The 57,671-nt window shown below is 58.8% G+C and carries 46 protein-coding genes, 1 tRNA gene and 1 pseudogene (1 of these 48 running past the window's edge); 24 read left to right on the plus strand and 24 right to left on the minus strand.

Features of this window, described 5'->3' with window-relative positions; genetic code table 11:
- Both B7Y89_RS12305 and B7Y89_RS12310 read left to right on the plus strand, forming a co-directional pair.
- Positions 1–85, plus strand: a pseudogene (locus tag B7Y89_RS12305) (IS5/IS1182 family transposase); the annotation flags it as partial.
- A 142-nt stretch (positions 86–227) separates the two neighbouring features.
- A complete protein-coding gene (locus B7Y89_RS12310) occupies positions 228–581 on the plus strand; it encodes a hypothetical protein (RefSeq protein WP_292938801.1) in 354 nt (117 codons plus the stop codon).
- On the opposite strand, the gene B7Y89_RS12315 is transcribed toward B7Y89_RS12310, so the two are convergent.
- The 4 genes from B7Y89_RS12315 to B7Y89_RS12330 all read right to left on the minus strand — a co-directional run bounded on the left by B7Y89_RS12315 (position 571) and on the right by B7Y89_RS12330 (position 3,246).
- Entirely contained in the window at positions 571–816 is a 246-nt protein-coding gene (locus tag B7Y89_RS12315; RefSeq protein WP_292938802.1) for a hypothetical protein, read from the minus strand. The two genes, B7Y89_RS12310 and B7Y89_RS12315, sit on opposite strands and share 11 nt — an antisense overlap.
- Positions 817–1,479: 663 nt before the next feature.
- Positions 1,480–1,554: transfer RNA gene (locus B7Y89_RS12320), tRNA-Gln, on the minus strand.
- Between the two features lie 89 nt (positions 1,555–1,643).
- On the minus strand, positions 1,644–2,510 hold the full coding sequence (gene yghU, locus B7Y89_RS12325) for a glutathione-dependent disulfide-bond oxidoreductase (protein ID WP_292938803.1): 867 nt from the start codon (positions 2,508–2,510) through the stop codon (positions 1,644–1,646).
- A 61-nt stretch (positions 2,511–2,571) separates the two neighbouring features.
- The gene (locus B7Y89_RS12330) at positions 2,572–3,246 is read right to left on the minus strand and encodes an HAD-IA family hydrolase (protein WP_292938804.1); all 675 of its coding nucleotides are present in this window, start codon (positions 3,244–3,246) and stop codon (positions 2,572–2,574) included.
- A 61-nt stretch (positions 3,247–3,307) separates the two neighbouring features.
- Here B7Y89_RS12330 and glmU point away from each other — a divergent pair, with 61 nt between their 5' ends.
- Together glmU and B7Y89_RS12340 are read left to right on the plus strand one after the other, a co-directional pair.
- Entirely contained in the window at positions 3,308–4,675 is a 1,368-nt protein-coding gene (gene glmU, locus B7Y89_RS12335) for a bifunctional UDP-N-acetylglucosamine diphosphorylase/glucosamine-1-phosphate N-acetyltransferase GlmU (protein WP_292938805.1), read from the plus strand.
- Positions 4,676–4,917: 242 nt separating this feature from the next.
- Complete coding sequence (locus B7Y89_RS12340; RefSeq protein ID WP_292938806.1) at positions 4,918–5,661, plus strand: tetratricopeptide repeat protein; 744 nt, start codon at positions 4,918–4,920, stop codon at positions 5,659–5,661.
- Between the two features lie 99 nt (positions 5,662–5,760).
- On the opposite strand, the gene B7Y89_RS12345 is transcribed toward B7Y89_RS12340, so the two are convergent.
- Positions 5,761–5,958, minus strand: coding sequence for a hypothetical protein (locus B7Y89_RS12345; RefSeq protein ID WP_292938807.1), 198 nt, complete (start codon positions 5,956–5,958; stop codon positions 5,761–5,763).
- A gap of 306 nt (positions 5,959–6,264) precedes the next feature.
- On the opposite strand from B7Y89_RS12345, the gene B7Y89_RS12350 reads away from it, so the two are divergent.
- The 5 genes from B7Y89_RS12350 to B7Y89_RS12370 all read left to right on the plus strand — a co-directional run bounded on the left by B7Y89_RS12350 (position 6,265) and on the right by B7Y89_RS12370 (position 15,724).
- Entirely contained in the window at positions 6,265–6,771 is a 507-nt protein-coding gene (locus tag B7Y89_RS12350; RefSeq protein ID WP_292938808.1) for a DUF159 family protein, read from the plus strand.
- Positions 6,772–7,083: 312 nt separating this feature from the next.
- A complete protein-coding gene (locus B7Y89_RS12355; RefSeq protein ID WP_292938846.1) occupies positions 7,084–8,397 on the plus strand; it encodes an FN3 domain-containing metallophosphoesterase family protein in 1,314 nt (437 codons plus the stop codon).
- 107 nt (positions 8,398–8,504) lie between these two features.
- Positions 8,505–11,462 (plus strand): TonB-dependent receptor, encoded by a 2,958-nt coding sequence (locus B7Y89_RS12360; protein WP_292938809.1) that lies wholly within the window; start codon positions 8,505–8,507, stop codon positions 11,460–11,462.
- 43 nt (positions 11,463–11,505) lie between these two features.
- Positions 11,506–13,002, plus strand: a complete 1,497-nt coding sequence (locus B7Y89_RS12365; protein WP_292938810.1) for a phosphoesterase — start codon at positions 11,506–11,508, stop codon at positions 13,000–13,002.
- 184 nt (positions 13,003–13,186) lie between these two features.
- Positions 13,187–15,724 carry a cation-translocating P-type ATPase gene (locus tag B7Y89_RS12370; protein ID WP_292938811.1) on the plus strand — a complete coding sequence of 846 codons (2,538 nt, stop codon included), beginning with the start codon at positions 13,187–13,189 and terminating at the stop codon, positions 15,722–15,724.
- A gap of 139 nt (positions 15,725–15,863) precedes the next feature.
- On the opposite strand, the gene B7Y89_RS12375 is transcribed toward B7Y89_RS12370, so the two are convergent.
- From B7Y89_RS12375 to B7Y89_RS12385, 3 genes are all read right to left on the minus strand, one after another.
- Positions 15,864–17,870, minus strand: coding sequence for a glycoside hydrolase domain-containing protein (locus B7Y89_RS12375; RefSeq protein ID WP_292938812.1), 2,007 nt, complete (start codon positions 17,868–17,870; stop codon positions 15,864–15,866).
- Positions 17,867–19,117: a YdcF family protein gene (locus tag B7Y89_RS12380; protein ID WP_292938813.1), complete on the minus strand. Its 1,251-nt coding sequence runs from the start codon at positions 19,115–19,117 to the stop codon at positions 17,867–17,869. The genes B7Y89_RS12375 and B7Y89_RS12380 overlap by 4 nt, the downstream gene beginning before the upstream one ends.
- Positions 19,118–19,187: 70 nt before the next feature.
- The gene (locus B7Y89_RS12385) at positions 19,188–21,737 is read right to left on the minus strand and encodes a TonB-dependent receptor (protein ID WP_292938814.1); all 2,550 of its coding nucleotides are present in this window, start codon (positions 21,735–21,737) and stop codon (positions 19,188–19,190) included.
- A 377-nt stretch (positions 21,738–22,114) separates the two neighbouring features.
- On the opposite strand from B7Y89_RS12385, the gene B7Y89_RS12390 reads away from it, so the two are divergent.
- Positions 22,115–24,427 carry a TonB-dependent receptor gene (locus tag B7Y89_RS12390; protein ID WP_292938815.1) on the plus strand — a complete coding sequence of 771 codons (2,313 nt, stop codon included), beginning with the start codon at positions 22,115–22,117 and terminating at the stop codon, positions 24,425–24,427.
- Between the two features lie 40 nt (positions 24,428–24,467).
- Complete coding sequence (locus B7Y89_RS12395; RefSeq protein ID WP_292938816.1) at positions 24,468–26,147, plus strand: alkaline phosphatase D family protein; 1,680 nt, start codon at positions 24,468–24,470, stop codon at positions 26,145–26,147.
- A gap of 30 nt (positions 26,148–26,177) precedes the next feature.
- Here the strand turns inward: B7Y89_RS12395 and B7Y89_RS12400 are convergent, their stop codons facing one another.
- The gene (locus tag B7Y89_RS12400) at positions 26,178–26,855 is read right to left on the minus strand and encodes a TetR/AcrR family transcriptional regulator (RefSeq protein WP_292938817.1); all 678 of its coding nucleotides are present in this window, start codon (positions 26,853–26,855) and stop codon (positions 26,178–26,180) included.
- 150 nt (positions 26,856–27,005) lie between these two features.
- On the opposite strand from B7Y89_RS12400, the gene B7Y89_RS12405 reads away from it, so the two are divergent.
- The 9 genes from B7Y89_RS12405 to B7Y89_RS12445 are packed head-to-tail and all read left to right on the plus strand — an operon-like array spanning position 27,006 to position 36,054.
- Positions 27,006–28,181: an amine dehydrogenase large subunit gene (locus B7Y89_RS12405; protein ID WP_292938818.1), complete on the plus strand. Its 1,176-nt coding sequence runs from the start codon at positions 27,006–27,008 to the stop codon at positions 28,179–28,181.
- A 1-nt stretch (position 28,182) separates the two neighbouring features.
- Positions 28,183–28,674, plus strand: a complete 492-nt coding sequence (locus B7Y89_RS12410; protein WP_292938819.1) for a MauE/DoxX family redox-associated membrane protein — start codon at positions 28,183–28,185, stop codon at positions 28,672–28,674.
- Positions 28,668–29,258 (plus strand): methylamine dehydrogenase, encoded by a 591-nt coding sequence (locus tag B7Y89_RS12415; RefSeq protein ID WP_292938820.1) that lies wholly within the window; start codon positions 28,668–28,670, stop codon positions 29,256–29,258. The genes B7Y89_RS12410 and B7Y89_RS12415 overlap by 7 nt, the downstream gene beginning before the upstream one ends.
- A 3-nt stretch (positions 29,259–29,261) precedes the next feature.
- Positions 29,262–29,822 carry a methylamine dehydrogenase light chain gene (locus B7Y89_RS12420; RefSeq protein WP_292938821.1) on the plus strand — a complete coding sequence of 187 codons (561 nt, stop codon included), beginning with the start codon at positions 29,262–29,264 and terminating at the stop codon, positions 29,820–29,822.
- Entirely contained in the window at positions 29,819–30,277 is a 459-nt protein-coding gene (locus B7Y89_RS12425) for a c-type cytochrome (RefSeq protein ID WP_292938822.1), read from the plus strand. Before B7Y89_RS12420 ends, B7Y89_RS12425 begins: the two co-directional genes overlap by 4 nt.
- Positions 30,274–30,747: a cytochrome C gene (locus tag B7Y89_RS12430; RefSeq protein ID WP_292938823.1), complete on the plus strand. Its 474-nt coding sequence runs from the start codon at positions 30,274–30,276 to the stop codon at positions 30,745–30,747. The genes B7Y89_RS12425 and B7Y89_RS12430 overlap by 4 nt, the downstream gene beginning before the upstream one ends.
- A gap of 17 nt (positions 30,748–30,764) precedes the next feature.
- A complete protein-coding gene (locus B7Y89_RS12435) occupies positions 30,765–32,972 on the plus strand; it encodes a TonB-dependent receptor (protein WP_292938824.1) in 2,208 nt (735 codons plus the stop codon).
- A gap of 44 nt (positions 32,973–33,016) precedes the next feature.
- Positions 33,017–34,420, plus strand: a complete 1,404-nt coding sequence (locus B7Y89_RS12440) for an aldehyde dehydrogenase family protein (RefSeq protein WP_292938825.1) — start codon at positions 33,017–33,019, stop codon at positions 34,418–34,420.
- Entirely contained in the window at positions 34,417–36,054 is a 1,638-nt protein-coding gene (locus B7Y89_RS12445) for an AMP-binding protein (RefSeq protein ID WP_292938826.1), read from the plus strand. Before B7Y89_RS12440 ends, B7Y89_RS12445 begins: the two co-directional genes overlap by 4 nt.
- Before the next feature lie 13 nt (positions 36,055–36,067).
- On the opposite strand, the gene B7Y89_RS12450 is transcribed toward B7Y89_RS12445, so the two are convergent.
- Positions 36,068–37,411, minus strand: coding sequence for a hypothetical protein (locus B7Y89_RS12450; protein ID WP_292938827.1), 1,344 nt, complete (start codon positions 37,409–37,411; stop codon positions 36,068–36,070).
- Positions 37,412–37,728: 317 nt separating this feature from the next.
- Here B7Y89_RS12450 and B7Y89_RS12455 point away from each other — a divergent pair, with 317 nt between their 5' ends.
- Together B7Y89_RS12455 and B7Y89_RS12460 are read left to right on the plus strand one after the other, a co-directional pair.
- Positions 37,729–38,076, plus strand: coding sequence for a hypothetical protein (locus B7Y89_RS12455; protein WP_292938828.1), 348 nt, complete (start codon positions 37,729–37,731; stop codon positions 38,074–38,076).
- A gap of 102 nt (positions 38,077–38,178) precedes the next feature.
- Complete coding sequence (locus B7Y89_RS12460; RefSeq protein ID WP_292938829.1) at positions 38,179–38,847, plus strand: DUF4197 domain-containing protein; 669 nt, start codon at positions 38,179–38,181, stop codon at positions 38,845–38,847.
- Here the strand turns inward: B7Y89_RS12460 and cobA are convergent.
- The 10 genes from cobA to B7Y89_RS12510 form a co-directional block, all read right to left on the minus strand.
- Positions 38,777–39,613, minus strand: a complete 837-nt coding sequence (cobA, locus tag B7Y89_RS12465; RefSeq protein WP_292938830.1) for a uroporphyrinogen-III C-methyltransferase — start codon at positions 39,611–39,613, stop codon at positions 38,777–38,779. The two genes, B7Y89_RS12460 and cobA, sit on opposite strands and share 71 nt — an antisense overlap.
- The gene (locus B7Y89_RS12470; protein ID WP_292938831.1) at positions 39,610–42,147 is read right to left on the minus strand and encodes a molybdopterin-dependent oxidoreductase; all 2,538 of its coding nucleotides are present in this window, start codon (positions 42,145–42,147) and stop codon (positions 39,610–39,612) included. The genes cobA and B7Y89_RS12470 overlap by 4 nt, the downstream gene beginning before the upstream one ends.
- A complete protein-coding gene (nirD, locus tag B7Y89_RS12475; protein WP_292938832.1) occupies positions 42,144–42,485 on the minus strand; it encodes a nitrite reductase small subunit NirD in 342 nt (113 codons plus the stop codon). The genes B7Y89_RS12470 and nirD overlap by 4 nt, the downstream gene beginning before the upstream one ends.
- Entirely contained in the window at positions 42,482–44,959 is a 2,478-nt protein-coding gene (nirB, locus tag B7Y89_RS12480) for a nitrite reductase large subunit NirB (RefSeq protein WP_292938847.1), read from the minus strand. The genes nirD and nirB overlap by 4 nt, the downstream gene beginning before the upstream one ends.
- A 238-nt stretch (positions 44,960–45,197) precedes the next feature.
- Complete coding sequence (locus B7Y89_RS12485) at positions 45,198–46,454, minus strand: alginate export family protein (protein WP_292938833.1); 1,257 nt, start codon at positions 46,452–46,454, stop codon at positions 45,198–45,200.
- A gap of 65 nt (positions 46,455–46,519) precedes the next feature.
- Positions 46,520–48,199: an ABC transporter ATP-binding protein gene (locus B7Y89_RS12490; RefSeq protein WP_292938834.1), complete on the minus strand. Its 1,680-nt coding sequence runs from the start codon at positions 48,197–48,199 to the stop codon at positions 46,520–46,522.
- Between the two features lie 14 nt (positions 48,200–48,213).
- Positions 48,214–49,221: an ABC transporter permease gene (locus B7Y89_RS12495; protein WP_292938835.1), complete on the minus strand. Its 1,008-nt coding sequence runs from the start codon at positions 49,219–49,221 to the stop codon at positions 48,214–48,216.
- Positions 49,222–49,237: 16 nt separating this feature from the next.
- Positions 49,238–50,644: a CmpA/NrtA family ABC transporter substrate-binding protein gene (locus B7Y89_RS12500; protein ID WP_292938836.1), complete on the minus strand. Its 1,407-nt coding sequence runs from the start codon at positions 50,642–50,644 to the stop codon at positions 49,238–49,240.
- A gap of 214 nt (positions 50,645–50,858) precedes the next feature.
- Positions 50,859–52,073: a CmpA/NrtA family ABC transporter substrate-binding protein gene (locus B7Y89_RS12505; protein ID WP_292938837.1), complete on the minus strand. Its 1,215-nt coding sequence runs from the start codon at positions 52,071–52,073 to the stop codon at positions 50,859–50,861.
- Complete coding sequence (locus B7Y89_RS12510; protein ID WP_292938838.1) at positions 52,073–52,651, minus strand: ANTAR domain-containing protein; 579 nt, start codon at positions 52,649–52,651, stop codon at positions 52,073–52,075. The genes B7Y89_RS12505 and B7Y89_RS12510 overlap by 1 nt, the downstream gene beginning before the upstream one ends.
- 170 nt (positions 52,652–52,821) lie before the next feature.
- Between B7Y89_RS12510 and B7Y89_RS12515 the strand changes: the two genes are divergently transcribed.
- Both B7Y89_RS12515 and ppk2 read left to right on the plus strand, forming a co-directional pair.
- Positions 52,822–53,079, plus strand: coding sequence for a hypothetical protein (locus B7Y89_RS12515; RefSeq protein ID WP_292938839.1), 258 nt, complete (start codon positions 52,822–52,824; stop codon positions 53,077–53,079).
- 36 nt (positions 53,080–53,115) lie between these two features.
- A complete protein-coding gene (gene ppk2, locus B7Y89_RS12520; protein ID WP_292938840.1) occupies positions 53,116–53,892 on the plus strand; it encodes a polyphosphate kinase 2 in 777 nt (258 codons plus the stop codon).
- 93 nt (positions 53,893–53,985) lie between these two features.
- Here ppk2 and B7Y89_RS12525 read toward each other — a convergent pair whose 3' ends face one another.
- From B7Y89_RS12525 to B7Y89_RS12540, 4 genes are all read right to left on the minus strand, one after another.
- Entirely contained in the window at positions 53,986–54,858 is an 873-nt protein-coding gene (locus B7Y89_RS12525; RefSeq protein WP_292938841.1) for a TorF family putative porin, read from the minus strand.
- A gap of 206 nt (positions 54,859–55,064) precedes the next feature.
- Positions 55,065–56,609, minus strand: coding sequence for a SulP family inorganic anion transporter (locus B7Y89_RS12530; protein WP_292938842.1), 1,545 nt, complete (start codon positions 56,607–56,609; stop codon positions 55,065–55,067).
- Positions 56,606–57,313, minus strand: a complete 708-nt coding sequence (locus B7Y89_RS12535) for a carbonic anhydrase (RefSeq protein WP_292938843.1) — start codon at positions 57,311–57,313, stop codon at positions 56,606–56,608. The genes B7Y89_RS12530 and B7Y89_RS12535 overlap by 4 nt, the downstream gene beginning before the upstream one ends.
- Before the next feature lie 122 nt (positions 57,314–57,435).
- Positions 57,436–57,671: the final stretch of an ATP-binding protein gene (locus tag B7Y89_RS12540; RefSeq protein ID WP_292938844.1), read on the minus strand. It continues 1,075 nt past the right edge of the window; the window shows 236 of its 1,311 coding nt (coding positions 1,076–1,311); its start codon lies beyond the right edge, outside the window; it ends in the stop codon at positions 57,436–57,438.

Raw genomic sequence — 57,671 nt, forward strand, 5'->3', positions numbered from 1 at the left:
CCACACACGCTACGACCGCTGCGCCCACACATTCATGTCCGCTATCTGCATCGCCGCAATCGTCATCTTCTGGCTGCCGCAATGAGTCCTGAGCCTAGGGTGCCTGCGGTTGTTGTCGACATGACGACTATCGGCGCCATTTGCTCGCCTATATCAAGCCGCCAACTTGGCAAAAATGTTGGACATGCGTAACCGTAGTTCGCTGCCCGCTACCGGAAAGGCTCGCCATGGCATTTTATCGACCGTCTGTTGCATTGGGAACCGCCCTGTTGTGTGCGTGCATGCCTGCCGTGAAGGAACCTGCTGCTTCAAACTCAACGGTCGTCCATGCGACCGCCGAGCAAGCGCAGGTTGCGCGCCAACTTTCTTTCGTCGAAGCGCAATGTAGCGGTTGTCATGCATTAAGACCGGGAGTTACGCCGCCCAATCCGCAGGCACCCAGCTTTGTGGCGGTCGCCAACGACATGGGCTTCAACCAGGAAACACTGCTCGAGTTTTTTCGAGACGGTCACGATACACCCGCTGCGATGTCGCTCAAACTCGATGAGGACCGAAACGGTTCAAGTGTAATCAAACGTTAACGCCGGTATAAAATGTGGCAAGCCACCGGTTTAACATGAAGCTGAAAAATGCCCCACTATCGAGCCAGAATGTAGTAGCCTTGCCATTGGCCTCCACCGGCACGGTGGCGCGCAGGCCCTCCATTGTCACCGGCAGCCGCGCCACTATGCCGATCTCGCACTTGGCCTGCGCCGGTTGAACCGAGCCGCACAAGCTGACAGCCGACATCGCCAAACCCACCAACCACTGCCGCACCGCTGCTCTCCGCGCGTCCCCCTCAGTCAGCCTAACCCTGCTGTGCCCGCTGCGAAACACAAATCACCAATTGCCGCAAGATTGTAGCCGTTTCCTCAGCTAGCGCGCCGGGTTCATCATGCGCCAAAACTGGCGATCCCCATTCGACTTAGTCGCTATCCATGTGCATGTTTGTCAGGCGACCGGTGAGTGTCGGCTTCTGGCTAAGCCAGCCGTTCAATATTCGCGTAAGAATGGCAGAAACGTCCCATTTATTGCTTTTCAACATGCATGGCCGAGGCATGGATGTACGGCAACTTCCATCGAGCGCAATTCAGGCTGGGAACGACTGAGTTGTCGGCTGGAGTTGCCTCGTAAAAGTGCGATTAAAACCCAATTGGCTGGATCGTGGGGTCTGTCTTTGCTCAACGATACCGGTTCAGCAGGCAAAGCGTCGATCCAACGGGATGAGCAACCACCGGTGCTCCATCGCAAACAGATCGAACGCAACTGTGGGCAAGCCTGTGAAAAACTGCGCCGGTGAAAGTTCGCTATTGCGTTTCAAACCGGCTCGAATCATGGTGTCAAAGTCATACCGCGACAGGGTGCCACGACGGGGTGCCACGGCGTTTTGACTCGCAGCGGAAACCTTTGATTTTCAACTACTTAGAATGTTTGAAATCCTGGCTGGGGCGGCAGGATTCGAACCTGCGAATGGCGGCATCAAAAGCCGCTGCCTTACCACTTGGCGACGCCCCATCAGGAAGAGCGCTTATAGCGCGGGCGAAGCGGATGAAAAGGGGGGTAAAGTGATACTTTCGGGCATTTTCCACACCCCCCGCATTTCATCAGTAGCCCTTTACGATGCCTTGCAGCGTTTCAGGCGGTAAGGCATTGAAATCGCTGGCGTCGTGGCGTTCGGAAATGCCCTTGCTGGAATTCACCAAACGCCCGCGCAACACGCCGGGGCGCGCATCAATCTCGCCGACCCAGCGTCCGACATGTTCATATTCGTGCATCGAAAGGAACGTTGCCGCCTCGCCATAGGCTTCACCGCGATAGATATTGCCGAACCATGTGTAAGTGGCGATATCGGCGATGGTGTAATCATCGCCCGCCAGAAAGCGCGTCCTGGCAAGCTGGCGGTTGGCCACGTCGAACAGGCGTTTGGTTTCCATGGAATAGCGATCAATTGCATATTCGATCTTGACCGGCGCATATTGATAGAAGTGGCCAAAGCCCCCGCCGATGAACGGCGCGCTGCCCACTTGCCAGAACAGCCACGAAAGGCATTCTGCCCGCGACGCGCCCGATGCGGGCAACAACACACCGAACTTTTCGGCAAGATGCATGAGGATCGCCCCTGATTCAAACACGCGGAACGGTTCGGGGCCAGACCTGTCCACCATCGCCGGGATTTTGGAGTTGGGGTTTATCTCCACATAGCCGCTGGTGAACTGGTCACCCTCCATGATCCTGATCAGCCAGGCATCATATTCCGCCTCGGCAAAGCCCATCTGGAGCAGTTCTTCCAGCATGATCGTGGCCTTCTGGCCATTGGGCGTGCCCAGCGAATAGACCTGGAACGGATGCTTGCCCACCGGCAGTTCGCGTTCGCTGGTGGGGCCGGAAATAGGGCGGTTTACATTGGCAAATGTGCCGCCATTGGCCTTGGCCCATGTCCACACTTTGGGGGGAACATAATCATCTGCCATCGCAGCATCCTTTATGAAATTCGTAAGTTACACTTACAATATGCCAGATTGGCCCAGAGGTTCAAGCACCCAACCGTTCAAGTACCGGTACCAGATGATCGAAATGATCGATCACCGCATCGGCTCCCAGATCATCGGGCGGCACATCGCAAAACCCGAAACGCACCGCCACCACCGGCAGCCCGGCCGCGCGCGCCGCGCCTGTATCAAACGTGGTGTCGCCCACAAACGCCGCCCTGCCGCCGCCGCACCGCTCCACCATCGCATGCAGCATATCGGGGCGCGGCTTTGACGTGCCCGGACCCAGCGTATCGCCGCCGATCACGCAGGCAAAGCGGTGCAATAGGTCCAGTTCCTCGAACAATCGCAGTGCAAGGCCTTCCTTCTTGTTGGTTGCAATCGCGATTTTCACGCCCCGTGCGTCGAGCGCATCCAGCATGTCCGCGCCGCCGGGAAACAGCGACGTATGGTGCGCAATGTTGCGCGCGTAAAATGCCACCAGTTCGGCCTGCAAACCATCGAACGCAGCCTCATCAACCCCGCCCGATTCGGTCAGCGCTGATCGCAACATCTGCGCCGCACCCCCGCCGATATGGCGCGTCACATCGTCCAGCGGAACCGGCGGACGCCCCGCCAATGCCAGCGCATGGTTCAGCGCAACACCCAGATCGCGGCTCGTATCGAACAGCGTGCCATCCAGATCGAATCCGACAATGTCGTAAGGAAATTTTGTCATCGGACGCTCAAGTGGCTTCCTGTTCTGGAAAGCGCAAGATTTGTCTGGCAAGGGTGCGCCTATGACCGAACAAACGCCCCCAACTGCCGCCCCTGTCGCCACCATCATCCTCGCCGCCGGTAAAGGCACCCGCATGAAGAGCGACCTGCACAAGGTCCTCCACCCTATCGCGGGCCGCCCCATGCTGATGCACCTGATGGCCAGCGCCGCGCAGCTTTCTCCGGCACGACAGGTCGTTGTCGCAGGCCACGGGCGTGACCAGTTGGAAAAGGCGCTGGGCACTACTGCCACCATCGCGGTGCAAGACCCGCAGCTTGGCACCGCCCACGCCGTGCAACAGGCCGAAGTTGCACTCGCAGGCTTCGATGGCGATGTGCTGGTCCTCTATGGTGATGTCCCCTTCGTCAGCGTTGCCACGATGCGCGCGATGCTCGAACGGCTGCACGCAGGCGACAATCCCGCAGCGGTCGTGCTCGGCTTTGCGCCTGCCGATCCGCTGCACTATGGCCGCATTATCGCCGATGATCATGGCCGCATCGTCAAGATGGTGGAACACAAGGACGCGACAGAGGCCGAGCGCGCCTGCCGCACCTGCAATTCCGGGCTGATGGCGTTGCGCAGCGCCGATCTGTTTGGCCTGCTCGCCCGCGTCGGCAATGATAATGCGGCGGGCGAATATTACCTGCCCGATGTGGTCAACATTGCCATTGCCGATGGCCGGACCTGCGCCGTTGTCGTCACTCACGATGAAGACGAAGTGGCCGGCATCAACAGCCGCGCCGAACTCGCCAAAGCCGAAGGCCGCTGGCAACAGCGCCGCCGCGCACAGGCGATGGCCGACGGAGCCACCCTGATCGCCCCCAAAACCGTGTGGTTTGCATGGGACACGCAGATTGGCCGCGATGTGCTGATCGAACCCAACGTGTTCTTCGGCCCCGGCGTAACCGTGGCCGATCATGTCACGATCCACGCCTTCAGCCACCTGGAAGGCGCAACCCTTGCGCAGGGCGTCCAGATCGGCCCCTATGCCCGCCTGCGCCCCGGCGCGAACCTTGGCGAAAAGGTCAAGATCGGCAACTTCGTCGAAGTGAAGAACACCACGATGCACAAAGGCTCAAAAGCCAATCACCTCACCTACCTTGGCGATGCCACCGTGGGGGCAGGGGCCAATATCGGCGCAGGCACCATCACCTGCAACTATGACGGCTATTTCAAACACAAAACCGTCATCGGCGAACGCGCCTTCATCGGCTCGAACAGCGCCCTGATCGCGCCGTTAAAGATCGGCGCAGACGCGATAGTTGCCGCAGGCAGCGCCGTCTCGCGCGATGTGGCCGACGGCGAACTGCGCATGGTGCGGGCAGAACAACTGATAAAGCCGGGCTGGGCCGACCGGTTTCACGATGCGATGAAGAAGAAGAAGGGGTGAGGCACTTTAGGGTCAGGACCTATTAATCCCGCCTTCGAGGCGCCGGAATGGCGAACATATCGGGCGGATAGGTGCGCCGGGAAGGCTGGTTGCCTTTCCAAGCAACCTCGAAGGCGGGATTAATAGGTCCTGACCCTAGGTCTCTATTTCTGAAAACCCTGCTTTTGCAATCGCCTTGGCCTATGATGGGGCGGGAGAGAGCGGTGCGGTCTTTGTTTATCTCGGCAACAGCGTGTGCTTTCATGGCTACACTTGGCACCGCCTATGCCGAACCGACTAAACCAGAAGCTGCCCGCGCTGCGATCAACAAGGCGACGGCTGCGATCAAGGCAGGAAATCCGGCAGGAGTTATTCCGCTGGTTGATCCAGTGATCACAACGCTGGAAGAAATGGAGAAAGAGCAGACGGTTAACTGCGCGGATAGTACGGCAGAGGCACTTATGCTTTCGCTGTCTCAGGCCGCCGCGATGGATAAGACGCCCGCGAAGGAAAGGCGCAATGCAGGTGTGGTTGCACCTGATTTTTGCGCCGCACTGTTTCTCAAAGGCTTCGCGCTGATCGATTTGATGCGGATGGAAGAGGCCGAAGTCTTTTTGCGGCGCGCTCATGAAACCGCACCGCTGAGCGCTCAATACTTGAACGAATATGCGCAATGGCACGCCTCCGCAAGACAATGGAACAAAGCCCACGATCTGTTTCAAGAAGCATTCGACCTTGGGGAATGGGACGCTGATAAAAACCGAAAGAAGTTCAATCAGGCCCGCGCGCTTCGCGGCATGGCATTTAGTGAAATCGAGATGGGCGAACTAGGGTCAGGACCTATTAATCCCGCCTTCGAGGCGCCGGAATGGCGAACATATCGGACGGACAGGTGCGCCGGGAAGGCTGGTTGCCTTTCCAAAAATAGAACCACTATTCCTGCGCCTATCCGCCTTGCACCATGCCATTTTGCCTCAAACCTCGAAGGCGGGATTAATAGGTCCTGACCCTAGTTTAAACACGACCAATCGTTAGCCACATCAGCCAACCGGTGGAACAGCCATAACCACCACTTCAGCCTTTTTCCGCGTGATCCCGAAAATGGTTCACTCCGCGCGTCGGTCCCATGCCCATGCCTGACCCTCAAGCGGGGCAGGTATGGTGGCAATATGCTCCATCACCGGACCTTGTGCCGGAATGCGAACCACATAGAATTCAGGTGCGTCATGTCCGGTTAGATACAGCAGGCCGTCGGGGCCAAAACTGCCGCCCGATATGCTGGTGGGAGGAAGCCGTTCCAGCACGGAATCCGGCAGGGCATAGCCACCGACTTCGGCCCAATCATCGTTGAAGATGACGATTTTCGTATCGCGGTGCGTGCGCCCCAGATAACCGCGGGGGGCAGGTCAGGCTATCTGGCATAGTCACGTACGCTTTACGGGAAGGTCTAAAGTTCGCTATCAAGCACCATGGCGGTGGGTGTTATGTTTGTTGAAACTGTTGATGAGCGCCTCCACCGTGCCCATACAGGCAGGTCACTGAGCGCAATTTTGTTGCACATGCAGATTGCCCGACCGTTTGCTGAAGCTTGCGTGAGGCTGGCTTAGCCCATGTCACCGGCCTATCGCCTCAGCGCCACTGCCTCGCAGATTGCAGATTTTATGCGCGCGGACGCTGCGGGCGATGTTTGGCAGGGCGGAGAAGTTGTGCCTGGCGGTTATGCTCCGGTCATTGTCAAAGACCGGGAAAAAGGCCGCTATATTGTACCGCGCCAATGGGGTGTACCGCCGCCCCCGCGTGGCGAGCATCTGGTGCCCTTTTTGCGAAACCTTGAGAGTCCCTTCTGGATTGGCCCATTGCACCATACGCAATTCAGGTGCCTCGTGCCGATGACTCATTTCCGCAAAGGGAATGACTGGTTCACCGACGCCGCGCAGCCCATTATTGCTTGCGCCGGTATATGGCGTGATTCAGAAATTCCCAGCTTTGCCATTCTGACTTCGCGGTTGTCGCGCGCCCTGCCCGTCATATTGCAGCCCGATGCATTCGACACTTGGCTTGGTGCCGATATCAAAACCGCCCGTCACTTGGTCGATGGCTCAGGTGACGCCGGCTAAGGCTGGCAGTTAACGCCTGCAGCCTAGCCAGCCACAGCATTGCTCTCATTACAAAATCCGCCTGCCCTTAAGGACACGGGATTCAGGTTTTCGCAAAGATTCATATCTCTGTCGCAAAATCGACACGGTGCTGTCTTGCTTCTACGTTAGCGCCGCCACCAACGATATGGGGGCAACGCAATGGTTCGGAATGCGGCACAGGCTGCGCTAATCGCGATTGCGCTGGGTTTGAGCGCGGCGTCGGCTTCTGCGCATGATTGAGGTCACGATGCCCCGCCTTGGCAGGGTGCCAGTGCTTGGCCCGACCGGGTTATTGCAACTTTTGAGGCTGATCCCGCAACGTCATTGGCTGTAAGCTGGCGTACGGTGGCATCGGTTACGGCAACGCGCGCCGAAATTGCTTTGGCAACGCCCGATGCACGGATCGATCTGGCCGCGCGTAGCGTAGCAGCGCAAACCGAACGCGTTGATCTTGATAAGGCAATGGCCGGTGGTGCGACAATCGCCATTGCCGCCAACGAAACGCTTCCGGCGGTGGCGTATCATTCGGTCCGGTTTGATGGCCTGCGTCCCGATACGCTTTACGCTTACCGCGTGATGGGGGTTGACGGCCACTGGAGCGAATGGTTTCAAACCCGCACCGCGCCGCTTTCAGGACCGATCCGTTTCATCTATATGGGCGATGCGCAAAACGGCGTGCTTTCGCTGTGGTCGCGCACCATCCGTGCTGCATTTCAGGCGGCACCCGATGCGCGATTCATGTTGCACGCAGGCGATCTGGTGAACCGGGCCAGCCGCGATGCGGAATGGGCCGATTGGTTCAAAGCTGGCAGTTTCATTCATGCGATGGTCCCTGCCATTCCGGTGGCGGGCAATCACGAATATGACCAATCCGCACCGGGTGAAGGTGACCGCATGAAGTTGCTGAGCCATTTGTGGCGTCCGCAATTCCGACTGCCCGTAGATCCCGGTTTGCCAGCCCCAGTGCATGAGACGGCTTATGTTGTGCGGTATAGCGCGGACCTCGATGTCTTTGTGCTTGATTCCAATCAACGCGATCTGGCCCCGCAAGCGCAGTGGCTTGATGCCAATCTGAAAATGTCAAAAGCGCGCTGGCGGATTGTGACGATGCATCACCCGGTATTCAGTTCGGGCGGGGACCGTGACAACAAGACGAACCGCGATGTCATCCTGCCTATCCTGTTGCGCCATAACGTTGATCTGGTGCTGCAAGGCCATGACCACACATATGCGCGCGGGCTTCTGGATGCTAATGCACAAGAACCCCGCCGGCGCGGATTTGCGGTGGGTGACAAATTGACGACGATGTTCGTCAATTCGGTGTCCGGCCCGAAGCAATACCAGTTCCGCAAACAGGGTTGGGATGATTACGCCCCCACTGGCGTCAAGCTGGAACGGCAGGGTGAGAATGGCCAATTTTTCCAGGTGATCGGCATTGATGGCGATCGTCTGAACTACACCGCCTATACCACCGATGGCGTGGCGTATGACCATGTCGAAATTGAAAAGCGCGGCAATGCCAAGCGTTTGATCAAGAACGACAAGGACGTGCCTCCCACACGGCGGTTTGACAATACCTTGCCATACAAGGGGCCAAACTTCTGAACACAGCACCCCGGCACTGCCGGTAATCCCGACCCACATCACTGCGTTCCACCAGCCCGCGCGATGCTTCGCGCGGGGATGAATACTTTTATCCGATGGAGATCGAAATGTTTCATTCGTGCCGTTCCGCCCTGCTTGCAGGCGCTGCGCTTTGCCTGTTTGCTGCAATGCCTGCCGCTGCGCAGAGTGCCGATAATGCCGCCGCTTCTGTAGGCACAGGCCAGATTGCCGGTGTGGTGGTTGACCGCAATGGCAACCTTGTAGCTGGCGCTACAGTTCGCGTTGAAGGTTCGAACGTCGTTGAAATTACCGATGCTCAAGGCCGCTTTTCGCTTCGCGGGGTTTCATCTGGCACGCAACAACTGCGCGTCCGCTATTTCGGTGTCGATGACGTCGTCCAGACGGTGGAAGTTGCAGCTGACCAGACAACTTCGGTTAATGTTTCATTGGCACCGACCACCGGCGCCAATGGCGAAATCGTGGTCAGCGCTTCACGCCCGATCGCTGAATCTGAAGCGGCCGCCATCCAGTTGCAGCGCTCTTCAACGGCGCTGGTCAGCGTGATCGCTGCCGACAGCATCGGCCGATTCCCTGACCAAAACATCGCCGCGTCTCTCGCCCGCCTGCCCGGTATTGCCGTGCAGCGCGATCAAGGCCAAGATCGCTTTGTCAGCCTTCGCGGTGCGCGGACCAACTGGACCACGGTTGCCTTTGACGGCATCAACGTGATCAGCCCCGCTGGCCGCGAAACCCGGTTCGACACAATTCCTGCGACAATTGCCAGCCAGGTGATGGTTCGCAAAGCGGTAACGGCCGATCTCACCGGCGAAGCGGTGGCTGGCCAAGTGGATATCCGGACCCGCAGCGCGTTTGATTACACCGGCTTCAAGCTTGCCGCTGATCTCGGCGCTGGTTTTTCTGAATTGGGCGGCGGCCGCCAGTACAATTTTGCCGGCCACATTTCGGATCGCTTCTTCAACGATACCATTGGCATCCTGCTTTCAGCGTCGCGCTTTGAAGTGGACATGATCACCGACAACTTTGAAACGGACTGGGAACTGGCGCCCGAAGATACGCTTGCCGGTAATACCGACCGCGTCTGGGCCCGCGAAACAGAAAACAAGCTGTATCGCCTTAGCCGTTCAAACACTGCCTTCAGCGGCAAGATTGATTGGCGTCCCAACAGCGATCACGAAGTGTTCCTCAGCTCCGTGATGACCGAGTTTCGCGATGACGAATTGCGCAGCAACTACATCTTCGATTTCGACCAGAATGCGGTAGCCACCAGCAGCACTGCCGCCCAATCCAGCGCGCGCCGCACCGGCTATGCCGACATCCGCACCGGCAATACGCCTTTCCAAGGCACTGTATACGGTACAGAAATCGACAGCACGCTGAACAGCAACTCATCGCGCCAACGCATCTTTACCAATACGTTTGGCGGGAATCACAACTTTGATGAGTGGCATGCAAGCTGGCGGTTGAACTTTACGCGTGCACAAGATGACGCACGAGGACCGTTCAGCTCGACCTGGGTCAGCCCGGCTGATCGCACGCGGCGCCCAAGCGTCGTTTACGATTTGACCGACCCCAGCAACGCCCGCGTGACACTGTACAATACGCTGGCCGATGCCGGCCAGAATTACACCCTTGGCGCGCGCCGCGACATCATCACAACCACCGAGCTGGACTTCGTCACGATGACCCGCACGAACCGGCGGGACCAAACCGAAGCCTATACTGCGCGGCTCGATCTTGACCGCAATTTCTCGGTCTTCGGGCATGACACCAAAATCCAGTTTGGTGGCCAGTTTAACCAGCGCACCAAGGACTCTAACCGCACGGTCATTGAAGCACGCGCTGCCGACCTGACCGCAAAGGGCATTGCCCTTCCGCGGCAGGATGCCATCTCGATCAACGACCCGCTGAAGGTTGGAATTCCGCTGGGCTACGCCTTCCGCTATTTCAGCTCGGATCTTGGTAGCGCTCTTCTCGATAGCTACATCGCCGCTGGCGCTTCGCGTATTCAGCCCAATACGACGGAAAACAACTTCTACGAGGTTTCCGAAAAGGTTTACGCCGGTTATTTGATGGGCACGATGTACTTCGACCATGGCAACATTGTCGCCGGTGTTCGTGCTGAACGGGTGGACAACACCGGCCTTTCTAATGGGACGATAAATGGCGTTCGCCAGCCATTGAACACATCGTCAGGCAACACACTGTTCTTCCCGAGCCTGCATTTGAACTATGACGCGACCGATGAAATCAAGCTGCGTCTTTCGGTAAATACCGGTGCGGCGCGGCCTGACTATACGCTGCTACGCCCCAACCTGACGATCAACGATGACTTGCAGGTCGTGTCTGGCGGCAACCCGTTTGCAACGCCCGAAAAGGCGGTAGGCGTGGATGCCTATTTCGAATGGTACATGGCAAATCGCGGCTTCCTTTCGGTTGGCGTCTATTACAAAAAGATCCGCGACGTGCTGTTTGACTCGACAACCGTGTTCAACAACACCTCGTTTGACGCTCCCGGCTTCCAGCGCTCTACTTATGATTTCAGCACCACGCTCAATGGCGGTAGCGGTGAAATCAAGGGCATCGAAATTGCTTATTCGCAGCCGCTGGCTGACATCATGCAAAGCTTCGGTGCACCTGAATGGATGGAAGGCTTCGGCTTCCAGGGCAACGTAACCATCAACCGTTCTTCAGCCACAACGCCGGATGGCCGCAAGATCGATTTGCCCGATGCATCCGACCTCAATTACAATGCTTCGGTCTACTATGAGCAGTATGGCCTGTCGTTGCGCGCCAGCTGGCAATATCGCAGCGATTATATCGACGGCATTGGTTCGGACGCAGTGGGCGGTGACTTTTTCTGGAAGAGTGTGGGCCGACTGGATTTGTCAGCACGCTATGCCATCAGCCCCCGGGTCGAAATGTTCGTTGACGCTACCAACTTGCTCGACGAACCAGGCGTACGCTTCGTTGGTGTGCCGGAACGCACAATTGAATACGAAAAGTTCGGTGCCCGCTTCATGGGCGGGTTCCGCATAAACTTCTGATTGTAAAATACGGCCAAGGCCCACCGGTTGCTAGGAATACAGCATGAACAAGAATCTCTATTTCCTTGCACTGGTGGGCATCGCCACAAGCGCGCCCACACTGGCCCACGATGATCATGGTGGGCTGACTGAAGCCAAGGCAGCCGGCCGTGCGCAAGCTGCAAAGGGTGCCAAGGACCGCAAGTGGTTATCAGGCGATCATCACATCCACAGCGAATTCAGCGCAAGTTACAAGGCTGATCCCGCAACCCCCAACGAGGCACCAAAGCCGCTTTTGGGCAAAGACGGGCGGTATACCATTTCGCGCAATGCGCAGATGGGGGCCAGTTATGGCCTTGGCTGGATGGTATCGACCGATCACGGCGGACCGCTGCATTCGCGGCTGAACTTTGAACAGGCCTATCCGGAATTGCTGCTTGCGCGCAAAACTGCGCCGCAGATCCTGATCTTTTACGGGATGGAATTTGATACCCCCGCAGGCGATCACAGCAGCATGATCATCCCCTTCACCAAAGGCGAACGCGCACAATTGCGCGACATTGAATCGCGCTTTTCCAAACGGGATGCTTTCCCTGTGGATGATGCGCGCGACACAGAACCCAAGATGATCGAAGCTCTTCGGTTCATGAAAATGCAAAAAAGCCAGCCTGTCCTGATTGCAAACCACCCTTCGCGTTCGGCAAAGGATGTCGGGGTTTACGGCCAATATACGCCTGCCGAATTCCGCAACTGGAATGATACGGCACCCACCGTTTCGGTTGGCATGGAAGGTGCGCCGGGCCATCAGGCTGGCGCGCTTAAACCCGATGGTACCAACGATCCCGACGGCGCGCGCGGGGGCTACCGCAATTCACCAACGCTTGGCGGCTTTGACCAGATGACCGCGCGGCTTGGCGGGTTCTGGGATTCGATGCTGGGCGAAGGTCGCCGCTGGTGGATCACCGCGACGTCAGACTCGCACTCCAACTGGCGCGATGGCGGAAGCGACTTCTGGCCGGGCGAATATTCAAAGACATACGTCCATGCGCGCCGCGACCATGGCGATATTCTTGATGGGCTGCGCAGCGGGCGCGTGTTCGTGACCACAGGCGACTTGATCAGCGAACTTGACGTCAACGTGCAAGTGCACGGCAGCAAGCAGTCCGCAATGATGGGCGGCATGATCACCGCCAAGCCGGGTGATGATGTCGACGTGGTAATCCGCCTGCGCGACCCGGCTGCGGCAAACCATGGCGGGTTCACGCCCGACGTAGCGCGTGTCGATCTGATCGTGGGCGACGTGACCGGCCCCGTGAATGACCGCACTGCTGATCGCAATGCAACAACCCGTGTGGAAAAGCGTTTTACAGCAACCGATTGGACAAGGTCGGGCGAGGTTTTGACCATGCGCCACACCCTCCGCGATGTTCGCGGCCCCATCTACTTGCGCCTGCGCGGCACCAACACAACTCAAGCTGAACCCGTGACCGATCCCAAAGGAGAGAACCCTTGGGAAGACCTGTGGTTCTATGGCAACCCGGTGTTCGTGACGGTCAAGTAAACGTCGCACCGGCAGCCACACCATCGCATAGTGACCAATAAGAGGCAGTCGTCTGCATTATCCGTGTTAAGGCTTTCCGGCTAAAAAGGAATCCGGGCTATCGACAATCGCAAGCGCAGCCAGTGCAGAGCCCCACGGGATGGTGACATCGGGGGAGAACGTGGCGGATCAGGCATGCGCAGCGATGATTGATGCACCCCGGCCAACCGGCATTAGCGCCGATGATGCGCGCAGACAGTTGGCGAAGGACGGGCCTAATGAATTGCCGCGCATTGGCCAGCGTTCGGTCTGGCGGATTGCGTTGGAGGTGGTGCGAGAGCCGATGCTGGCGCTTTTGCTGCTGGGCGGGATAGCTTATCTGTTGCTGGGCGATCTGGCCGAAGCGCTTATACTGCTGGGTTTTGCCAGCTTTTCGATCATTGTCACGGTGGTGCAAGAGACGCGCACTGAAACTGTGCTGGAGGCTCTACGCGATCTTTCGGCACCGCGAGCGCTGGTGATCCGTGATGGTGAGCATGTGCGCATTGCCGGGCGCGAGGTGGTGTTTGACGACCTTTTGGTGCTGGAACAGGGTGTCCGTGTGGCGGCAGACGCGCTGTTGATTGCAGCGACGGAACTTGAAGCCGATGAATCACTGCTGACGGGTGAATCGTTGCCCGTGGGAAAAATTGCGGCTGTTGCCCAGCCTGCAAAAGACATCGCACGCCCGGGCGGAGATGGCTCGCCTTACGTCTTTTCCGGCTCGCTCATTTCCCGGGGCAGCGGGATTGCGCGGGTTGTGGCGACAGGCCCGCGCAGTGAAATTGGCAAGATCGGGCAATCGTTGGCAACGCTTGATACTGAAGCGCCACGATTGCGGCGCGAGACGATGCGGATCGTCCGGTGGTGCACGATTGGCGGCGGCGCAGTCGCACTGCTGGTGGTGTTGCTTTACGGATTGCTGCGCGGTGGATGGATCGAGGCGGTGCTGGCCGGCATTGCCATCGGCATGTCGATGTTGCCCGAAGAGTTTCCGGTTGTCCTGACCGTGTTCCTTGCAATGGGTGCCTGGCGCATCGGCAAAGCGGGCGTGCTGACGCGGCGCGCGGCGGCGATCGAGACGCTTGGTTCGGCAACCGTGCTGTGCACCGACAAGACCGGAACGCTGACCGAAAACCGCATGTCGCTCAATGAAGTGTGGTTGCCGTCGGGGGAGGCATTCCAGATGGCAGCGGGCAAACCTGTGCCCGATGCCTTCCAGGCGTTGATCCAAACCGCCGCGCAAGCCAGCGCGCCTGAACCGACCGACCCGATGGACATAGCGCTCCATGCCGCGCGCGCAGCCATTCCGGCATTGGCAGCACCGCAGGGGATACTGGCCCATGCCTATGGCTTGCATCCTGATCTGCTGGCGATGTCGAACGTCTGGGACAATGGCGGGGCGTTACGTGTCGCGGCGAAAGGCGCGCCTGAAGCCATTGCGGGCTTGTGCAGGCTGGAACCTGCTGCACAGGACAGGATGAGCGCCGCTGTTGATGCGATGGCGTTGCGCGGAATTCGCGTTCTGGCAGTCGCAACCGCCGTTCCAGTCGACCGCAACTGGCCGAAAACACAAGCTGGCTATGCCTTTGAACTTGCAGGCTTGGTCGGCCTTGCCGATCCGCTGCGCGCAAGCGTGCCGGCCGCGGTCGCAGAATGCCGCAGCGCAGGCATTCGCGTGGTCATGATCACCGGCGATTATGCCGCCACCGCGCGGTCCATCGCAACGCAGGCAGGCATTGCCGAGGGGGCCGTGCTAACGGGTGCAGATCTTGGCGCGCTTGATGATGGCCAATTGGCGGAACACCTGAAGACGGTCACCGTATTCGCGCGGATCATGCCCGAACAAAAGCTGCGGATTGTCCAGGCTTTCAAAGCCGATGGCGAAGTAGTGGCAATGACCGGCGACGGTGTGAACGATGCGCCTTCGCTCAAAGCCGCGCATATTGGCATCGCGATGGGCAAGCGCGGCACAGACGTGGCGCGCGAAGCATCGGCGATGGTGCTGATCGACGATGATTTCGGGTCAATCGTGCAGTCCGTCCGGCTGGGAAGGCGCATTTACGATAACATCCGCAAGGCCATGGCGTTCATATTTGCCGTGCACGTGCCGATTGCGGGCCTTTCGCTTGTGCCCTTGTTGTTCGGCCTGCCGATCCTGTTCGGGCCAATCCATATTGCCTTGCTGGAAATGGTGATCGACCCGGTTTGCGCGCTCGTCTTTGAAGCCGAACGCGATGAACGCAATATCATGCAGCGGCACCCGCGCAATCCATCAGAAGCGCTATTTTCGCTGCCGATGATTGCGTGGAGCGTATTTCAAGGGTTGTTTGCGTTTGTGCTGTTGGCGGTGCTGCTCTTCATCAAAACCCGGTCCGGCATGCCCGAGATGGAATTGCGCGCGCTGATGTTCTTTGCGTTGATTGCCGAGATTGTCGCGCTGATCCTGATCAACCGTTCATTCAGCGCATCACTGACCATAGCCGTGGTCCGGCGCAATACAGCATTGCGCTATGTTCTGGCGGCGATTGCGGCAGTGACCGCGCTTATCCTGCTGGTGCCACAAGCGCAGGAATTGCTGAAATTCGGATCGATGGCATGGGCAGACTTGCTACTGGCTCTAGGCCTCGGGTTGGGATTGCTGGTTGTGCTGGAGGGTTGCAAGCCGGTTGTACGCAAACTGTTTACGCCCAAGTCCGTGTAGGCTATTCAGATGCACCGTGCGATTTTAGGATGCGGCCAACAGGTCCTCGAACTTCTCCGGTGTATGCTTAGCGAAAGTGACGACGGCAATATCCGCAATTCCGAGGCGCGTTGCCGTGGCTCTGGTAAAATTTTGGCGCTTATTTTGCGCCAGAACGCACCAATTGGTCATGCGGCAGGCTGGTACCGCTTATCACGCGGCCATTTATTGTCGCCTGCCCTGCACCGGTTCGGCCCATCACGATCATTGAATCCGGCGTAGGACGAATTATCGCGCGGCGGACTTGCGGGCGAGCCACTACGTAGTGCGGATTTCCCGGAGTAAGCGGGTACAGCCCCAGCATCGACCAGATGTACCAACCGGTCATCGATCCGGCGTCATCGTCCATGCCATCGGCAAAGCCTTGCGGGGACAGGGCAAAGCTGCGGCCAATCCAAGGCTCTGGCCGTACGCCCGAGTTGGCATAGCGATGTGCGACCGGTTGGGTGAGGTATTTGGACACGATAGCATCAGTGGCTGCCTGATCACCCGCCCAGGCAAGAATGTAGGGCACTTGCATATCGGGCTGGTTGGTCATGTTGAACAGGTTTTGGGCAAAGAACGCCGACAATTCAGTGTCGAAACGTGGGCCCATCGTCGCCTTGATCCAAGGCAGATCAAACACCGGTGCCCAGCGGTATTGGGCCAATGTACCTTGATAGAGCCCGCGCGCTTTGACAATATCAGCGTCGGGGCCAAGCTGGTTGAAAGTTGCCAACCACATTTCGCGATAGGCCAAAGCCTTTTGCCGATGGTGCTGCGCCAAATCATGCTGGCCAAGATCGCTGGCCAGTTCCGCAATGGCCCAATCATCATACGATGCCTCGATCTGCTCATCGGGCGTTCCGCGCGCGAGTGTCGCGCTTTCAGCAGCCATCCCTGACAAAGCAGCCTGGGCATCAAACCCGACGATGCCTTTGCGATAAAAATCGAGCAGCGCGATCCCGGCATGTTCGGTGCGCACGGTCAGGAACGGTTCGTTCAGCGTTGCCCAGCGGCGCTTGCCGGATTGATAGAGGCGGACCAGCGACTTGCCGATTTGCCCTGCGCGGACAGGATCGATCAACGCAATCAGGGGCATTTGCGTGCGATAATTGTCCCACATTGCCCAACTGGTGTAATGCTGGTCACCAGCACCAAGTTGCACGATTTTGCCATCACTGCCGCGAAAACGGCCGTCGGGATCGGCAATCGCGACAGGCGTTTGCATCACCCGGAACAAGGCTGTGTTGAAGAGGGCCTGTTCATCGCGTGTGCCCGAAATCGTGATCCGCGAAAGTTCGCTGTCCCATGCGGCCAAGGTTTGACGGGCAATCGCTGTGAACGGGCGCGCGCCAAGTTCGGCCTCGCGCACGTTGGCAGCTGCTGCGGGATCAATCGAGGAAAGCCCGGTGCGCAATTCCACCACATCACCTGCGCGCGCATCAAGCATCAATGTCGCGTGTCGCGTCCTGTCACCGTCCCAGCGCGCTTGAACCGCGCGGCCGTTGTGGAGCACGCGCGATGCGGAATGGAGATGATACGTGCCGGCATCACACACTGTTCCGGCTGAAAAACTGGCGCGCAAATCGCCATCAGCCTCAGCCATCCAACGTGCTGCGATGTGCTTTGAGTACGTCCGGGCGAAGTCGACCGATAGCTGGAGACGGCCTGTGCGCGGCACACGAAAGCGGAGCGCACCGCTGCCGCGCGTTGCTGTCATTTCTGCGACGATTCCGGCGCCATAGCTGACCCGGTAATAGCCCGCATGCGCGCGTTCACTGCGCTTATCAAAGGCTTGAGCAGGTGCGTCACCAGAATAGACCAGCGTTGCGCGAACATCGCCCCCTGCCCCGCCGCACCCGACACCAACGCCGCGTGTGTGCGAAAAGCCGTTCAGCGTTGTCGCCGCATAATCGTAGCCTGCGTGATTGGCAGGCGCGGTATCAGGACCAAGCTGGACCATCCCGTACGGCGCGACCGCAGCGGGGCTAAGCTGGCCGAAATCAGCCAGCGTTCCCACAAACGGGTTGACCAGCATCCCCGGTTGGCTGCGCGCGGCAACAGGATTGGCAAACGTAAGAGCGGCCAGTGCCAGAGGTCCGGCCAGCTTATGAAAGATGCTCACGGATCAAGCGGGTCCAGCGGCTCAACATGGAATGCGGTGGGATCGGGCGTGAACAACACAGAAAACTGATCCGGCCCCGGTGCAATTTTGCCCGGCGTTATGCCCATTTCCTGAAGGCTGCGTTCAGCCAACAAGGGACTGGCGATATATTTGATCGTCAGATGATCTGACACGATCAGCGATGGACGATCCGCCGGAAAGCCCGCAGCCAGCAGCAACCGCGCGCAATTGCGCAAGTTTGTGGTGGTATGGCGCGCGTGGGGTTCGATCAGGATGCGGTCAGCCGGAATGCCGTGCTGCTCTATCAGCAATCGCTTCATTTCAACGGCTTCGTTAAACGGCGTGCGGTTGGGATGGACGTTGCCGCCGGAAACCACGATGAACGGTGCAACGCCGCGTTTGAACATGGCGGCGGCAAAACCCATGCGAATGTGCCCCATCACGCCGGTGCGCGATTGCGCATCCTCTGGCCCGTGGCCAAACACGAGCAGCGCGGGATAGGGATGGTCTGCCCATGCAGTGGCCTTGACGCGTGCAACCGCAGCCGCATTTTCACCGCCCAGAAGCGGGCGGAACGGTGCAGCCTCGGTGCGTTCATTCATGCGCAGCAGTCCTGCAGCATAGCGCAGGGCCAGATCGAAGACCGTATCCCCGCTTTGCCCCGACGCTGCACTGGCAACGCCCTGGGCTTTCAGGACGTTGGTGTATTCTGGATTGGCTATGTCAAAGATAAACGCATCAATCTTGGGGTAGCGTGGCGGCGCGCCTTTTGCGTAAACCGCGATAACATGGTTCATGCCCGCAGCCATATCCCGCCAAGCAGCAGACAGCAGATCGACATCAGCAAGCGCAGCATGACGCGCAAACCGGCCTGATTTGCGCATATGGTCTGTGATCAAGGCTTTTGCCAGCCGCGGATCGCGCGCCAATACGCGCAGGCGGGCATCGACAAGCACGACGTCCGCATCGGTCCAAATCCACGCATCGGCAAGGCATTGCGGCGAAGGCGCGCAATCTGTGGCCGGCACCCTTGCTGCGCGTTTGGCACCAAGTTGGACAAGTGCCGGATCGGCCGCCAACGCCTTGGCCCAGCCATCGGCATTACGGATCATCACCGGCAGCGGGAATATCCGCGCCTCCATCGTATCGGCAAATGCAGCGGTATAGCCCGCAGGGTCCTGCGCTTGTGCCGCCAAAGGCATAAGCGACAGGCCAAGTGCCGCCAGAAGTATGGATGCGCGTTTCATTGACCGTTCTCCGATGCGCTGCTGCGGCACCCATCGTGTTGATGGATGCCACAAACAAGGCGCGTTTCTATTACCAGCTCTTGCTGACAATCAGGCGGAAGTTGCGGCCAAACAGCGGGCGGCCGTAGATGGCTTCTGACGCATCTTGCCCGGCCAACTGGTCGGTACGCGGGTTGCCTTCGGTCAGGCCTTCGGCGTTGGTCAGGTTATCGCCCACCACCTGGAAGCGCCAGTCGCCAGTGGTCAACGTGATGTTGGCACCAAACGTCTGATAGGCAGGCAATGACGTGCGGTTGAAAAGATCGACAAAGCGTTCGCCTACAAAATCGTACCGGCCCTGCACTTCGATCCGGCTATCGCCCATATCGAATGTGAAAGTGGGGCGGATGTTGCCGAACAGCTTTGGTTCACGGATGATCTGGTTTCCGTTCACCGCGCTTGGATCTGCGCCAGCGCTGTTTTCCAGATTGCGGTACTGCGGATCGGCCACCGTGACCGATGCGGCAAGATCGAACCAATCGGTTGGCGCAAATTTGCCGTCCATTTCCACGCCCTTGGCCACAGCCTGCCCGACGAACGGCACCACTTGATCGTTGCGTCCGGTGACAGGGTTGAACGCCACGAACGATGCGTTGAACGGATCGAAGTCGGTGTAGAAACCGGTGAGGTAGATGTAAGACCGGCCGAAATCAGCCTTCACACCCGCTTCATACTGACGCGCCTGTGTCTTGACGATGTTCGGCACCGCGTTGAGCGTTACGCCAGCGCCGGGGGGCACTTGCAGGTTTGAAACGCGGCCATATGCACCAAAGCTGGGTGTGAAATCATAGCTGAGGCCGACGGTCCAGTTGGTGGCAGAGGGCTTCAGCGTGTTGGTTACGCGCTGGCCGGTGAAGCCACGTGTGTTGTCATCGGCCAAAGTACCGGGCTTGCCCAGATTGACCCCGCCCGTGCTCAAATCGGTATAGCCCGACAGTTCGATCCATTCCTTGCGGATGCCTGCGTCAAGCCGCAGGCCGGGCGTAATTTCCCATGTATCGTTGGCATAAAGCGCGATGACTTTGCCGTCTGTGTCACCATTGGTCAGCGTGGTTGCCGCGCGCAGGGTGCCGTTGTCAGTCACATAACCAAGGATCTGGCCCGCAGCATTATACGCGACAAGATCAAGCGTGCGCGGCTGGCCTGCGACCTCGATCAACATGTCCTGATAGGCCGCAAACGCTGATGTGCCATAGATCGAACCGTAAGTGCCAATCTTGATATCGTGCGTGCCAAAGCCGGTTTCGAACTTTTTGGTAACGCTAAGATCAGCCTGGGTTGAATGGAACTTGGCTTCGACCGCGCGATATTGGCCCGACATCACCAAACCGGATGCGCTGTTGGGATCATAAACCGTCGCGCCATTGGTGCCGCCGATGGCATAGCCGATGCGCGTTACCGGATTGGCGACGGTCCCGAACGCGGTGTTTGCCGCTGCAAGGAAGCCGTTGGCAAAGGTCGTTCCGGCGACGGGGTTGGTGGTGGAATAGAACGCATCAAAGCTGTTCTTGCCGCTGGTCAGGCCAAGCTTGGCAGAAACCAGAAAGCCGTCAAAATCACCATCATATTGCAGGCCCACGTTGCCAAAACGCATGTGGCGGCCATTGGCGAGATCGCGGCTGAGGTTTTCGATAGCGCCCGTGCCGGTGCGATAGGCAATGTTCAGCCCGCGCAGCGCTGGCGAGTTCATCGTGCCGGTGAAATAATCGATGAACGGGTTGAGCGATACCGACGGGTTGCGTGGATCAGAAACCGGAATTGGCAGATAAAACAGGTTCTTGTCGTTGACGTAGGTACCGGTCAGCTTGATCGAGCCATTGTCGAAATCATGCTTGAGGTTGGCGCGGATCTGGCCGCCCTTGTCGTTGGGGAAGCCGTTATCGCGATAACCATCGTGCTGGCGCAAGAAGCCACCGATGGCGAAATAGGTGTTTTCTGCCAGTTTGCCCGATTGCATCAGGTCAAGCCGGTAAAGGCCGGTATCGCCAAGCGTGATTTGCGCGCGGCCACGTGCCTGTTCGCCACCAGTTACGGTGATGTTGTTGGCGATTGCCGCAGCATTGCTGGCATAGACCGGCGCCGGACCACCGCGCACCACTTCAACGCGCTCGGTCATCAGGTCGAAGCGATTCATGCCTTCGCCCGAATTGAAAAAGTAGCCATCAATTTCATGATAGAGCGGCAGGCCGTCCTGCTGGAAAATCAGGTAGCCACGGTCGGTCGGGATGCCGCGAACGCGGGTTATGTTCTGCACTTCACCGCCGGTTGCTTCCACATGGATGCCGGGGACATTGCCCAGCAATTCAGCGTAGTTCTTTGGCGCAAGCTTGAGAACTTCGTCCTGCGAAAGCGCATTGACTGCGTATGACACGTCAAAACGGCGCTGTTCACGCGCCGAACCGGTGACGATGATCTGCTTGTCCGGATCGGCATCTGCTTCGTCTGCCGGAACTTGGCCCTGCGACGATGCTTGCGCTGCTGCGGCCAAGGTTGATTCGGCAGCATGAGCAGTTGCCGTCGCCAACGCGCTGATCGAGCAGATCAGGCCGATGAAGATGGATTTTGCATGGATAGATTTCATGGTGGACCCCTGTATTGTCTGGGGCCGCAACTATGAGGGGCGTGCGACAGTGGCGTTACTATCTGAAATAATTATGAAATATGAAAAACTCGTCGATGATCGGCGCAAGAGCCTGCACTTTATACAATTGATTGCAGATAGTGCGCGGTGATCACGCACCTGACGCCATCACGCTGCACACTGTCGCCAGAATTTCATTTAGCGAGGTAATCCCGAGGGATTGGCCATGGACTGCTTCCAGACCATCAGGCGCGCCGTCCGTTTTTGACGCTTTGCGCACCTACACCATTGGGCACGCAGGAAAAAGGAGGCGGCGAGCGTCATCTATCAGACTTATTTACGCTTTATCCGCCCACTCATAACAACGGGTGGCCAAAATGAATATGAAGCTTTTGATCGGTACAGCGCTGTCTTCGTCCCTAATGTTTGCAATACCTGCATATGGACAAGCCGAAGGCCAAGCCGATTCTGCAGTAAACAGCAGCGACACCATTGTCGTCACGGCCCAAAAATTCGAACAGAAACTTGTCGATGTTCCGATCACTATTTCAGCTGTCACGGGCGAGCGCATTCGTGAACTTGGCATTTCCGACCTTGATGAATTATCAGCATACGTTCCCGGCCTGAACATTCAGGAGCAGAGCGCCAACAATCCGGGCGTGGTCATTCGCGGGATCACGTCAGATTCCGGCTCGTCACAACAAGGCCCGCGGGTCACGCTTTACTACAACGGCGTCGATATTTCGCGCTCACGCGGGTCATATCAGGCAATCTATGATCTTGAGCGCGTGGAGGTGATCAAGGGGCCGCAAGCAACCTTGTTCGGGACCGCTTCGGCAGTCGGTGCGATCAGTCTTGTTTCGGCAAAACCACAGCCCGGCATCTCGGGGCAATTGACCGCCGGTTATGGCAATTTCAACCAGACGTTGTTAAGCGGCTTCCTCAATTCCGGCGACGAGACCATTGCCGCACGCATCGCCTTCGAATGGCGCAAGCGCGATGGTTATGTCGAAAATCTTGCCTTGAGCCAGACTGACGAACTGTATGCGCAAGACCAGCTTGGCCTGCGTCTTTCCGTCCGCTGGAAACCCAGCGACCGCGTAACCGTGGACCTGACCGGCACATATGACAGGCAGCGCAATGGCGGGACGCCGTTCATTTCGGGCACCTATGCAACGGCTTCCGGCCCTGCCAATCCGTTTGGCGATGCCAACCTTGGCGGATCGCCGCTGTCGTTGTCCGTTCTGGGCGCACCACAGCTTGGTCTTGATCGTGATGTCTATGATGCGAACCTGACGGTTGCTGTAGAACTGACCGATGAACTGACGTTCACCACGGTCAACGGCTATCGCGATTTTGACAGCCTTGAAATTTTCGACGCTGACGGATCTGCTGCTTGGTATCTGGAATTTGCCGAACTGGCACAGGGATGGCAGGCAAGCCACGAAGGCCGCTTCAGCTACCAGTCAAGCACCATTCGCGCATCAGCCGGCTGGAACGTGTTCAAGGAAGACGGCGTTCAGGCCGTGCCGTTCTCGTCCGAAGAAGGCACGTTTTTGCAATGCGCCGCCAATATCATTCCTGGCCTTGGCTGCGTCAATTCTGCAGGCGTCGTGACGGCCGCACAGGCAACATCGCTGGCCACGCGCGGCCTGTTTAGCCAGGTTCCCTATTCATCGGAATTCATCAACGGCGGCGTCAACACGGCCTATTCGGTTTTTGCCGACGCCACTTTGATCCCCACGCCATCGCTCGAAATGACTGTTGGCGCGCGTTATGTTTGGGAAGATCGCCAATCAACGTACTTCGCCCGCGTTCCGCGTCCGGCGCTGAACCCTGCTGGCTTTTCATTGATCCCCGGACAAGTGGACACAGCAGGGCAGACGTTTGTGGCGAGCGACAAATCAAACGCATTCCTGCCTCGTTTCAATGTGCTCTATCGCCTGTCTGACCGGACCAATGTGTTTGCAACGGTATCGAAGGGCCGCCGCTCGCCCGTAGTGCAGCTTTCAGCGGCGCGGATTGTGGGTGTGTCTCAGCCGAACCTGCAATTGGTGCCCGAAGAAACCGTGTGGAATTACGAAGTGGGCCTGAAGGGCGCGGCTGGTCCGGTGTCCGGTTCGATTGGTGTCTATTACCAGAAATATGATGGCTTCCAGGTGAGCGTTGTGCAGCCCGATGGCACAACACGCACACAAAGCGCGGGCACGGCGACAAACCTTGGCGTCGAGGCTGAAATCGCCATTCGCGCATCTGATTGGCTGCAAGTGTTCGGTAACGTCGGCTACATCGATGGCGGGATCGACAAGGATAACACTTTCGCTCCGACATTTTCGGGCGCACGTTTCCGCCTTCAGCCGGAATGGCAAGCGGCGGGCGGCTTTACGATCAACGCTCCAATCGGTACCGGCGCACGCTTCTTCATGACGCCAACGGTCACCTATCGCAGCAAGATCTTCTTCGAACTGCCCAACAACCCACGCACCAGCCAAGGCCCGGTGACGTTGCTCAACATTCGCGGCGGAGTTTCCTTCGCGGATGACAAGTATGAATTGTCGGCCTTCATGCGCAACGTAACCAACAAGAACTACTTGCTGGATGCAGGCAATACCGGCGGCGCGTTTGGCATTCCGACATACATTCCGGGTGAGCCGCGCTTCTTTGGCGCTGCGTTTACAGCCCGCTTCTAATCGCACACCCTTCAAGCTCGTTCGACAGGATGCCAGCACGATGACCACACAGATCAACCGCCGCAAGATGCTCTCGCTCATGGGCGCAAGCGCGACGACCGGTATGGCTATCGGGCTGGCTCCCGGCGCACAGGCCGCAACGATGTTGAAGGGCGCGCAATTTCTGCACGGCGTTGCCAGCGGTGACCCGACGCCTGACGGCGCGATAATCTGGACAAGGGCGACAGTCGCGCAGGGGGCCGTGGGTGACGTGCCTCTGATATGGTATGTTGCGCCTGCCGGTGCAACAAAGGCCGTGCGCACGGGCAAGGTTGTGGCAACGGGTGCCGCAGACCACACCGCGAAAGTGGACGTAAGCGGTCTTAAACCTGCGACCGATTACGACTATTGGTTTAGCTGCAAGAACGGCACGACATCACCCAAGGGCCGTCTGCGCACCTTGCCGGTGGGTGCAACTGAAAAGGTCGTGCTGGCACTGGTATCCTGTCAACTTTATCCCGGCGGCTTCTTCAACGCCTTTGCCGATCTTGCTGCGCAGGAACGGGTCGACGCGGTAGTCCACCTTGGCGACTATATTTATGAATATGGGGCCGAAGGGTATGGAACCGACATCGGCAAGAAGATTGGCCGCTTGCCCGATCCGGCCCATGAGATCGTTACGCTGGACGATTATCGCCGCCGCCATGCGCAAGTGAAGACCGACCCGCAAATGCAGGCCGCTCATGCGCGCGCTGCTTTCATCTGCGTCTGGGATGATCACGAAACCGCCAACGACGCATGGCTGGGCGGCGCGGAAAACCATGATCCTGCCAAGGAAGGCGATTGGCGCGCGCGCAAGGCAGCGGCGCTTCAAGCCTATTTCGAATGGATGCCGATCCGCAATCCGGCCCCCGGATCGGATCCGGCGGCGATCTATCGCAGCTTTGAATTTGGTGATCTTGCGACGTTGGCGATGGTGGAAACCCGCCTGCTGGCCCGCGATCAGCAGGTTGCGTTCAAAGGCGCTGTTCCTGATGCTGCGATGATTGGCGCGATGCTGCAACAACGTCAGGATACCAAGCGCGAGCTGCTGGGTGCAGCACAGACGCAGTGGCTGGAGGCCGTGCTTGCCCGTTCCGTCAAGGCGGGCAAAGCATGGCAATTGCTGGGCAATCAGGTTGTCATGGCGCGCGTCCCCGGCCCCGATTTGCAGCGGGCGATGGGTGAGCAAATGTTTGCTGACATGCTAGGCAAAATGCCAGAAGCCTATCGTGCCCAAATCGCGCGTTCGCAGGGTGCGTTCAAAGCGGGCATCCCGTTCAACATGGATGCATGGGACGGCTATCCAGCCGCGCGGGAACGGCTTTACGCCATGCTGCGCAAGGTGGGTGCAAATGCGATTGCTTTTGCCGGAGACAGCCACGCGGCATGGGCAAATGACCTGTATGACAATGGTGGCACGCTGATCGGCGCTGAATTCGGTGCAACGGCAATCACCAGCCCATCGTACGGCTCGCTGCTGCCGGGCCTTGGGAAGATCATCGCCGAGCAAAGCCCCGAAGTTGCCTTCTGCGATCAGGACCGCAAAGGTTATACGATGGTCACTTTGACGCGCGAGGCCGTCACTGCAGAGTTCGTGACAGTCTCTACCGTTCTGTCGCAGGACTATACCAGAGCGGTTGCCGCGCGTTACACCCGAACTGCAAAATCAAACATCCCGCTGCAACGAGGTGATGCGTAAAACGCAAGCCTCCAAGCATCGCGGCCATGGTCAGTTCTTGCCGGCAAGTTCGCCCGGCTTGAGTGTTTTGACCAGATTGCAGAAGGACAGCACTGCCAGATATTCAAGCTCGGGCATGCGCTTTTCGAACGGTTTTTCGTAGCCTGCAAAGATGGTCATGCCCTCCATCGAGGCAGAGATGAACAGCGCGACAATCTCGCATTCGGAGTCAGATAGATCGGGGCGCATTTCCCGGACAATCCCCAAGATCGGCGCGCGGGCACGGACATACAGATCCTGAACGCGTTCAAGTACGAACTGGTCATGGTTTGACAGCGCCCACAATTCAGGAAAAAAACGCGTCGTCTTCTTGGACCGGATGTCGTCCAGCAAGAGCATGCACAAGCGCCGCAAGCGTTCCTCGGCGGGCACGCCGGGCATGATCATGATCGTCTCGAATTCGCTCTCGTAACTACTGATGACAGCTTCCATCAGCTCGCGCACAAGATCTTCACGGCTGCGGTAATGGTACGTCAGGTTGCCGAATTTCATGCCGCATGTTGCAGCGACTCGGCGCATCGACATCGCCTTGTAGCCATGCTCGATCAGGATCGACAAAGCCGTGCGCAGGATCAGCTCACGGGTTTCATGGCCCTTGGTATAGCCACCTTCACGATCGGGAAAGATCATGTCGGTGACATACTTCGGAACCCTATCGTATTGATTCATATATTCATTTCCCTTGCTTGACGGGCAATATGCCACGCCGCTAAAAACTTGTCACTCGACAAATTTAGGTCACTTGACAGTTTTGTGTCTAGTTTGACATGATCGGGATGCAAGTCAGCACACGGTTGCTGCATGCAAGGGAGGTACCGGATGAAGTTGTTTGCGCTGGCTTTGGCACTATCTGCATCCGGCTCGGCGCTTGCTGCTGCTCCTGCGGCGGAAGCCAGTTTTCCAAAGCCGCTTCCCGATGAACCCATTCCGGTGATCGAAACGCTTCCTGCACAATGGCCTGCGTCATGGGTAATGGTGCACGATCTGCACTTCGGCTCCATCCTTGATGGACGGGTGATGATTGTTGACACGGCATCGCCCGAACGGCCGGTGCGCGGTATGGTTCGCGCGGCGCAGTTTGCCAACATGCTGGTCTCATCCAGCCGCAAGGAAATCCTGACATCCGAGACGTTCTATTCCCGCCTGACGCGGGGTGAGCGGACCGATGCGGTGACGATCTGGGACATGGGCACGCTGGAGCCCAAGGCCGAAATCCTGATGCCGGGTGGCAAGCGCCAGCAATCGGTTACCTATCCGCAGTTGTTCCAGTTTACCAATGGCGGCAAGTGGGCGCTAGTGGCGAATTTCACGCCTGCACAATCGGTTAGTGTTCTCGATCTGGATGCGCGCAAGATCATTGCCGAGATTGATCTGCCCGGCTGTGCGCAGCTTTATCCCACCGGCCAGCGCGGTTTTACCAGCCTTTGCGCCGATGGTGCGATGCTGTCGGTCAAGCTTGGCGCGGACGGTCAGGCGGTGTCATCGAAAACCATCGAAGGCGTGCAGGACATCGACAAGCAACCGCTGTTCGGCACGCCTGCATGGGTTGGCCAGAAGGCATGGTTCGTGAGCTATTACGGCCAGATCCAGGGCTTCGATTTTACAGGCGACGTTGCCAAGACCATCCCCGGCACGTTCAACGTGGGCACGGCAGAGGGCGCTGCGCCGCAATGGCGACCGGGCGGATGGCAAGTCATTGCCGCCGATGCTGCCGGAAAACTTTACATACTGATGAGCCCCAACGGTCGCGAGGGTAGCCACAAAGATGGCGGTACTGAAGTTTGGGTGGTTGATCCTGCCACCAAAACGCGTGTGTCGCGTATCGCCTTGCGCGCCACGGCAACCGCCATTGGCGTGACGAAGGAAGCCACACCACGGCTGATTGCGGCACGTACCGATGGGGTGATTGACGTGCATGATGTGGCAAGTGGTGCATTTTTGCGCACGCTTGGCACAGCGGGCGGTGAAAGCCCCATCCTGATTACGGTGCCGTGAAATGATGGAAATTTCCACTTTTCTGGCATTGCTGCTGGCAGGCTCTGCCCTGCACAAAGTCATCGCGCGTGACCGTCTGGCACAGGTCGCGGCAAAGCTCGCTGGCGTACGTGGCCAAGGCCTGCTGCTGCTGATCGTTGCCGGCACGTTCGAGCTGGTCGCGGCACTGTGCCTGATGATCGCACCGTTGCATCAGACCGGAGCCTTGCTGGCCGCCGTTGTGTGGCTTGCCTATGCCGCGGCGTTGCGGCGCCGGCGCGGCGAGACACTGGATTGCGGATGCGATCTGGTGGCGCGGGAAAAGCCGGTAGACTGGCCCCTGATTGCACGGCCTGCCGCGCTCGCCATGCTGGCACTTATCATTTCCACCCTGCCGGTGGCGGCATTCGGTGTTGCAACGCCATTCGCCGCCGCCGGACTTTTAGCGCTTTATCTCGCCGGGTCGGAACTCCTCGCCATTCCCCATCCTCGCTGGAGGAAATCATCATGCTGACATCCCAGATCCTGTTGTGGACCGCCGTGATCGTGCAAGCGCTGCTGATCGCCGCCCTCGCCCGCCAAGTCGGCATCCTTCACGAACGCATAGCCCCGGCCGGCGCGCTGACGCTGCACCAGAACGTCAACGTGGGCGAAGTCGCCTCGCCCATGACTGTTACGACCATCGATGGCGCGCCTATTGAAATCGGCGGCAAGCGCGATGGACGCAGCCAGTTGCTGTTTTTCGCATCGCCCGATTGCCCGGTCTGCAAGTCCTTGCTGCCCGTCGTCCGTTCTGCTGCAACGGCTGAAGCCGACTGGCTGGACATCGTGATCGCCGGAGACGGATCGAAAGCGGATTACCAGCGCCTCATCGGGCAGCACGGCCTGAACGGCATACCAACCGTTCTGTCAGAGGCGCTTGGCCGCGCATTCGGCGTGTCGAAGCTGCCCTATGCAGTGCTGCTGGACGAGGCTGGCCGCGTCGCATCGCTGGGCTTGGTCAACAGCCGCGAACATCTGGAAAGCTTGTTCGAAGCCAAGGAACGCGGCGTCGCCTCGATCCAGGATTTCCTCTCGCGCCGCAACAAGGAGGCCTGAGCAATGGCCGGATTTGACAAATGGACCGAGCGCCTTTCACGCGGCGTTGCCCGCCGCACATCGCGCCGCAGCACGCTGGCCTGGTTGGGAGCGGCAATCACCGGCGCGGCCACCATACCCGTACTACCGGTGGCCCGCGCGGCAAGCGGTTCACCGCACGGCGGCGGCGGGGCTGCAAATGCGCCGCTGGTTTCAACCAATCCGCAAGATCCCGGTGACCAGACATCGTGCGATTACTGGCGGTACTGCGCCATCGACGGGTTCTTGTGTTCATGCTGTGGCGGATCGGCCAGCACTTGCCCGCCGGGCACGGAAATGTCGCCAATCACATGGATCGGGACGTGCACCAATCCTGCCGACAACCGCGCCTATGTCATCAGCTATAATGACTGCTGTGGCACTTCATCGTGCGGACAATGCCTGTGCAACCGCAATGAAGGCGATCGCCCGCAAGTGCGGCCGCAATCAAATAACGATTATAACTGGTGTCTGGGGACACAAAGCAGCGTTTACAACTGCTCCACAGCGATCATCGTCGGCGTGGCGCTGGATCAGCCCAAGTGAAGGCGCTGCTTGGCATCATCCCGGCGATGGCCGTTATGGCGTTGGCCCTGCCTGCTGCTGCTGCGCCGGACGGGGCAACCATCTATGGCCGCTGCGCCGCATGCCACACCAAAACCGGGGCTGGCGTTCCCGGCGCATTTCCGCCGCTGGGTGCCGATTTCCGCGCCCTTGCCGCAAAGGCTGACGGGCGGCGCTTCCTTTCGCTGGCCGTTGTGCGTGGCTTGTCCGGCCCTATGACGGTTGACGGCAAAGCCTATCGCGGCGTCATGCCCGCACAGATGCTGGATGATGCTTCGACGGCTGCCGTGCTTAACCACGTCGGCACACAAATCGCCAAGACAGGCCCCGCGTTCAAGCCGTTCACCACAAAGGAGGTGGAAGGACACCGGTCTTCAGGCGCAAGTCTTACTGCCGCCGATGTTGCCAAACTTCATGCCCAGGTCGGCGGCAAATGAAGTTCACAACGCCCGGTATAGCCATGCTGTTTGCCCTGTTGATGGCAGCAGCAGGCGTCCGGGCGGGCGAAGTGCAAATGCGCGGGGTCAGCAACCCGCAGCAGGCGCGGATCGATTACATCCTGAAATGTCAGGGATGCCACAGGCCTGATGGCGGGGGAGACGATCGGTCAAACCCGCCGATCAAAAACGAAGTGGCGCGCTTTCTTGGCGTTCCGGGCGGGCGCGAATTCCTTGCGCGGGTGCCAGGTGTTTCCACTGTCGATCTTGATGACACGCGGTTGGCGAACCTCGTCAACTGGACGCTTTACACGTTTGATCCGGCCCACATGCCCGCAGACTTCAGGCCCTATAGCCCTGAAGAAATAGGACATCTGCGCCGTCATCCCCTTCGCCTCGAACGCGCCGAAACAAGAGCGCGGCTGGTGAAAGGCTTTTCGCAGGACAGAGCAAAAACACACTCACCCTAAAAATTGGGAGATACATGATGAGGGAACGTCTTTTCCGCGGAACTGCGCTGGCTGGGGTAACCATAGCATCCGCATTTCACCTGACACCTGCGATGGCGCAAGACGCCAAAGCGGAAAACGTCATACCCGAAGGCGAAATTGTGGTCACCGCAGCCAAGCGGTCTGAAAGCCTGCAAGCAGTGCCGATTTCGGTTTCAGCGATCAGCGGCGATACTTTGGCCAAATCACGCGTTAGCAGCGTCGACAGTCTGGTGACGAAAGTTGCGAACCTGCAACTGACGTCGATTGTGGGCGACAATACGCCGATCTTCGCTTTGCGCGGCGTTTCGATGTCGGATTACAGCCTTAACCAGTCCAGCCCTGTCGCCACCTATTATGACGAAGTTTACAAGGGCAATTTCGCGTTCCTTGGCGTGACGATGTACGATCTGGAACGTGTGGAAGTGCTGCGCGGACCGCAGGGCACGCTTTATGGCAAGAACACCACTGGCGGCGCGGTAAACATCATTGCGCGGGGTGCAAAGCTTGGTGAAACAAGCGGTTACATCAACGCAGGCTATGGCAATTATGACCGCGTTGATCTGAACGCTGCGTTCAACGTGCCTTTGGGTGAAAAGGCCGCCCTGCGCATAGCGGGAACTTATGCCCGTGCGGATGGCTGGTTCAAGAACGTTGTTCCGGGCAAACCCGATCTCGCATCGACCGATGAATACGCCATCCGGGGCACGCTGAACTTTGAAGCCAGCGAAAGCGTGCGCTTTGTTTTGCGCGCATCGACCAGCTATCAGAACCCGCAGAATTACGGCATTTATGCCCAGCCCGAAGCGGTCAACCGCCCCGGCCTTGGCCGCCGCGAGATTGCTTCGAACATTGATACCAAGCGTCAGGCGCGGACCTATTCCGTAGCGTTGACCAGCACGTTCGACATCTCCGATGCCTTGGCGATCACCAGCATCACCGCGTGGGACAAGGGCAACCTGTTCTTCTATGAGGACACTGACGGCACTGCTTCGGAACTGCTGGAAATCCCCTATACCGACCGCGCCACCCAGTTTGCACAGGACTTGCGCCTGACCAGCGACACCGGCGGCCCGTTCGACTTCATCCTTGGTGCCTATTTCCATCGCGAAAAAGTGTTTAACGAAACCACCTTCGAGATCGGAAAAGACATAGATTCCGATGGCTTGGCAGGCATAACCGCCAACGATTGTGCGGTCGGTCTGCCGCTGGCCTGTCTGTTCCGCAACAACTTCACCCAGGTGAAGAAAAGCTATGCGATCTATTCCGATGTGAAATACGCGTTGTCCGATGCGGTCACATTGCGTGGTGGTTTGCGCTATACGCATGATACCGGCGAACAGACCGACTTCAAATCAGACGCATTGGGCGTGGACGGCTCACTGATCGCCAACCTGATCCCGCTTTCGGCGCTCAAGTATTCGCAAGACAATCTGTCGGGCAAGATCGGTGTCGATTTCAAGCTGTCTGACGGCAATCTGATCTATGCCAATGTCAGCCGTGGCTATCGCGCACCAAGCTTCAACGCGCAGGCGTTTTTCGATCCATCGGAGTTGTCTGTCGCCAAAGCCGAGGAAGTCACCGCTTATGAACTGGGTGCCAAGACGCAGTTCCTTGATCGCCGGATCACATTGAACCTTGCCGGTTTCTATTACGATTACCGCAACCAGCAGTTCATCAACATCGATCCCAATACAGCCGCGCAAACGCTGCTCAACATACCCAAATCGCGCATTTACGGCGGTGAAGCGGAACTGACGATCCGGGCGAGCGACAAGCTGACCATCCACAGCGGCATGGGCATTCTGGCCACCAAGATCCAGCAAGGCATTGTCAGCGGCAACAACGTGGCGGGCAACCGCTTGTCGAATGCACCAAGCCTGACGTTCAATACGACAGTGGACTTGACGGTGTTTGACGGAGACATGGGCCAGCTATCGATCCACCCGGATTTTTCTTACCAGACCAGCCAGTTCTTCGAAGTGCTGAACATTCCCCGTTTGCGGCAAACGTCTTATGCGATTGTGGGCGGGCATATCGATTGGGAAAGCGCAAACGGACGCTTCAGCGCATCGATCTGGGGCAAGAACTTGTCAGACAAGTTCTACTTCACTTCCCGCGTTGATCTGCTTGCCGGTTTTGGATTTGATTACAACCACATCGGCAACCCGCGCACATATGGCATCACGGTTGGCGCAAAGTTCTGACGCATTCCAATGAAGACCGACCAAAGAGCGGTCAGGAGAGGATTATGACGGATTACAAGCTGCTCATTGGCGGGGCGCTCGTCGCGGGCGACATGACAATGGACGTAATCAACCCCGCCACAGGGGAGCCGTTCGCAACGGCTCCCCGCGCTTCGGTGGCACAGGCTGATGCCGCGATTGCTGCGGCAAAGGCGGCGGTGCCGGGTTGGGCAGCAGTGCCTTGGGCCGAACGGCAAGCAAAGCTGATCGAACTGGCCGATGCGATTGCTGCACGCAAAGACGAAATCGCGCGCGTGTTAACGATGGAACAGGGCAAGCCCTTGGCCGAGGCCCAGGGCGAACTGGCGTGGACCGATGGCTATTTGCGCCATTATGCTACGCTGGAATTGCCCGATCGCATCATTCAGGACGATGAGGCCGGATATATCGCGGTCAAACACCGGCCCTTGGGCGTGGTGGTGGGCATCATCGCATGGAATTTCCCGCTGCTGGTGGCTTGCTGGAAGATCGGCCCTGCGGTTCTGGCTGGCAATGCCATCGTGCTGAAACCTGCGCCGACAACACCGCTGTGCGCGCTGATCCTTGGCGAGATTTGCCGCGATGTGTTCCCGGCAGGCGTCGTCAACGTGATTGCCGATGCCAATGATCTTGGCCCCCACCTGACCGCGCATCCTGATGTGGCCAAAGTAGGCTTCACCGGATCGACCGCCACCGGCAAACGGATCGCCGCCAGCGGCGCAGACACGCTGAAACGCGTGACGCTGGAACTGGGCGGAAATGATCCGGCGATTGTGCTGGAAGATGTGGACGTGCGCGAAACGGCGCAAGCCATTTTCGGCAATGCTTTCCTGAACAACGGACAAGTCTGCCTTGCGATCAAGCGCGCCTATGTCCACGCCGATATCTATGACGCAATGTGCGGCGAACTGGCGCGACTGGCGCAAGCCGCCGTGGTGGACGACGGGTTGCAGCAAGGCACCCAGATCGGCCCCATCCAGAACAAGGCGCAGTTCGAAAAGGTCAAAGGCTTTCTTGAAGCAGCGCGTGCCGAGGGCACGATTGTGGCGGGCGGTCAGGCGATGGAACGGGCGGGCTATTTCATTAGCCCCACCATCGTGCGCGATGTGACCGATGGTGACCGGATCGTTGACGAAGAACAGTTCGGGCCAATCCTGCCACTGGTGAAGTTTGACGATGTCGAGGACGTAATCACCCGCGCCAATGCATCGGAATACGGGCTTGGCGGCTCGGTCTGGTCAAAGGACATCGGCCGTGCCGCAGAGATCGCCGCGCGGATTGAAAGCGGACAGGTTTGGGTGAACCAACATATCGCCATCGGCCCGCACATCCCCATGGCGGGATTCAAGAACAGCGGTCTAGGGGTTGAACAATCGGTCGAAGGGCTGGCTGAATATACCCAGACCCAGGTGGTGAATATCAAACGATGACCCAGCTTTCCTATGCCAAAGGCCCGGTGGACGAGCCGCTTCTCGAAAAGACCATCGGGCAGGCCTTGCGTGATGCCGGCGCGATGTGGGCGACGGAACTTGCGCTCTCATCACGCCATCAGGGCATTCGCTGGACATGGGCTGAACTTGATGCCGAAGTTGACCGTGTTGCCACAGGCCTTCTGGACATGGGTATCGCCAAGGGGGACCGGGTGGGCATATGGGCGCCCAATTGCGCCGAATGGACGGTGTTGCAGTTTGCCACGGCGCGCATCGGCGCAATCCTTGTCACCATCAACCCTGCCTATCGCACCAGTGAGGTGGAGTATGCGCTGAACAAGGTGGGCTGCACCGTTCTGGTCACTGCTGCGCGGTTCAAGACAAGCGATTACATTGCGATGCTGCGCGAATTGGGTGCCGAAAAGCTGCCTATGTTGCGCAGCATAATCGTGCTTGGCAAGGAGCGGTTTGAGGGTTTTGAGCCGTGGCAAAGCTTGCGCGGACCAGCCGATCATGCGCGTATTTCAGCTGCTGAAGCCGATCTTAAACCCTCTGACAAGATCAACATCCAGTTCACCAGCGGCACGACCGGCTTTCCAAAGGGCGCAACGCTGACGCACCGCAATATCCTGAACAACGGCCACTTCACCGCGCGCACCATCAAGCTGGGTGTAAAGGACCGCATCTGCATTCCGGTGCCGTTGTACCACTGCTTCGGCATGGTTCTAGGCAATCTTGCCGCGCTGACCAGTGGCGCGGCCATGGTTTATCCCGGCGAATCCTTTGAGCCTAAGGCGGCGCTGGAAGCGGTTGCTGCCGAAGGCTGCACGGCGCTCTATGGCGTGCCCACGATGTTCATTACCATGCTTAACCAGCCGGATCTCGACAGGTTTGACGTATCCACCTTGCGTACCGGGATAATGGCCGGATCGCCATGCCCTGTATCGACGATGCGGCAGGTCATGGATCGCCTGAACATGACACAAGTGACCATCGGTTATGGCATGACAGAAACCAGCCCGCTGACCACGCAGACCGCAACAGACGATCCGCTGGAGGAACGCGTAGGCACCGTGGGCCGTATCCACCCCCATGCCGAGGCCAGGATCATCGGCCCCGATGGCGAGACGCTGCCGATTGGCCAGCAGGGCGAATATTGTTCGCGGGGATATGCGGTTATGCCCGGCTACTGGGATGATCCGGAAAAGACCGCAGAAGCCATCGATGCCGATGGCTGGATGCATTCCGGCGATCTCGCGACGATGGACGCCAATGGATATGTGCGGATAACAGGCCGTATCAAGGACATGATCATTCGCGGCGGCGAAAACATTTACCCCCGCGAAATCGAAGAGTTCCTGCTCACGCATCCTGCGGTGCAAGACGCGCAAGTGTTTGGCGTGGCCGATGAAAAGTTCGGCGAGGAAGTGTGCGCATGGATCATTCCAAAACTCGACAGCGCCATGACCCCGGACATCATCCTGGCACACTGCAAAGGCCGGATCGCCCATTACAAGGTGCCGCGCCACGTCCGCATTGTTCAAAGCTTTGAAATGACTGTAACTGGCAAGGCGCAAAAATTTGCAATGCGCCAGATTATGGAGGCCGACCTTTTATCAACCTTCAGAACATGATGGTGTCCTGCATTCAATGACGTGAATAGCGTCCACGAGGCATGAGGTCCGGAACAAGGTCTTGGCCTTTTATGTCAAGCGTCATCACTTCGAAAGGTGGTTTGATAACCTGTTGCAGATCGGCATGCACAGTCTGTACGCCTTTGGCCAAGGGCGCGATGGCCAAGGTTTCTGAACGCGATACAGGGGCGGGCATGGCCAGAGCCAGTTGAACAACCGACGCGCCTGTACGCAAGGGGGCAAAGGCCCAACCGCCCCGCCCTGTCTCTGCGGCTTCGTGATGCCCGTCATCATAGATGAACGTCACGCCGACACGCGAAAGCCGCATTTCACGGGCCGGATCGCCCACCACAACCGCGATGCCGCCTTGCCAGTCGGAGGCTGGAATTGCGGCCCAATAGTCTTCCATCGGCAGTGCGCAGGCGGCGGGCATGGTCGGTGATCCGATTTGCGGCATGGCAATATCGGCAGCGCCATAGGCTTGCTCCATTTCATAGTGTGCGTTGTGCCAGGCAGACATGGCCGTATTGGCCGCCTCGCGCGCTGCATCGGTTGCATCGCTCTCCACTGCTTTGGCCGCCGCTTGTGTTGCGGCATCCCGCGCGGCTTCGGCCACAACTTTTGCCTGTTCCGCTTTGGCAATCTCTGCAGGGCCCGGATTGGCCCGATCATCAGTAGCAAAAGCAGGCGCGGAAGCTGCCGACGCAATGTTCCAAGGACACAGTGCCGACACCGCGGCTTCGCGTTTCAAGCGTGCTTTTTCGCGCATAAAGCGCTCGGCATCGCTGTCCCACTCAAGCCGCTCATCTGCGCGAAAGATGGGCGTGCCAGCGGATGGCAGGTCAGCCAGAAGTGTTACCGTCTTGCCCTTGCGGCCCCAGCGACCGGAGGCAACCTCGTCTACTGCGCCATAGCTTATGTACCAGTCAAAGCGCCCGTCCGCCTTTAACCGCAGTTCGGAACCTGTCTCCATCACGCCCGACAAGTAATACTGCCCGACGAGCGCGGCATCGGGTTTGCCATCCGGCGCGGGTTTATCAGCCAGCAGCTGTTCTACAGCATCAATCAGGTGACAGCTTTTGCCCGTCACAGTTTCGCCTACAGCGCTGACATCAAGGATATGGCCGTCACCATCCTCACGGTAACTGGCGATCAATTCTGCCTGCAATTGTGGATTGCCTTGGCGCAACACCCGCAAATCGCCCAGCAGATCGCCAGCGCCGACAGCGTTGTGCAAAACATAACGCGTGCTGCCCACATCGCAGCGTTCAAGGATAAGTTGGCCTTGCTGTTCAACGATCATTCCGATGAATATATCGCCGACAGGTTCGGTTTGGGCGTTGGCGGCGTTGGACAAAAGGAGGCCGGCCGCCAGAAAAACACAGCGCTTGGCGCTCTGCCTTGCAGTTGTACGATTGTGCTTGAACATGGCACCGCATTAGCATCAGACAAAATGCAGACAATGCCGAAGCAAGAGTTTGTAGCACGATGTTTTCAGCCAGAATGTTTTGCCAAGTTTTGGCGCTGAACGCAGGTTTGGTTCCAAGTCTTTATGCCTCAACCGCCGCGGCACAACAGTTTACGACCCCGCGCACAGGGTCAATCGAGCGCACGCAGATCCTTGACGCAATCCGGCCCGCGCCAGATTCAAAAATCCGATTTGTTGTTCACAGCTTGCGCGTCATCAAAGGCAAAAGCGCAACTTTTGCCTTTGCTGCGGTTGAACCGTCGAAACAGGAATACGACGGCGGCGAGTATATCTTGCAGCGTGATAGCGCAAAAAGCGCTACCCGTTGGCGCGTGATCTGGGCGGTGACGGGCGGCGGAGCGAATGCCTGCGCCGACATTGCGGCCTATTATAATTCTGCAACGCAGCATCTGGCAAAAGTCGGCATTGCGGTTGATACTTTGAAACCCCGACACACCAGCGAAGCAAAACGCCTCGCAGCCTCGGCATTCGCTGATGAAGATTGCTGGTCGGTGGGTGATCTGGGGCCTGATATTGCCGTGCCCGACAAATAATTGCCTGTATTTATCGTAGGCTATGCCCCGGCTTGTCAGCACAGTATTGCACACAACAATACCCCGGCGTACCGTCCTGTTGGAAACTGGCGGGGAATGCACATGACAGACCATATTTCGCGACGCGCAATGCTTGGCGGCGGGCTTATGACGGGCGGGCTATTGCTTATCCCGCACCATGTGCTGGCGGCAGGGCTGCTTGACGGCATCGGCCTTAACAAGCTGATCGGCAATGCATCGGACAACGCGCTGACCAAACTCGCCCAACCTGACGGTTTTTATCGTGACACGGCGATCCGCATTATGCTCCCCGGCACCGGCGGAAAGCTTGCCAAGAAGCTGCTGCAAGGCGGTGACCGACTTGGCCTGACGACCAAGCTGTCCAAATCACTGAACGATGCGGCCAGTCTGGCAGCAGGTGAAGCCAAGCCCATTTTCCGCAACGCAATCAGCGGGCTGAAGCTGAGCGATGTGCCCGGCATCGTCACCGAAAAGACCGGTGGCACCAACTATCTTGAGCGTAGTGCAGGCATCGAACTTGGTGGCAAAATGCGCCCGCTGATCGCCAATGCACTGACAAATGTCGGGGCTTTTGATCAGCTATCGCGGCTGGGCAGCACGGGCAAATTGCTCGGCAACTTTGGCCTGTCTGGCGACAGTCTGATCGACAACGTAGCAAAGCAGGCCATGCGCGGCATCTTCACATATATGGGTGCCGAAGAGGCTGCGTTGCGCAGCAATCCGGCTGGCCTGCTGGGGAAAGTGTTCTAGCGCCAGATACCATAAGATCGGTTTGCGCCAGATGCGTGGGCTGCTTCATGGCTTTGCCTATCAGCAAAAGCGCAGGACCATCACCAAGCGCAGTCTTGGCTGCCAGGGCCAGCAGATCAAGCCGTGAATGGAAAGTGCGTTCCTGCGGCAAGCTGGCAGATTCCACCAGTGTCACAGGCGTATCGGGCGCCAATCCCGCGTTGATCAGGCTGCTCGAAATTGTTCCGGCGGCTGCTTTGCCCATGTAAATGGCCAAAGTGGCATCGGGATCGGCCAAGGCCTGCCAATCAAGGTCAAGCTCTTCGCCAGCGCGCGCATGGGCCGTTACAAACACCAATTTGCGCGCCAGCCCGCGTAACGTAAGCGATAGGCCCATGCTTGCTGCGGCGGCGCTGGCTGCGGTGACACCGGGACACACTTTCACCGGCACTCCGGCCAATCGGCAAGCGTCAAGTTCTTCGGTCGCGCGGCCAAAGATGGACGGATCCCCGCCTTTCAGCCGCACCACGCGTTCGCCTGCCAATGCGGCATCCACGATCAAACGGTCAATCGTGCCCTGGTCCTTGGAATGCCGTCCCGATCGCTTGCCGACATGCACCAATCGCGCGCCTTCAGAAGCCAGATTCAGCACCTCTGGCCCGACCAGCGCATCGTGAAACACCACGGTTGCGGCACGGATGAGCCGCTCGGCCTTGCGCGTCAGAAGCTCGGGGTCACCCGGCCCTGCCCCTACCAGCCAGACCATGCCTGCGGAAAAATCGGTCATTGCGCCACCTCCAACAGTTCTTCATCCCAAGCCCGCAACAGCCGGGCGATGGCCGGACGGCACGATCCGCAATTGGTACCAGCCGCGCAGGCTTTGCCGACGGCAGCAACAGTGCCTGCCCCGTCATGCACCGCTGCCAATATCTGCTTTTCGCCGATACCATGGCAGATGCAGACCATCGCGCCGCGATCTGGCGCGGGTGTGCTGGGGCGCGCGGCCAGCATTTCGGGCGCCAGCGCTGTGGCTTGGCCCAATTGCGCCGCGATCCAATCGCGTTCAGGCAATTGCCCGCTGCGCGTGACGTAAAGGCCCGCTACAAACCGTCCAGCGGCATCAAGCACGGCCACGCGGCGCATCCCGCGCCCCAGATCAACCGCTTCCACCCGGTCGCCTTCGGGCAAAAGCGCATCGGCATCCACTGCGTCGTTGCCCGCCAGTTCATACAGCCAGCCGCCTGTGACGCGCGACTTGCTCCACCATACCAATCCGACCGGCGACACGTCGTGCGCGCTCACCAGAAACGCGCGCCATTCGCTGGTAACTGGCGCAATCCGACAGGCGTTGTTCTTGAAACCCGGTTGGCCCGATACGGGGTCAACCGCCTGATCCGGCAACAGATTACCGCGTCCGCCGCTGGCCAAGGCATCGGTCCAGTGCATGGGGACAAACACCTGCCCGCGCGCCTGTGCATCGGTCACGCATACCCGGAAGGTCGATTGCCCGGATGCCGTCACCACTTGCGCCAGCGCGCCATGCACCACACCTGCCGCCACCGCATCAACCGGATGGACTTCAAGCAAGGGTTCGCGCCGGTGCTGCGACAGCGTGGGCGAAAGGCCCGTGCGGGTCATCGTGTGCCATTGATCGCGGTAGCGTCCTGTATTCAACCGCAGCGGATAAGCCGGATCGGCTGAGCGTGTCCGTGCCTGAACCGGAACGTGGCGCATTTCGCGGCCTGCCATGGGGTGCCTCCCGCCCCAGATGAACGGCGCAAGCGTCTCGAATTCCACATCGGAAATCCGGGCCAAGGCCGTAAGATCAAGCACTTTGCCGTGCTTCACGGCCAACGCCGTCATCGCGGCATATTCGCGGAAGACATCTGCGACCGATTTCCACGCAAACGCCGCATCGTAACCCATACGGGTCGCCACATCAGCAATTATCGCCCAGTCGGCGCGCGCTTCGCCGGGAGCCGCAAACAGCGCGCGCTGGCGGCTGATCCGGCGTTCGGAATTGGTCACTGTCCCGTCTTTTTCGCCCCAGCCCAGCGCGGGCAAGCGAATTTGCGCAAACTTCGCGGTATCGGTATCTGCGATGACATCAGACACGACCACGGTTTCACACCGCGCCAGCGCCTCGCGCACGAAGCCTGCATCGGGCATGGAAACGGCGGGGTTGGTTGCCATCACCCACAGGAACTTGATGCGGCCTTCATGAACCGCGCGAAACAGGTCTACGGCTTTGAGGCCCGGCGCGGCACAGAGCGTATCGGTTTGCCAGAACGCTGCCACATCCGCGCGCTCGGCTTCGGAAAATCCCAGATGGCACGCCAGCATATTGGCCAGCCCGCCAACTTCGCGCCCGCCCATAGCATTGGGCTGACCGGTCATCGAGAACGGCCCCATACCCGCTGCATTGATGCGGCCTGTGGCAATGTGCAGGTTGATGATCGCATTGCCTTTATCAGTGCCTGCAACCGACTGGTTAGCTCCCATTGAGAAAACCGTGACCATCTTCGGATGGGCCGCGACCAGATCGGCCAGCGCAGTGAACACCTCGGGATCAACGCCGCCGTTCTCCCCTCCCGCTTGCGGGAGGGGTTGGGGGTGGGCCTGCTCCGTGACCAACCCGCGCGCCGCCATCTCATCCAGCAGCGCGTTGAACAACGCCACATCGCCGTCGGGCGCCACTGCCACATGCAAGTCCGCCTGCTCCGCCGTCTCGGTACGGCGCGGGTCGATCACCACGATCCTGGTGCCACGCGCCTCGCGCGCCGCCTCGATCCGTTGCCAGATGACCGGATGGCACCATGCGGTGTTTGATCCCACCAGCAGGATCAGGTCCGCCTCGTCCAGATCATCATACGTGACCGGGACGATGTCTTCATCAAAAGCGCGGTTGTGCGCCGCCACCGCACTGGCCATGCACAGCCGCGAATTGGTGTCGATATTGGCGCTGCCGACAAAGCCCTTCATCAGCTTGTTCGCGGCGTAATAGTCTTCGGTCAGCAATTGCCCGGAGACATAGAACGCGACGCTGTCCGGCCCGTGGCGCGCGATGCAATCGCGCATCTTGTCTGCCACCGCAACAAGCGCGGTGTCCCAGCCGACTTGGGCGTCACCGATCATCGGGTGCAGCAAGCGTCCTTCCAGCCCGACAGTTTCGCCAAGGTGTGCGCCCTTGGAGCACAACTTGCCAAAGTTTGCGGGATGATCGGCATCGCCCTTGATGGTGACTGAACGCGGCCCCGTCACAGTCGCACGAATGCCGCAGCCCACCCCGCAATAGGCGCATGTGGTGCGGATGTCTTTCACGCCGCGCGCTGGCCCACAACCGCCGAGCGAAGCAGGTAAATCCGCCCCGCATCCACGCGCAGGGGGATCGTGGGAACACAGCCCTTATCCTCGCCCAGCGCCTCTCCGGTCTTCAGCGAGATGTTCCAGTTGTGCAGTGGGCAAGCGACCACATTGCCATGAACGATACCCTGTGAAAGCGGCCCCTGCTTATGCGGGCACTTGTTCACCAGTGCATAAAATTCATTGGCTTGCGTGCGAAACACCGCAATTTCATCACCGCCCAACACAGGCAGAGTGCGCGCGGTGCCCGGGGTGATCTGGTCCACCGGGCCGATATCCAGCCAATCGCCGATCATGATACGGTCTCCATCTGAAGGGGGCGCACTTGGGCCAAATGCTGGTGCAGATCGGCATCTTCGCCCGCTACGCGCCGCGCCCACGGATCATCCTGACAGAACGTCTGCGAAAAGCGGAATTTGGCGGCGAGCCGCTTTACTGTGTCGGGCGCGTCAAATAGCCCGGATTTGACGTGATCAAGGCCGACCCGCTCGATCCATGGCGCGGTGCGTTCAAGGTAGTGCGCTTGTTCACGGTAAAGCTGGATGAACGCGGCGCAGACTTCCATCGCCTCGTCCTCGGTCGTGACTTTGCACAGGAAATCGGTCGCCCGAACCTTGATCCCGCCATTGCCGCCCACGTGCAATTCATAGCCTGAATCCACGCAGACTACGCCGAAGTCCTTGATCGTCGCTTCGGCGCAATTGCGCGGGCAACCGCTGACCGCAATCTTGAACTTGTGCGGCATCCATGACCCCCAGGTCATGCGTTCCAGCTTTACGCCAAGGCCGGTGGAATCCTGCGTCCCGAAGCGGCACCATTCCGATCCGACACAGGTTTTGACCGTGCGCAGCGACTTGCCATAAGCGTGTCCTGATACCATCCCGGCGGCGTTCAGATCAGCCCAGACAGCGGGCAGGTCTTCCTTCTTGATCCCAAAAATGTCGAGCCGCTGGCCGCCGGTTACCTTGACCATCGGCGCGTTGTATTTTTCAACCACATCGGCAATTGCGCGCAATTCCTTGGGGTTGGTGAGGCCGCCCCACATCCGCGGAACGACCGAATACGTGCCGTCTTTCTGGATATTGGCGTGCATCCGCTCATTCACGTAGCGGCTTTTCTGATCGTCTTCGTATTCACCCGGCCAAGCGCAGAGCAGGTAATAATTCAGCGCCGGACGGCATGAAGAACAGCCATCGGGCGTCGTCCAATGCAATTCCTGCATGATCTGCGGGATCGCGCGCAGGTTCTTTTCAAGGATCAGGCGGCGCACATCATCATGGCCAAAGCTGGTGCATTTGCACATCGTCTTGGGGCCGGACTGGACCTCGCCGCCCAGCGTCAGCGCCAGCAAGCTTTCCACAAGCCCTGTGCAACTGCCGCAGCTGGCCGATGCCTTGCAGGTGGAGCGCACTGCATCAAGGCTGCATGCGCCTGCGTTGATCGTGGCGACGACTTTGCCTTTTGTAACGCCGTTGCAGCCGCAGATTTCTGCGTCGTCGGAAAGTGCTGCAACGGCGGCATTAGGGTCCAGCAGTGCGCCTCCGGACGCGAAGGCTTGCCCGAAGATCAGCGCCTCGCGGATGGCCGAGATATCCTCGCCCTTGCGCAGCAGGTCAAAATACCATGAACCATCGGCGGTATCGCCATAGAGCACGGCGCCGACCAGCTTGTTGTCCTTGACCACCACACGCTTGTAAAGTCCGCGAGAGGCGTCGCGCATGACGATGTCTTCTGCGCCATCCCCGCCGGAAAAATCGCCTGCAGAGAACAAGTCGATGCCTGAAACTTTGAGCTTGGTGGAAGTGACCGAGCCTTCGTAGCCGCTGGGCTGTTCGCAAGCATGATCGGCCAGCGCGCGGCACATGTCCCACAACGGCGCGACAAGGCCATAGCAATTGCCCCGATGCTGGACGCATTCGCCCACCGCCATGACAGCAGGATCGCTGGTGACCATGTGATCGTCGACCACGATGCCGCGCTCAACCTCAAGCCCAGCCGCTTTGGCCAACGTAGTGCCGGGACGGATGCCCACTGCCATAACCACAATATCAGCGGCAAATTCGCGCCCATCCTTGAGACGGACGGCAGAAACATGCCCGCCTGCGCCAACGATCTCGGCTGTATCGCCGCCCGTTATGATCGTCTGGCCGCGCCGTTCCAGTTCAGTCTTGAGCAAGTAGCCCGCCGCTTCATCAAGCTGGCGCTCCATCAACGTGGGCATAAGGTGAACGACGGTGACCTTCATGCCGCGAAGCGAGAGACCATGCGCTGCCTCCAGCCCGAGCAGGCCACCGCCGATCACCACGGCTGAACCGCCCTTTTCAGCAGCAGTCAACATCTTGTCCACGTCATCCAGATCGCGGAAGGTAACCACGCCCGCCAGATCTTTGCCCGGCACCGGGATGATGAAGGGATCTGATCCCGTCGCAATCAACAAACGATCATAAGGCTCTACGCGGCCCGATTGTGCTACTACCATTTTCGTCGCGCGATCAATCGACACGACGGGATCACCGGCAACCAGTGTGATCGCGTTATCTGTGTACCAATCGTCACCATTGATAACGATGTCGTCGAATGTCTTCTCTCCGGCTAGCACAGGCGAGAGCATGATGCGGTTGTAATTGACGCGCGGTTCAGCGCCGAAGATCGTCACATCAAAGCGGGCGGGATCGCGGGCAAGGATTTCCTCAACGGCGCGGCACCCGGCCATGCCATTGCCGATCACGACCAGCCGTTCCTTCACGGCGGCTGACCGGTCCTCTTCCATCACTGTCGTAGGCGCGTTCACGTGAACTCTTCCTTGCCAAACGCGCGACACAAAAAAGCCGCCCGAACGCATCCCTGTTGGGGAAGGTCTGGGCGGCGACGTTGCCACGCAATGTTGAAAATTCAGGCCTTGCGACAATCCACCCTGCTTTGGGCGGCGCTTCGGCCTTCTGCGTGAAAGCTAACCGATTCGGTGGCTACACTGCAAGCGTTATTTTGCGGTGCAGCACGCCGAGCCGTTAAAACGAAACTTCCGTCTGCAGCCACAGGATCTGGCGATCAACGCCGAAGCGGTTGGCATTGTAATTGGCATATTTGACCAGCCAGCTGACCTTCTTTGTCTTGAAGGCAAGGCTTGCGTCCCATTCAGTGCCGAACTTGACATTGCCCACATCGCTGCGGAACTCGTGATAGATCACATTCGCGGTAAGTCCCTGCACTGCTTTCATTTTCGGAAAGGCCTTGGCGAGCGTGACGTAATAGTCCTCAAGCCCATTGCCTGGCGTTGTCAGGAACAGGTCAGCCCAGCCGTTGAACTTGTGCAGCGTTGCAAGCGGCGTCTGGAAGCCTTTGCCTGCAGCCGCATCTGCCCCCAGCTTTTCATAGCCACCGCTGAGGGTGAAACCATTGTAACCCAGCCCTACCTCGGCCAGCACGAAATCCGCTTCATAGCGCACCGGGTTCTGGCCCATGTCCTTTTGCCGCGCATAACTGCCCAGAACATTCAGCTTCACCGTCTTTGACAGCGGGAAGCTGCCCGAAACGCGCCCGCCATAAGTCTGTGAGGAATTGGCGAAGGCAAAAGCGTCTTCATAATCAATCAGATAGGAGAATGCCTTGGCTGTCAGTGGCCCGATCTTGGTGGACGCTGCCAGAAATACAAAATCCCCGTCCATCGCCCTGCGCGGCCCTGATTCCGATCCGAAGATCGAATCTTGCTGGATTGCATATGTGCCATCAAGACTGACCGGCCCCAGCGTGACTTCCGCGCGCACCGCGTCAAATGTCTGTTCGTTCTGGCGCCAGCCCACCGATCCGACAAAGCGCTGATCATCAAGATTGATCCGCTGCCGCCCCACCGTCAGGCCAAATGCCTTGGTTCTATATTGCACCTGCAAACGGTTAAGATCGATGCTTTCCCCATCGGCCACCACGGCAAAGCCCGGACGGCGCTGGGTTGATCCCGGCACGGCAAACGGAAAAGCATTGTATCGGTTTACAAGGCCCAGCGTACCTTCGGCCTCGACCAGAAATGACAAGTGCGATGGCGTGTGCTTGATCTCGAAGCCGGCACGCAACCGGGCCGTCACCGCATCAGCATCTACCGTAGGCTGGTCCACTCCTTCATAGCGCAAGCGCGCATCAATGATCGGATCAAACGTCAGGCTATCGCCCATTGGCACAGGATCGCCAAATGCCTTTTCGGCTGCAAACGCCGGATGTGCGAGTGCAACCGGCGACGCGAGCAGCGCCGCCGCCAGTATACGTGTCTTCATAGTTCCCTCCTGATGTCCCCCCAGAACCGTCTGGAAGCGGGCCGATCAGGCATCCTCAAATCGCGTCAGGCCGCCTTGTCGGTCGGTCCATGATCGTATTCTGCAAGGAAGCGCAAAACTTCTTGCCGGTAAGCGTAAAAATCGGGGTGGCGCAGCAGCGCTTTGCGATCGCGCGGGCGCGGCAGATCGACCTTCAGGATCTTGCCGATCGTCGCATTCGGGCCGTTGGTCATCATGACAACCCGATCAGCCAGCAGGATGGCTTCATCGACATCGTGCGTGACCATGATCGCGGTCACTTTGGTGCGGTTCCACACCTCGACCAGCACGTCCTGCAAATCCCAGCGCGTCAGGCTGTCGAGCATGCCAAACGGTTCGTCGAGCAACAGCAAGCGCGGGCTAAGCGCAAAGGCGCGGGCGATACCAACCCGCTGGCGCATGCCATTGGACATTTCCGCCGCCATCTTGTCACGCGCATCGGCAAGGCCCACGCGCTCAAGATAATAGTCGACAATCTCGCGGCGTTCAGCGCGTGTGGCGTGCGGATAGACCCGCTCAACGCCCAATGCCACATTCTGCCGCGCGGTCAGCCACGGCATCAGGCTGGGCGCCTGGAAAACCACCGCCTTATCAGGCCCGGCCACATCGATTTCGCGGTTATCAAGGATAATGCCGCCCTTGCTAATCGCATTCAGGCCAGCCGCCATCGTCAACACGGTAGATTTGCCGCAACCCGAATGGCCAATCAGCGAAACGAATTCACCCTTGTCCATCAGCAGGTTGAAATCCTCGACCACGGTCAACGGACCTTTGGGCGTGGGGTAAATCTTGTTGAGTTTCCAGAACTCCATATAGCGCAGCGTTGCGCCCTTCTTGGCCGCATCCTGATAGGCCTTTGGCGGCGGTGCCAAATCAAGCGGGGTGACATTGGGCAAGCTGCCGTAATCGCTACCTTTCGCGGCCTTTTCGCCCGCCAGGCTGCCAAGGTAATTGACGATTTCGGTACGCAGCGTTTGAAACGCAGGGCTGTCATTCACCGCTTCACGATCACGCGGGCGCGGCAGGGTAACCTGAAAAATCTGGCCAATCACCGCAGCAGGCGCAGGCGTCATTACCGCCACGCGGTCCGCCAGCAACAGCGCCTCGTCCACGTCATTGGTGACAAGAATGATTGTGCGCTTTTCCTCTTCGCGGATACGGTCAATTTCATCCTGAAGCTTGGCGCGGGTCAAGGCATCAAGCGCTGACAGTGGCTCATCCAGAAGCAGTATTTCAGGCTCCATCGCCAAGGCGCGGGCCACCGAAACGCGTTGGCGCATCCCGCCCGAAAGCTGGCCGGGCTTGCGGTCCATCGCATGGCCAAGGCCGACCAATTGCACCTTCTGGCGCACCAGATCAGCGCGTGCCTGCTTGCTCCGGTCCTTGTGGACAGAGTCCACAGCCAAGGCGACGTTTTGTTCAACCGTCAGCCATGGGAACAGCGAATAGGACTGGAACACAAGGCCGCGATCTTTGTCTGGCCCTTTGATCGGCTTGCCGTGCAGCAGCATCTCGCCTGCATCGGGTTCAACCAGCCCTGCAATGGCGGAAATCAGCGTGGTTTTGCCAGCGCCTGAAAAGCCGAGGATTGCGATGAATTCGCCTTCTTCAACATCCAGGTTGATGCCGCCCAGCACCTCGGAGGTGCCGCCTGCTTTGCCGGTATAGCTTTTGCGCAAGTTCTTGAGCGAAAGGATCGTCGCCATGATCGCGGCTCCTGTCAGACGTTGCGGTTGCGGCTGACGAAGGCCTGCATGGCCATCATCACACGGTCGAGGGCAAAGCCGATCAGGCCGATCACAACGACTGCGACCATGATCCGCGCCAGCGACTTTTCAGACCCGTTCTGGAATTCGTCCCATACGAACTTGCCAAGGCCGGGGTTCTGCGCGAGCATTTCTGCCGCGATCAGCACCATCCAGCCGGTCCCCAACGACAGCCGCATGCCGGTGAAGATGTACGGCAGCGACGAAGGCAGCACCAACCGCGTCAGGCGCGCAAACCAGCCCAGCCGCAACACGCGGCCCACCGCGATCAAGTCCTTGTCGATGCTCGCGGTGCCGATGGCCGTGTTGATCAGCGTTGGCCACAGCGAACAGAGCATCACGACGACTGCCGAAATGATGAAACTTTTGGCCAAGGTTGGATCATCGCTGGTCACCGATGCAGAAACGACCATCGTCACAATGGGCAACCACGCGAGCGGGCTGACCGGGCGCATCACCTGCACCAGCGGGTTTATCGCGGCGTTGACCCGCTTTGACATGCCCGCAACAAGGCCCAGCGGCACTGCGAAAATTGTCGCCAGGACAAAACCCGCCGCTACCGTTTCAAGCGAAGTAAAGATCTGATCCACAAATGTCGGCGGTCCGGTGTAACCATAGCCAGAAGCGATCGCTTCACCCTCTGCCACGCGCGCCGCTGCGTTTTCTTCCATCAAACCGCCAAATGCGGCCCACACATCGCCCGGCCCCGGCAAAGCACCGAGCGAAGTTTGCACCAGCGGTGCCAACAGTGCCCACAGCAATAGAAAGCCGCCAATTCCAACCAGTGGAGGCCACAAAGCTTCGAACACCGCCCGCCCCGCAGGCAGCTTGATGCCAAAAGGAAGCTGCAACGAAGGTTTCACGGTTGTGTCCTGCGAAGTGGGGAGGAGAGCCGCGCTCTCCTCCTTATCGTGAGATGCGCTGGCGATGAAATCGTCCTTGCGGATTGGAACGGCGTTCATTGGCTTTGGTCCTGTTTTACTTGACGCCCGCAGGCGTTACCTTTTGGCCCGGCTTCAACCCGATGGTGAAGCTTGCGGCATAGGCGGCAGGCTTGCGTGCATCGAACGCAACGCCATCAATGGCCTTGCGGGTATATACGCGGAAACCATCAGTCTGCGGAAACTGGTCAGCGCTGGCTTTGCCATCAGCAACAAGCGATTTGGCAGCTTCGTCATAAAGATCAGGCCGGTAGACTGACTTGACCGTATCGAGATACCACTGGTCAGTCTTGTCTTCGGCGATCTGGCCCCAGCGGCGCATCTGCGTAAGGAACCAGATGCCGTCCGAATAGAACGGGTAACTGGCCTGTTGATCGAAGAACAAGTTAAACTCTGGCGTATCGCGAGTGTCGCCCGAACCGAACGTAAACTTGCCGGTCATCGACGCCATCAGCACGTTTTCATCGGCACCGACATACTTTGAATTCGCCAGCAGCTTCACTGCTTCGGTACGGTTCTTGCCGCCTTCAGCATCAAGCCACATCGAGGCGCGGATCAATGCGCGGGTCAGCGCTTTGACCGTGTTCGGGTTCTTCTTGGCAAAATCAGCGGTCAAGCCGAACACCTTGTCGCCCGTGGTTCCGGCAATATCGGGATCGACAATGATCGGTACGCCGATCTTTTTTGCAACCGAAGCCTGGTTCCACGGCTCACCCACCGAATAACCATTGATGGTGCCAGCCTCCATGGTGGAGGGCATCTGCGGTGGCGGGGTGACAGAAAGCTGCACGTCAGCGCCGGTTACGCCTGCGGTATCAGCAGGAAGGTAGTAGCCGGGGTTCAGCCCGCCTGCCGCCAGCCAGTAGCGCAGCACATAGTTATGCGTCGAGACGGGGAACACCATGCCCATTTTGAACGGCTTGCCCTCAGCCTTGAACTTGGCGACGACGGGCTTGAGCACTTCTGCCGAAATCGGCATTTGCACTTTGCCATCAGGGCCTTTTGGCAGTGACGGCGCGATCATGTCCCACACTTGGTTGGAAACGGTCACGCCCTTGCCGTTAAGATCAAGCGAGAACGGCGTTAAAAGTGGAACTTTGCTGCCAATGCCCGCACCCGACGCCAGGACCTGGCCTGCCAACATATGCGCACCGTCCAGTTGCCCGCCGGTCACGCCATCAAGCAGCACTTTCCAGTTGGCCTGCGGTTCCAGCGTGACGGTGAGGCCCTCTTCCCGGAAAAAGCCCTTTTCTTGTGCAACCACCAGCGGTGCAATGTCGGTCAGCTTGATAAAGCCCAGCTTCAATACGGGCTTTTCAATGCCATTGGCCGATACAGCGGGCTTTTCGCCCGTGTCCGCACTTTTGCCGCAGCTGGCAACCGCAATGCCTGCCAACAGCGCCGCGATCATGCCCCGCCGATTCATTCCCTGAAGTCCACTCATCCGAACCACCCCTTTGGTCGGCGCAAACAACACAAAAAAGCCGCCCGAACGCATCCCGATGGGAAGGTCTGGGCGGCACCGTTGCCACGCAATGAAACTGAAAGCTGATGGAAGCGGGTGTCCGTCCAACTTTGGGCGGCGCTCCATCTGCTGGAACAGAAGCTATGTGATTCGCCCCCCCTTGGGCAAGCACTTTTTGCACCGCAGCAGAATTTTATGCTTTGGCTTGTTCTGCCACATAGGCCGCAAGATGATTGGGGTCGAACACCTTTCCATCAAAAAAGCTGTTATTTCCCAGAGTTATAACCCCTTGCTGCATCGAAACAGACGTTGGTCCGGCAAGGCTTCCTTCAACCTTGGAACTTGCCCCCGGCAGCGGGTCTTGCGTGCCCAATAGTGCGCTGCGGTATACATCGGGACGGAACACCCGCGCAGCAAGATTCGCCTCGGCATCATCGTACCCGACCCCATCCCAGCGCACCATCTGGCTGTAGAGCCACTCGGCCTGGCTCACCCACGGGAAGTTTGCCGCCTCGCGGTGCTGGAACATGAAATCGGGGTAGTTCAAAACTTGCCCGCCGCGTGCCAATAACAGGTTGTCCGAAATGGCCCGGCGGATCAGCCCCGCATTGCCATCAAGGTATTCAGGCCGCGCAAGAATTGCTGCATTCAGATCATGGTTTGCAGGATTAACAAAGTGTTCGCCCGCTTTGCGCAATGCGCGCACCAGCGCTTCGGCATCGCTACGCCGCTCTTCGATTACCGGTTCACGAAATGCTAGCACCTTTTCCACTCCGCGCCGCCAGATTTGCGCGGTTGCCAGCACAATTTCGCCCGCGCCACGCTCAACCGCTACGCTGTTCCATGGTTCACCCACGCAGATGGCGTCCACTTCGCCCGATTCCAGCGCATCTGCGCAGAACGGCGGCGCGACTGTGGTGATTTCCACATCGACGTCCGGGCGGATGCCACACCCCGCCAACCAATAGCGCAGCATGTAATTATGGCTGGAAAAGCGGTGGACCACGCCAAAGCGAAGCATCCGCCTCTGCCCGCGCTCGGCCTCGACCACGGCCTTCAGCGCAGCCCCCACGGCTGCCGGATCGCCCAGCTTTCCGGGCTGCGCTACGCGCTGCGCCAGATCGCTGCGCATGGTAATCGCGTTGCCGTTAAGCCCCAGCACGAACGGCACGGACAATGGCTGCGCCGGCCTTCCCCGCCCCAAGGTGACCGCAATTGCCAGCGGTGCCACCAGATGCGCGGCATCGGTATGGCCATAAAGCAAGCGGTCAAGCACGGTGGCCCAGCTCATGTCCTTGACCAGCCGCAGCGAAAGCCCTTCAGCTTCGGCAAAGCCATGTTCGCGCGCCAAGATCGGCAAACACGCATCAACCAATGGCAGGAAGCCGATCGTCAGTTCGGTCTGCATCACTTTCCTCCCATAAGCAGGTGCGCGGTGACAACCGCGTCGGCGATTTCGGCAATTCGCTTGCCCTGATTCATCGCCGCCTTGCGCAATTCGGTATAGGCCTGAGGCTCTGAAAACCCGCGGCTATCCATCAAGATCCGCTTGGCTTTGTCGATGCAATCGCGCTCGGCCAATTTGCCCTTGGCCTCGTCCAGATCAGCCTGCAGGCGGGCAAAGGCGTTGAAGCGTTTGACCGCAAGGTCGAGGATGGAACGGATGCGATGGGGGGCCAATCCGTCCACCACATAGGACGATACGCCAGCATCGATCGATGCGCTGATCGCCTCCTCGTCGCTTTCATCCACGAACATTGCGATGGGCCGATCAAGCACGCGGCTGACAGCGAAGTATTCCTCCAGCACGTCACGCGACGGGTTGCCAAGGTCCATCAGGACGATGTCCGGCCCGATCTCGCCAATCCGCGCGACCAGCCCGCGCCGCTCTGTCAGGACAAAAATCTCGCAATCCGCAAGGGCTGCCAGACCTTCCTGCATGACAGCCGCGCGGCTGGCACTTTCATCAACAATGGCGATGCGCATGTCCGGCCTTTTGCGCTGCACCGCAACATTTGGCAACTGGCATCGCGTCAGAAATGTGGTCAATGGCCTGAACCGGCCACAGGCAGCGTATCCATGGGGTTCCAGCCGCCGATAAAGGCTCTATGGTCGGCAGCATTTGCTATGCCAATATGAACACTCGAAGGAAAGTGATGACTGCTTCAATCTCTATGGACGATGCGCGTGAGCACTTTGCCCATTGCGTCCAGGTGCTGGGCGGCGTGACAACCGCATCGCGGCGGCTGAACATTGATGAGCGCGCCATTCGCCGGTTTGTCAGCGGTGAGCGACCTGTGAGTGTTGGCCTGCTGCAAGACACCGCCGCCGCGCTGGGCCTTGTCATTGCCGAGGCAACTGCGGCCGAGAAAGAGATTGCTGGCGTTACGTTAATTGATGAAACACATGCGTGAGAACTTGTCGGGCTGTCCGGCCTTCGGGAGATGATGATGAGCCGGTTGACGCGTAAAGAGTATGAGGCATCGCTGGAGCCATTGCAGCGCGAGCTGGTGGACCTTGCCCGCTGGGTTGCGGCGAAGGGCAAGCGTGTGGTGGTGGTGATGGAGGGGCGCGATAGCGCGGGCAAAGGCGGGGCGATTACCGCTATTCGTCAACACCTTAACCCCCGCCAAGTGCGCACCGTTGCCTTGGCCAAGCCGACCGAGCGCGAGGCCGGGCAATGGTATTTCCAGCGGTATGTGGAGCATCTGCCCACGGCGGGTGAAATGGTGCTGTTTGACCGCAGCTGGTACAACCGCGCAGGCGTTGAGCAGGTCATGGGCTATGCCACGCAGGAACAGGTCAATGCGTTCCTGAAAGCGGTGCCGCGCTTTGAGGAAATGCTGGTGGATGATGGCATCATCCTGCTCAAATACTGGCTGTGCTGCGATCAGGCGAAGCAGGAAGAGCGCTTTGCCGAACGCAGCGAAGACCCGCTGAAAGGGTGGAAGCTTTCGCCCATCGATGTCAAAGCGCGCGAACAATATGATGCGTATACAAAAGCGCGCGAGACCATGCTGGCCGCAACGCACACTGCCGCAGCGCCTTGGACACTGGTGGATTTCAACGACCAGAAGATCGGTCGCTTGACCCTGATCCGCAACTTGCTTGACCGCATTCCCGACCATGTTGTCGCTGAAGAACCGGTGGTTCTACCGCCATTGTCGGGCGAGCCCTCAACCGAGCGTTTCAGCGTCGTGCAACCGCTGAAAGACTTTGCCGATTAGCGCGATCAAAGCACCGGCCTCGTGCGGTGCAAGCAAAAAGCCCTCTCTCCGGACGGGGAGAGAGGGCCTTATCAGACGTTGGGTAACGTCAGATCAGAATGCAGCGGTCAACGACACAACGACCGTAGCTGCTGCGATTGAACCGATACCGTCCTGGCCGCGCGAGAAGCTTGGCTGAAGGTAAGCTGATTCAGCATCGGAAATGTCGGTGTCGACATAAGCAACGCCAAGGGTAAGCGGTGTACCGCTGATGGCATAATCTGCACCGATCAACCAATCGGCATATTCACCGGTAGGGGCAACCGAGGTAGCGAACGGACCAAGGCCAGTGTTACCCTTTGAATAGCCAAGGTGCGCCTTCAAGGTCAGACCTGTTTCAGGGATTGCGCTTGAGACATCGCCCCAGACGTAAAGGTTCGAGTTCTTGTCACCTTCGTTGGTGTACGTTCCGGCAGCAGCAGCTTCGCCAGCGGTCAGGCCGAAACGGTTTGCATCGTACCAGCTACCCAGTGCTTCCTGCTTTGGCGCATAAGCGACACCGGCAGTCAACGAAACCGGGCCGGTCGTGCCCGAGACCTTGAAGTATGGCTCAATGAAGTCGGTATTATCGAAGCCCTTGGGGTACATGTACCAGGTGGCGCCGAAATCGATGGTCGCGCCACCTACAGTTGTCTTGTAGCCAGCGATGATGTCGAGTTCCATGTTGGCGCCGCCAAAGGTGCCCCAACCGGAAAGGTTCGAAGCCCAGCTGCCGACATAGACGCCGCTTTCGTGCGCAACGGTGATGCCGCCTTGGACGGCCATGTTGCGGTCAGACTGCGAAACACCGCGGAAGCGGTAATCGGAAACGAGCGCGGTATTGCCCGATACAGTGATGGGGCTTGATGCCTCTTCCTGCGCAAACGCTGGGGTTGCGGCAGTGGCAATGGCGATTGCAGCAATGGCTGCGGCCAAACGAATCTTCATACGGAACGCTCCCTGTAAGGATTATCACGTTCCACCTGCGTTCACTGTGCAGTTCTTCTCAGGGGAGAACCATCACAATGAAGCTTGATTCGTACACACGAATTGTTTCTATAGTATTGCTAGTTTGTAACTGTATGTGTCTGTTGCTGCAATGCAACACTGCCCGGGCGATCCCGCCAAAACGCAGGACTTGCCCGGGCTCCAAATCATGCCGCAGGCGCGATTGTCCGGATGACTGATGCCGGACCTGTCACCTTGACATCATCACCGCGCAAGCGCCGACGGGCCACCCATTCGCTGAGCATTTCAGCGGTCGTGTGGTCGATCGTGTGGACCTTGTCCATATCAACATGGACTGCACGCCCTGCAGGAAGCTGTTCAAGGGCGTTGGTCAAACGCGTCAGCCCCAAGAACGTTGCCGCGCCTTCAAGCTCCAAGCCCACTGTATCGCCAACCGATTGCTCGCCAACGCGGAACTTCAGATTTCGCACATGCGGGAGCAGTTCGACAACCGACAGAGCAAGGCCGACCAGCACGCCAGTCAGCAGATCCGTCGTCACCACGAGCAAGAATGTGACGACCCAGATGAGCGCGGGCAAAATGCCATGAACGCGGAACAGATGCCTTACGTGTTTGACGCTGACCAGTTTCCAACCGGTGACCACCAACACGCCGCCCAGTGCCGCCATCGGCACTTCGCGCAAGACAAATGGCAGCATGGCGACAAAGCCGAGAATCCAGACGCCATGAAGAACAGCGGAGAGACGGGTCATCGCCCCTGCCTGCACATTGGCGGAGGACCGGACGATCACGCCCGTCATCGGCAGGGCATTGAAAACACCGCACAACAGATTGCCAACGCCCTGTGCGCGCAGTTCCTTGTTGTAATCAGTACGGACGCCATCATGCATACGGTCCACCGCAGCGGCGGAAAGCAAGGTTTCCGCGCTGGCAATGAAGGCGATGGCGATTGCTGACAAAATCAACGACGAATTGCCAAGGACCGAGAATGCCCCGGCCTCGGGCAAAGCGAAGGCAGCAGCGATGGATTCAGGGACAACAATGCGGGCAACATCAAGGCCGAACCCTGAAGCCACCAATGTAGCCGCCAGAACGCCCAGCAGCGCTCCGGGCAAAAGCCCCAACCGTGCAGGCTTGAACTTTTCCCACGCGATCATCGTACCAATGGTCAACAGGCCAAGCATCAAGGCAAATTCAGTGGCCTCAAGATTAAATGGCGTCAGGCCAAGAAGGCGCGCAGGCATCATCGCAAGGTTTTCAGGTCCGCTCGACAATGGCTTTTCGTCGAACAGGATATGGAATTGTCCAATCACGATCAACGCACCGATGCCGGCAAGCATGCCATGCACAACCGCAGGCGAAATAGCGCGGAACGCCCCGCCAAGCTTGGCAACGCCCGCGATTACCTGAATAGCACCAGCCAGAACCAGAACCGGACCCAGGGCTGACAAGCCATTGTCTCGGACAAATTCGAACACGATGACCGCAAGACCGGCTGCAGGTCCGCTTACCTGCAGCGGTGATCCGGCCAGCAGGCCCACGACGATGCCCCCGATGATGCCTGTTACCAGGCCTTTTTCGGCAGGAACGCCAGATGCAATGGCGATGCCCATGCACAACGGCATGGCAACCAGAAAGACAACGATAGATGCGGTGAAGTCACGAGCGAAAAAGCGGAAGGGACCTGTCCCCTCCGCCTGATCGTGCACTGATACAGCAGCGGAAGTCATTCTGCGGCCACAGCATAAGACGCGTTGCTGACAGGCTCATTGGCCACGCGCGTGTAGGCTGGCAGAGCCACTGGCAGCGCACGATCTTCGCGCATCGGCACGAACTGGCCGGTATCGCCATCAAGACCGAGTACGACGCCTGCCGAAATATCGACGAACCAACCGTGCAACGCCATTTCGCCACGGGCGATGGCAGCGGCAACCGACGGGTGCGTCCGCAGGTGATCGATCTGCGACATGATGTTTTGCAGGCTGATGGCCCGGACCCGTTCATCGCCGTGCAGATGTGGCGCGCAGCTTGAGATGACGTGTTCGGCAGCAGCACCGTGACGCAGCCATGCGACAACATTAGGCATGCCTTCCGGCGCTTCAGGAGCCGCCAGGGCCTTCATTGCGCCGCAATCGGAATGGCCGCACACGATGATATCGCGCACGCCCAATGCCACGACTGCATATTCCACGGTTGAGGAAACGCCGCCGTTCATCGTTGCATATGATGGCACCATGTTGCCGGCGTTGCGGCACACGAACAATTCGCCCGGCTGCGCCTGCATGATCTGTTCAGGCACGATGCGCGAATCAGCGCATGAGATCATCAGCGCCTTGGGCGATTGGCCTTCGGTGGAAAGCTTGCCAAACAGCTCGCGGCTATCGGGAAATACGGTCTTTTCGAAGCTGAAAACGCGGCCGAGAAGTTCGTTCATGTCAGTCTCCCTTTTCCGGTGAGGATAGGTTGACCGCGGCGAAGATGCCGCGATTGCCAGCATAGGTATGGCAATGCCTTTTCCTGAATCAGACCGCACTGTTACGAAATGTTGCCAGAAGCTCAGCCTGCCGCGCAAGGAAGGCGCACAGTCACGCACAGGCCGCCTTGCTCGCGATTGCGCAATTGCAACACGCCATTGTCCAACGCGATGGCGCGCATGACAATGGGCAGCCCCAGCCCCATTCCCGGCGTATCGCGGCCCCTTGCGGTATCCAGCCTGACAAAGGGTTGCAGCACGTCCTCCATGCGATCAGGTGGAATACCCGGCCCGTTGTCCTCAAACGTAATCTCGGCAA

The organism is Novosphingobium sp. 32-60-15, assembly GCF_002280675.1.
Classification (GTDB): domain Bacteria; phylum Pseudomonadota; class Alphaproteobacteria; order Sphingomonadales; family Sphingomonadaceae; genus Novosphingobium.

Coding starts and splice junctions, on each gene's coding strand:
- glmU (WP_292938805.1), top strand. CDS start 3,308: ATGACCGAACAAACGCCCCCAACTGCCGCCCCTGTCGCCACCATCATC.
- B7Y89_RS12525 (WP_292938841.1), bottom strand. CDS start 54,858: ATGAAGATTCGTTTGGCCGCAGCCATTGCTGCAATCGCCATTGCCACT.
- B7Y89_RS12505 (WP_292938837.1), bottom strand. CDS start 52,073: ATGCAGACCGAACTGACGATCGGCTTCCTGCCATTGGTTGATGCGTGT.
- B7Y89_RS12385 (WP_292938814.1), bottom strand. CDS start 21,737: ATGAAATCTATCCATGCAAAATCCATCTTCATCGGCCTGATCTGCTCG.
- B7Y89_RS12430 (WP_292938823.1), top strand. CDS start 30,274: ATGAAGTTCACAACGCCCGGTATAGCCATGCTGTTTGCCCTGTTGATG.
- B7Y89_RS12350 (WP_292938808.1), top strand. CDS start 6,265: ATGTCACCGGCCTATCGCCTCAGCGCCACTGCCTCGCAGATTGCAGAT.
- B7Y89_RS12460 (WP_292938829.1), top strand. CDS start 38,179: ATGACAGACCATATTTCGCGACGCGCAATGCTTGGCGGCGGGCTTATG.
- B7Y89_RS12535 (WP_292938843.1), bottom strand. CDS start 57,313: ATGAACGAACTTCTCGGCCGCGTTTTCAGCTTCGAAAAGACCGTATTT.
- B7Y89_RS12415 (WP_292938820.1), top strand. CDS start 28,668: ATGCTGACATCCCAGATCCTGTTGTGGACCGCCGTGATCGTGCAAGCG.
- yghU (WP_292938803.1), bottom strand. CDS start 2,510: ATGGCAGATGATTATGTTCCCCCCAAAGTGTGGACATGGGCCAAGGCC.
- B7Y89_RS12440 (WP_292938825.1), top strand. CDS start 33,017: ATGACGGATTACAAGCTGCTCATTGGCGGGGCGCTCGTCGCGGGCGAC.
- B7Y89_RS12490 (WP_292938834.1), bottom strand. CDS start 48,199: ATGGCGACGATCCTTTCGCTCAAGAACTTGCGCAAAAGCTATACCGGC.
- B7Y89_RS12510 (WP_292938838.1), bottom strand. CDS start 52,651: ATGCGCATCGCCATTGTTGATGAAAGTGCCAGCCGCGCGGCTGTCATG.
- B7Y89_RS12395 (WP_292938816.1), top strand. CDS start 24,468: ATGACCACACAGATCAACCGCCGCAAGATGCTCTCGCTCATGGGCGCA.
- B7Y89_RS12445 (WP_292938826.1), top strand. CDS start 34,417: ATGACCCAGCTTTCCTATGCCAAAGGCCCGGTGGACGAGCCGCTTCTC.
- B7Y89_RS12310 (WP_292938801.1), top strand. CDS start 228: ATGGCATTTTATCGACCGTCTGTTGCATTGGGAACCGCCCTGTTGTGT.
- B7Y89_RS12435 (WP_292938824.1), top strand. CDS start 30,765: ATGAGGGAACGTCTTTTCCGCGGAACTGCGCTGGCTGGGGTAACCATA.
- B7Y89_RS12365 (WP_292938810.1), top strand. CDS start 11,506: ATGAACAAGAATCTCTATTTCCTTGCACTGGTGGGCATCGCCACAAGC.
- B7Y89_RS12485 (WP_292938833.1), bottom strand. CDS start 46,454: ATGAAGACACGTATACTGGCGGCGGCGCTGCTCGCGTCGCCGGTTGCA.
- B7Y89_RS12330 (WP_292938804.1), bottom strand. CDS start 3,246: ATGACAAAATTTCCTTACGACATTGTCGGATTCGATCTGGATGGCACG.
- B7Y89_RS12370 (WP_292938811.1), top strand. CDS start 13,187: ATGATTGATGCACCCCGGCCAACCGGCATTAGCGCCGATGATGCGCGC.
- B7Y89_RS12400 (WP_292938817.1), bottom strand. CDS start 26,855: ATGAATCAATACGATAGGGTTCCGAAGTATGTCACCGACATGATCTTT.
- B7Y89_RS12410 (WP_292938819.1), top strand. CDS start 28,183: ATGATGGAAATTTCCACTTTTCTGGCATTGCTGCTGGCAGGCTCTGCC.
- nirB (WP_292938847.1), bottom strand. CDS start 44,959: ATGGAAGAGGACCGGTCAGCCGCCGTGAAGGAACGGCTGGTCGTGATC.
- B7Y89_RS12500 (WP_292938836.1), bottom strand. CDS start 50,644: ATGAGTGGACTTCAGGGAATGAATCGGCGGGGCATGATCGCGGCGCTG.
- B7Y89_RS12380 (WP_292938813.1), bottom strand. CDS start 19,117: ATGAAACGCGCATCCATACTTCTGGCGGCACTTGGCCTGTCGCTTATG.
- B7Y89_RS12340 (WP_292938806.1), top strand. CDS start 4,918: ATGGCTACACTTGGCACCGCCTATGCCGAACCGACTAAACCAGAAGCT.
- B7Y89_RS12515 (WP_292938839.1), top strand. CDS start 52,822: ATGACTGCTTCAATCTCTATGGACGATGCGCGTGAGCACTTTGCCCAT.
- B7Y89_RS12390 (WP_292938815.1), top strand. CDS start 22,115: ATGAATATGAAGCTTTTGATCGGTACAGCGCTGTCTTCGTCCCTAATG.
- nirD (WP_292938832.1), bottom strand. CDS start 42,485: ATGATCGGCGATTGGCTGGATATCGGCCCGGTGGACCAGATCACCCCG.
- B7Y89_RS12495 (WP_292938835.1), bottom strand. CDS start 49,221: ATGAACGCCGTTCCAATCCGCAAGGACGATTTCATCGCCAGCGCATCT.
- B7Y89_RS12405 (WP_292938818.1), top strand. CDS start 27,006: ATGAAGTTGTTTGCGCTGGCTTTGGCACTATCTGCATCCGGCTCGGCG.
- cobA (WP_292938830.1), bottom strand. CDS start 39,613: ATGACCGATTTTTCCGCAGGCATGGTCTGGCTGGTAGGGGCAGGGCCG.
- ppk2 (WP_292938840.1), top strand. CDS start 53,116: ATGAGCCGGTTGACGCGTAAAGAGTATGAGGCATCGCTGGAGCCATTG.
- B7Y89_RS12530 (WP_292938842.1), bottom strand. CDS start 56,609: ATGACTTCCGCTGCTGTATCAGTGCACGATCAGGCGGAGGGGACAGGT.
- B7Y89_RS12360 (WP_292938809.1), top strand. CDS start 8,505: ATGTTTCATTCGTGCCGTTCCGCCCTGCTTGCAGGCGCTGCGCTTTGC.
- B7Y89_RS12420 (WP_292938821.1), top strand. CDS start 29,262: ATGGCCGGATTTGACAAATGGACCGAGCGCCTTTCACGCGGCGTTGCC.